Here is a 56,555-nt window from a genome sequence, read left to right as displayed (position 1 = left end):
CTCGTTGCGGGCCTTGACGGTGTCTTCTGCATTGAGCTTCTCCACATCCGGCTTTGCGAACAGCACATAGGAAATGGCGCGCTTGGGTGCGGTTTTGAATATTTCCTTCTTCTCTTCGTAATACTTGGCGATCTCTTCATCCGTCGGCTTGGCGTCTTTCTTGAAGTCGTCCGTGACGAAAGGGATGGAGGCCGCTTTGACGGTTTGGAACGTGGAAGCGTAGAGCTGCTTGGAAACGTTGTTGTTCAGCACGGCGTTGCCAGCCACGATCTCATGCAGGCGCTGGAAGCCGATCCAGTCACGCAGGACATCGAAGACATCGGTGTCACGCAGCCCCAACGCACCGATGTTGTTTTGGAACTGTTCAGCCACATTGCCATCAAAGTTGCCATCTTTGCTTTGGAAAATAGGAAGCTTCCGGAAGGCTTCACGAGCCTCTTCGTTGGTGGCTTGCACCCCGTTCTTCTCCAGTTCCTCACGCAGCACCAGGAGGTTGAACGCAAAGTCCACCGGGATCATCCCCTCAGCCTGATACTTCTGAACCACAAAGCCCATGGTGCTGGCGAAGTCGCCGCGACCCGTGGGAGAAGAAAGCCCCATGCCGTAGGCCAGACGGTACAGGCGATCCAGGCGGGAGTGTTCGGCAAAGGTGTGTTCCTTGCCGTAGATCGTGAACGCCGTGTCCTCAGCGGAATGCATGCCCGGCTCTTTCCGATTGGTCTGCCCTCCCCAGAAGGTGAACGCAATGATGATGATCGCGGCAAGCGAGATCATGATGGGCTTGGTCTGGCGGCGAAGAAACTCGAGCATGGGAAGCGGGGTGTAGAGCGAGCGGCGAAGAAATGCCGCCCGCAGTCACGGTCAATCAGTTTTTACAGGGAAGCGCAGGCTTGGAGCGGTCAAATGCCCTCCATCAGCCATTAATAGGGGACAGTGGCGGCGGTTTCCCGGGTCTGCACCGCCGGGTTGGGGGCCTGGGTGTCCCGGATCAGCTTGTCCATTGTAGGATCAGCCTTCACTCCGCGAGCCAGGGCGTTTTTGTAATGCTGTCTGGCGAGAGCCCAGTTGGGAGGATTCGCAGTGGCATAGAGCACTGCCAGATTGAAGTGGGCATCTCCGTAGCCAGGATCGATGGCCAGCGCCCCCTTGAACTCGGCCTCCGCCTTCGCGCGGTTGCCCATCTTGGTGGCGATGATGCCCATGTAGTGACGGGAGCGGGCGTTGTCATTGCTCTTCTCCACACTCTTGGCGAACATGGCATAGGCCTCGTCCATCCGGCTCTGCTGGAAGTAGCTCACGCCCAGGCGGTAGAAGGCCACGGGATTCTCGGGATCATAAACGAGGCATTTCTGCAGCATAACCTCCGCCTCCTCATACTTGCCTTCCTGCAGGCGAATGCCAGCCAGGCTGGTGAGCGCGGTGATGTTCTTGGGATTGGCACGGAGCACGTCCTGGTAGGCGACAGCGGCCCCCGCGTAGTCGCTGCGAATCAGCACCTCTTCCGCATGGGCCATGAGGCGCTCTTCCTCAGACGCATCATAAGCAAGCACGCGGCGGGGGGCCGCAGCGGCACCGGCTGAGGCGGGAGACCGACCACTGGTGGTCTCTAGCGTCACATTCACCCCGCTGGCAGCGAAGATCTCCTTCAACTGGGGTTCGCTGAAGAGAGGCTCTTCCTCCACGGTGACCATGATCTTGCCTGCCGTCATCTCCTCAAGATTCTGCATGAGGGCGATGGAGGAGCTCTCAAGCTTCTTCATCTCGCCAATGACGATCTCCTTCGCCTGACGCTGGCGCTCCTGCTGGCGCAGCTGGCGCATGATGATGTTGCGGAGCATCTCGTTTTCCTGGGAAAGTCGGGCCGATTCTCCCGGACTGACCGCGCCAGCCACCTGGGTCTTCGGCTGCTTGTCCAGCTCACGGCTCAGTTCCTTGAGCTTGACGGTGAGATCTGCCACCTGGGTCTGGTAAACGGTGTTTTCCTGGCGCAGCCGGACCAGTTCCCCTTGGATGCCGGTGATCTGAGTCTTCAGAGCGGTGATTTCCGCGTCCTTGCGCAACCCTTCGTCTTTTAGATTGGCCACGTGGAGAGAGGCCTCCTCGAGCTGATCTTTGAGGCGCTGGTTCTCCGTCATCAGACGGCGCAGGTCCTCGGGCTTGGGAGCATCCTTGGTGGCGGCAGCAAGAGCCGCCTCCAGTTTCCGGTGCGAGGCATCCTTCTCCGCAAGCTGCATACGGAAGTCATCGCTGCGAATGGAATCTTCAAGCTTGGTCTCGGCCAGTTCCTGCTGGAGCTGCTTGTAGAGCGCTTCTTTGTCAGCAAGCTGCTTCTTGAGTTCGTCGGCCTGCTGGGCCATGCGGCGAGCCGCTGCCAGATCGATCTCCATCTTCACGAGGTCTGACTCAAGCTTCTTTTCCGTGGCCGCCTTGCTGGCGGAGAGCTTGGCCATCTCCTGGGACTGGAACTTCTCCTTCTTGGTGCTTTCGAGCTCCTGGCGCACTTTGGCAAGATCTGCCTCCATCTGCTTCTGGGTGGCATCCTTCTCGACAATCATTCGCTTCATTTCCTCCGCCAGCGCCGCACCACGACGGGCCTCCACGAGCTCGGCCTCCAAACGGGTCAGCTCATCCTGCAGCTTCTTTTGCAGCACGTCCTTGTCCACCATGGCCACGCGCAACGCTTCAGCCTCAGCGGCACCTTGTTTGGCCGCAGTGAGTTCAGCCTCCAGCTTCTGCTGGGTGGCCTCCATGGAGGCGATGCTCTTCTTCAGGTCCGTGGACTTCACGGCCGTGTTGTTGGCTGATGCCAGCTCCACCCGCAGCCTCGCCAGATCACCTTCAAGCTTGGATTGGAGCGCATCCTTCTCCATGATCGTCTTCTTCAACTCGGCTGCCTCTTTCGCCCCTTTTTGGGCCAGGGCCAGATCCGCCTCCAGCTTCTTCTGGGCGGCTTCTTTCTCGTTGATGGACTTCTTGAGGGTCGATGCCGTGGACGCATCGGTTTTCGCCGTGGTCAACTCCTTGCGGGCAGCGGCCAGGTCCGACTTCACCTTGGTGAGCTCTGCCGAAAGTTTTTCACTGGCCTCATCCTTCTCCTCGATGGAGGACTTCAAGCCGGGCACTTCTCCTGCGGTCTTTTTGGCGGCAGCAAGCTCCCCTTCCAACTTGGTTTGCAAGGTTTCCTTCTCCTTGATGGTCTTGCGCAGGGCGGAGGCACCTGCCGCATCAGCTTTGGCCGTCGTCAGATCTTTGCGGGCAGACTCCAGATCCGACTTCACCGTGGCCAGCTCCGTTTCAAGTTTCTTGCCGGCGGCATCCTTCGTGGCGATCGAGGCCTTTAGCTCGTCCACTTCCTGGGCAAACTTCTTGGCGTCGGCCAGTTCGGTCTCCAGCTTCTTTTGAAGCGCTTCCTTTTCCGTGACGGTGCGACGCAGTTCAGCGGACATCACCACGCCTTTTTTAGCTTCGGCGAGGTCCACTTCCACCCGGGCCAGATCGTTTTCCAGCTTCTGGCGCTCGAGATCCTTCTCCGCAATGGTCTTCTTGAGCTCATCGGACAACATGGCGTCCCGACGGGCGGAGGCGAGCTCAGCTTCCAGGCGACGCTGGGCCACGTCCTTCTCGGCCATGGTCTTTTTTAGATCCTCGTTCTCCTTGGCCTTCAGCTTGGCATCGGCGAGTTCAGACTCCAGCTGCTTCTGGAGTGTTTCCTTCTCGGTCACGTTTTTCTTAAGCTGGACGGACATCGGCGATCCGCTCTTTGCACTGCGCAACTCCCCCTTCAGCGTCTCGATCTCACCTTCCAGGTTCTTTTGAGCGGTTTCCTTTTCCGCAATGGTCTTGCGCAGATCGAGCGCTTCCTGAGCCCCTTTGCGCGCCTCGACGAGGTCAGCCTCAAGTTTCTTCTGGGCAGTGTCCTTGTCCGCCAGGAGCTTTTTGAAGTCTTCCGGCTTGTCCTTCTTGATGACGTCGATCTCGTTTTCCAAACGACGCTGAGTTTCCTGAAGGGACTCCTTCTCCTTCAGCAAGGAATCCATCACCTTGGTGGACTCCGTGAGCTGATTGGTGGTCTTTTCCAGAAGATCCGACACCATCTTCACCTCGTTGCGCGCCTTCTCCAGTTCGGACTTGGAGGTCGTGTCGCGAGTCTTGGTCGCCTGGCTCAGGGAATCGACCTTCTCATTGAGGTCTTTCATCTGGCGCTCCAGGAGCATTTTCTCCTGCTGGGCGCGGTTCTTTTCCTGAAGGGTAGCGTTGTAGCTTTCGTCGTAGGCCTTGATCTGGGCGGCCATCTCCGCGTTCTTGCGCTGCAGGGCAAGGTACTGCTTGGTGAGGTCTTCCACTGCCATATTGCCCGGGGGCAATGCAGGAGGGATCTCACCAACTGGAGGACGCGACACACCGCCGCCGCCGGTTGCTCCAGGGGAAACCGTCTTGGGGCTAGCCGGAGCCGGAGCCGTCGGCGCGGCCGCTACGGGAGCAGGCCTGGCTCCGCCGAGTTTGGCGGAAAGCTGTTCCAGGGACTGTTCAATCGCCTTGAGGCGATAGGTCACCACTTCTGGCTGCCATTGCGGAAAATTTTGCGAAACCTTGGCGACCAGTTGCCGGGCTTCTTCGTATTTAGCTTGAGCACCAGCCAGATCGTTTGACTGCTCCAGCTTTTCCGCCTCGTTTTTCAGCATGTAGCCCCTGAAGTAGAGCTCGCCGGCCTCGCCTCCACCGCTTTGCGCCAGGACGGCAAGCGGGCCGATGGCCAGCCAGCACAGTATAAGGGAAAGATAAGTGCGCATGATGGGAAAGGAGTCGGGATCATAAACTGCCGCCCTCCGCTTGTCTATCAAGCGGAATGCCACCCGGTTCCCTGATATTTGTGGATTCCCACGGGAATCCAAGGACTTTTTTGCGCTAAAACGCCGTGGATTTCAGATATGCTCGATCACATCTTCGGGTTTGAACCGCACCTTGGGCAAGTAGGCATAGCGGTCATCCTCTGATCGATAGCCTGCCGGACAGAGCACCGCAGTGGTGTAGCCGCGGGCGGCAAGTCCCAGCGCTTCGTCCATCTTTGCGGGAACAAATCCCTCCATGGGACAGGTATCAATGCCCAAAAGGGCCGCCGCCGTCATGAACTGGCCCAGGGCGATGTAGGCCTGGCACTTGGCCCACTGCGTGAGGTCCTCCTGAGGCAATCCATGCACCAATGTCTTCATGACCATGTTTTTGAAGCCCATGAGCGCGTCTGGAGTACCGCCCCGAACCTCCGCCATACGGAAGATGTTGGCATCCACATCCGCCTCGGCATAGCCGTTGCGCACCGCCAGGACCACGAGGTGTGAGGCATCCGCCACCTGCCGCTGACGCCAGGCGTGAGGCACCAAGGCCTCCCGCACCTCGGGGTTGGTGATGACCAGAAACTTCCAGGGCTGAAGCCCGTAGGAGGAAGGCGTCAAGACCAGCGACTCCTCCAGCACCGCCCAAGTCTCTGCTGGGATCTTCTTCGAGGGATCAAACACCTTGGTGGCGTAGCGCCACTGGAGGGCCTCAATGATGGATGAGGAAGCAATGGGAGTCATGGACGGGGATACGAAACAAAAAGAAAGGGCCCAGATAAATCCAGGGCCCTTTGATTCAAAACGCCCCGGACCAGCCGGTCCGAGGGCGCTACATCCACCTCGTCCTAGCGCTCGTCAATGGGAAGCACTTTCTGCCCATAGGGTCTGCCCACGTACTCGCTCAACGGGCGGAACAGGCGGTTTTCGGACCACTGCTCCAGCACATGCGCGGTCCAGCCGCTCATACGGGAGATGGCAAAGATGGGAGTGAACAGGTCGGTCGGGATGCCGAGGCTGTAGTAAACCGTGGCGCTGTAGAAATCCACGTTGGCATTGAGCCCCTTCTGGTCGCGCATGATGGAGGCGATGCGCTCAGACATCTGAATCCACTTGGGCTCGCCCAGCTGGTTGCTGAGCTTGATCGCCATTTCCTTGAGGTGAGGCGCACGGGGATCCAGCACCTTGTACACGCGGTGGCCGATGCCCATGATCTTCTTCTTCTGAGCCAGGGCGTCCTCCACCCAGGAGTCCACCTTGTCCACGTCGCCGATTTCCTCAAGCATGTGGATCACCCCCTCGTTGGCACCACCGTGAAGCGGCCCCTTGAGGGCTCCAATCGCGGCGCTGATGGCCGAGAACATGTCCGAAAGCGTGGAGGCCACCACGCGAGCCGTGAAAGTGCTGGCATTGAAGCCGTGCTCGGCATGCAGCACGTAGGCTACGTCGAGCGTCTGCTCAGCCTCCTTGCTGGGTACTTCACCCGTGATCAGATAAAGGAAATGCGCAGCCTCACCAAGATCCTTGCGCACGGGCGGCAGGGACAGGCCTTGGCGGGAGCGATGGAAGTAGGCGGCGACAATCCCGATCTGGGAAACGAGCTTGATGGCGGTGGCGAGTTCCGCCCCCATGTTCAAGTCATGACGCTGAGTGTCATAACAGCCAAGCATGGACACGGCGGTGCGCATGATGTCGATGGGCTTGGCCGACTTCGGAGCATTAACGAGGAAATCGATCACGCCCTGGGGCAACTCACGCTCCGCACGGAGGGCGGTGGTCAGCGCGTCCAGCTCTGTCCGGTTGGGCAGGCGTTGGTGCCAGAGGAGGTACACCACTTCCTCGTATGAGACTTTGCCAGCCAGCTCATTGATGTCGTACCCGCAATAAAACAGGATGCCTTCCGCACCCTTCACTTCGCCGAGCCGCGTTTCCGCAGCAACCACACCTTCGAGACCTTTTGATACGACAGCCATGACAGAGAGTTGGTGAACGTTGAAAAAGTATGCCCATGATGCCTCCGCTTGGAGATCCTGATCCAAGCGCGGTCACGTCAGGATTGTGTTAACTGCGGGGCGGATTTCACTCAAGCGAAAACCGCGCCATCCGAGCCCCGATTTGCGCTTATTCCCCCAACTTCCACCTTGGCAAACCTGAGGCATACGGCGGCCTCTACAGACATTCTTCTTACAATTTCCGATTTCCCCTGATTCCCCGGCAAAGACTACGCTAGGATCATGAAAACCTCGATCTTGACCCTGGTGGCAGTCATCGCGGCAAATGCCATCGCCTTGTCGGCCGAAAACTACTACGTCCATGAGTGGGGAACGATGACCCAAGTCGCGGGATCAGACGGAGCGCCTCTCCAATGGTACCAACCCTCGGCAGATCTCGCCGGGTTACCAATCTTCGTCGGGAACAACCCCTTCCAGGGCAAAAGCGTAGCCGGCACTCTGCTGCGCATGGAGACGCCGGTGTTGTACTTTTATCCTCAGGCTCCCATGAAGGCCACGGCCGGCGTGACCATGGAGAGCGGCCGGATCACCGAGTGGTTCCCTTATCCCGCAACGTTCCCTTTCGCCCTCACCGCGAAGACGGGCGAGCCAGTCAACCTTGCGACCCCAGTGGAGTGGCGGTTTGAGCTGCTGCCTCCGGATGACAAGACGGCACTTGCCCAGATTCCCCCCGCGCCTCGCGGCCGGGGCGATCACTATGCTCACGCCCGGGAGGTGCCCGACGCCTGGATTGTCCGCTCCACCTACCCCACCGGCTCGACGCAGGCAGACAAGTTCATCTTCTATCGTGGTGCTGCGGACTTGAGAATCCCCCTGCTTGTCACCGCCCCCTCGGATACGGAACTGCGACTGATCAACACCTACTCCGAGCCCATCACCGGAGCATTCCTGCTGCGAGTGGAGAACAACCGGGCCTCCTGGCGCAAGCTGGACGCCCTGCCTGTGGCACCGAAGGACTCTCCAGCGCTGGCGATTGAGCCACCGGCCACTGCCGTGGACGAGGCGGCCACTTCATTGGCAGAAGCCGTGAAGCAGGAGCTCACCTCCGCGGGACTGACCTCTGCCGAAGCTGCCGCGATGGTCGCCACCTGGAAGGAAGCCTGGTTCAAGGAGCCTGGCACACGGGTCCTGGCCCTGCTGCCCGAAAGCTGGGTCAACGCGGTGCTTCCCCTGAAGCTGTCCCCGACACCCACGAAGGTAAAACGGGTCTTTGTCGCGAGAATGGAAGTGTTTCCCCCTTCACAGGAAAAGGCGCTGGCCGCCTTGCTGGACCAAGCCGTGACAGAACGCGCCACTCCTGCCCTCGCAGCAGCTTTTCAAAAGCTCCAGATGGGGCGGTTTGGCTCTGCCGGACTCGAGCGGGCTGCGGCGATGAAACGAATGGCCCTACAGAACGCCTTCTACGATCTGCAAGCCAGTGCCCAGAAGCTCCAGGCTACTGCCGACGGCACCCCTCCGTCAGTTTCCTCCAGATAGACGTCGCTGAGAACTGCCCGCTTGACGCCGGGACCACCGCCCTGCCATGCTTGTAGCCATGGCAGGTAACGCGGCAGCATCACCGCCAACCAACAACGGGGGCGCAACACTCGCCGCCAACCAGAAACACCGCCGCCATGTCCTGCGGCTGGCCGGGATCTTTTTGTTGGCGATCCTGCTTTCTGGGTGGGGTCCCCACTACCGTCACGACTGGCTGCTGGAGAATGCCCTGATCCTGGTCGCGATCCCAGTGCTCTACGCCATCTACCGGAAGCTCCCCTTCTCGCGTCTGTCCTGGACCCTGGTCTGCATCTTTCTCTGCCTGCACGAACTGGGTGCCCACTACACCTACGCAAAGGTGCCCTACGATGCCTTTTTCCAGAACACCTTCGGCTTCTCGCTCAACGACGCTCTGGGGTGGCAGCGGAACAACTTCGACCGCGTGATCCACTTCATGTACGGCTTCCTCCTGGCGTACCCGATCCGCGAGATTTTCCTCTCCCTCGCCAATGCCCGGGGGTTCTGGGGTTATTTCCTTCCCCTGGATCTCACCCTGTCCACCTCCGCCTTGTTCGAACTCATCGAGTGGGCCGCGGCAGAGGTCTTTGGAGGAGACCTCGGAGCGGCCTATCTGGGCACCCAAGGAGATCCCTGGGATGCCCACAAGGACATGGCACTGGCGGCTCTAGGAGCCTTGATCGCCATGGCCGTCACCGCCATCATCAACTGGCGGTATCACCGCGACTTTGCCCGCGAATGGGCGGCGAGCCTGAGGGTGAAGAGGGGAAAACGTTAGACGTTATGGGTTAAGGGTTAGGAGTTGAACTTCGGCACCACAGCGCCAGCCCACTCTTAACCCCTAACACCCAACGCTTAACATCCAACCCCTTCTACAACTTGCCCATGACCCGAAGGAGGGTCACGGCCATGTCAGCCGGGGAGTCCGAGACGGCAATGCCACACTCGGCGAGGATCTTCTTCTTGGCCTCTGCGGTGTCTTCTTCACCGCCCACGATGGCACCGGCGTGGCCCATGCGACGCCCGGGAGGGGCGGTGGCTCCAGCAATGAAGCCAGCGATGGGCTTCTTGCAGTTCTCCTTGGCCCAGCGGGCAGCCTCAGCTTCGGCGCTTCCACCGATTTCACCGATCATGATGATGCCTTCGGTTTCCGGGTCTTCGTTGAACATCTTCAGCACGTCGAGGTGGGAGGTCCCGTTCACCGGATCGCCACCGATGCCGACGCAAGTGCTCTGGCCGTAGCCGCGGGTGGTCAGCTGCCAGACAGCCTCATAAGTGAGGGTGCCGGAGCGTGAGACCACGCCAATATTGCCGCGCTTATGAATATAACCCGGAGCGATGCCGATGCGGCAGCCGCCGTAGGACTTGTCGCCAGTGCCAGGAGTGACGAGGCCGGGACAATTCGGTCCGATCAAGCGGGTCTTGCTGCCCTGCATGACGGACTTCACCTTGATCATGTCATTGACCGGGATGCCTTCCGTGATGCAAACCACGAGATCGAGTCCGGCGTCCACGCCTTCCAAGATGGCATCGGCAGCGAAGGGCGGCGGCACAAAGATGACGCTGACGGTCGCCCCGGTCTGCTTCACCGCTTCATCAACGGTGTCATAAACCGGCACCTTGTGGGTGCCGTGATCGAACGTCTGGCCGCCCTTGCCGGGAGTGACACCCGCCACAAGCTGAGTGCCATAATCGAGCGACGCTTTCGCGTGGCGTGAACCAAAGTCGCCAGTGATACCCTGGACGAGAATACGGGTGGAGGGATCAACGAGAATAGACATGGGGAAAGGGATAAGGGAAAAGGGTCAAGGCAAAAGGCTGGATTAAGAATGTCCCGCTTTTCGTTTATGGATGCAGATGGAGTTGCCGTCGGGATCGCTGATGAGCGCCATGTGGCACACGGGAGATTCGAAGGGCTCGCTATAGAAGGTGACGTTCTTGGACTTCAGCCATTCCAGGGCTTTGTCGAAGTCCTCCACCTCAAGGGCCACGCCACCGCCATCCTTGCTGGGCTTCCAGTCAATACTCATGTCCGTGATCGCCAGGACATGAGGGCCAACTTCATACTCAACCCACCCGTGGCCATCGTGTTCGAACACAGAAGCCGGGGTGAGATTGAGCGCCGTTTCGTAGAATTCACGGGCTCGAACCAAGTCGGTCACAGCGTAACCGGTGAAGGCAAATTCGGTGACTTTGAGCATGGCGGTGGTGGGAAGAGGTTAAGAGTTATGCCGCCGCAACAGCCGCGACAATTTTCTGCGCCGCATCCGTCAGGTCATCTGCACCAGTGATGGCGAGACCGCTCTGGGCGAGGGTTTCTTTGCCCGCTGCGACGTTGTTCCCCTCAAGGCGCACCACGAGCGGCAGGCTGAGGCCGGTTTCCTGGGCGGCGGCGATGATGCCGGTGGCAATGACGTTGCAGTCCATGATGCCACCAAAGATGTTCACCAGGATGCCCTTCACGTTGGGATCGCCAAGGATGATCTTGAAGGCTGCTGCCACCTGGTCTTTGGAAGCGCCACCTCCAACGTCGAGGAAGTTGGCAGGCTCGCCGCCGTGGAACTTGATGATGTCCATGGTGGACATGGCCAGACCGGCGCCGTTCACGAGGCAGGCAATGTTGCCATCCAGACCGATGTAGCTGAGGCCGAACTCGCTGGCTGCCACTTCGCGGGGATCTTCCTCGCTGGTGTCACGCAGCGTTACGATGTCCTTCTGGCGGTAGAGGGCGTTGTCGTCGAAGTTGAACTTGGCGTCCAGAGCCACGACCTGATTGTCGGTGGTGATGGCCAGGGGGTTCACTTCCACCAGGGAGCAGTCGCTCTGGATATAGAGTTTATAGAGGGCGGTGAACAGCTTCACCGCCTGGGTCATGAGCGCGCCGCGCAGACCAAGCGCGGCAGCGATCTTGCGGCACTGGTAGGCCTGAAGCCCGAGCGTGGGGTGTACGAACTCCTTGATGATCTTCTCTGGAGTCTTCTCCGCCACTTCCTCGATGTTCATCCCGCCTTCGGTGCTGGCGATGATGGCATGGCGGCTGGTGCTGCGGTCGAAAAGGATCGCGAAGTAGTGCTCCTTGGCGATGTCCACCGACTTGGCGATGAGAACCTTGCTCACCAGTTTGCCTTCTGGGCCGGTCTGGTGGGTTACCAGCGTCTGGCCGAGCATCTTGCCAGCGATTTCCTGGGCTTCTTCAGCGGTGTTGATGACGTGCACCCCGCCTTTGAAGCCGTTGGTGAAGGTCCCCTTGCCACGGCCACCCGCATGCACCTGGGCTTTCACGACCAGTCCGGTTCCTCCGATTTCGCGGGCGGCCGCTCCGGCCTCCTCCGCGGTGGCTGCCACTTTCCCCTTCGGGGTGGCGACTCCAAACTTCTCAAAGAGTTCCTTGGCCTGGTATTCGTGAATATTCATGGAAAAATGCCGTTGAATCTGCGGTGAACTGCACCTTGTACGGGAGACCGCGACTATGGAAACTGGCGCTCAAGCGTCAAGCAAGGAACCCAAGGAACTTGTGAAGTCCCTCGCGCGCCTCGGAATGCCTGCTTGCACAAACCCTTAAGCAAGCAATAATTCCGCCATGCGGCCCGGTAGCCTCAGCACCAAGCTCAATGTCCACCTCCGCGAGACGGAACTGGTGGGCAAGATTGTGCGGGAGTTCGGCCAATGGCACGATGTGCCAGAGCAGACGGTGTTTCTGGTCAAGCTCTCGCTCGATGAGCTGGTGACCAATATCGTGGTCCACTCCGCCGGACAAATCCCCTGCGTGCGGGAGATTGTGCTCCGCCTGACCACCAACCAGCACGAACTCTGGGCGGAGGTGGAGGACGACGGCTGCGCCTTCAACCCCCTGGATCTCCCCATCCCGGATGTTGCCGCGCCCCTGCAGGATCGCTCCCCGGGCGGCCTCGGCATTCACCTCGTCCGCAGTCTGATGGACCGGGTCAATTACAAGCGCATTGGCCAGCGCAATCTGCTCGTCCTGTCCAAGAAAGTGACTCAGTCCTCCGCCGTCGAACTGCCATGACCCTCGAATCCGAAATTTTGCCCGATCTGACGCTGGCCAAGCTGAGTGGCCAAGTGGACACCCTGACTGCCACGGAACTGGAAATGAAACTCGGGGACCTTGCTGAGGTGACAAAACGCGCTCTCCTGGTGGACTGCTCGGATCTCACCTACATCAACAGCGCGGGCCTGCGGGTCTTCCTGATCGTGGCCAAGAAGATGGAAACGGCTGGTGGCCTTTGCGCCTTCTGCAGCCTGACCCCGAACGTGCGCCTCGTGTTCGAGACCATCGGATTCGACCGCATCCTCAAGCTGTACGAAAACAGGGCTGTGGCGCTTGAGCAAATAGCCCCACCCCAGGCGCAGGCCGCCTAACACCCCTCTTTTCTCCAGGTGTTGTTCAGGCGGCTGCTTCAGGGATCTCTTCAATCGCGGTTCACGCGGCTGATCGTCATTCCCTCGGCCGCCTTTTTGCTGCTCGTGCTGGGTCTGGTGACGGTCCGTATTTTCCGGAGCGCCGTGGAGCAGGCCCAGGCCGCGGCTCTGAATCTCGCCCGCATCCATGCCACGAAGCTGGACCGGGCTCTGGCCGAGGCCGCCCGCGTGCCGGACATGCACGCCCGTCTGCTGGAGAGCGGGTTGATCGAGGATCAGGAGACCCTGCATCGCTATCTGACGGACGTGGTCTCGCGGACAGGGGGCATTTACGGGAGCTGTCTCGCCTTCCAGCCCAATACGTTCGCCCCCGAGGAGCGCAACTACTGCCCCTACGCCTACCGCTCCGGAGGCAAGACGGAGTTCTCGCTGCTAACGCCACCCGCCTACGACCACTTTCTCTGGGACTGGTACCAGCAGCCGAAGCGGCTGGGGCACGCCATGTGGATTGAGCCCTTCTTTGATGAAGGCGGCGGCAATGTGCTCATGATCACCCGGGCGGTGCCGTTCTACCACACCAAGCCGGATGGCTCGAAGGGCGATTTCAAAGGCGTCGCCACGATCGACATCTCCCTCGACCAGATCACCGCCGGGCTGAGTTCCGTCAAAGTGGGTGAAACGGGCTACGCGATGCTCTTGAGCACTGAGGGACGCATCATCGCGTGCCCAGATGCCTCCAAGGTGATGAAGGTGCGACTGGAGGACCTCAATCCGGTGCTGGCCCATTCCATGATGCCGGGCAGCGAGGGCTTCATTAACACGTTCAACCCGCTCGACCAGAAGGAGGCGTGGGTGGCCTTCGCCCCTGTGCAGACGGCCAACTTCATGCTGGCTCTGGTGTACCCGGCTGATGAGGTCTTTCGCAATGCCTACCGGCTGCTGGGGGAAATGCTCATCATTGTCTTTGTGGCGGTGTCGGGCCTCTTTGTCAGCCTCTGGCTGGTGGCACGCTCAGTGAGCCGCCCGGTGAACAAGCTGGCCGCAGCGGCACGCAGGATCGCCGGGGGCGATCTGGACCACCGGTTCAACGAGGCGGTGAACATCGATGAAGTGCACGACCTTGCCTCGGCCTTCACGAAGATGACGCGGGATCTAAAGATGCGAATGGAAGAGCTGCGCCACACCTCCGCCCTGCGCGAGCGGATGGAGGGGGAACTCAACGCCGCCCGCCGCATCCAGATGAGCATGCTGCCCAAGCAGTGGTCGGACCGCGCCGACTGGCCGGAGCACGCCTCGATCGCCCTGCACGCCATCATTCAGCCGGCCCGCGAAGTGGGGGGCGATTTCTACGACTATCGCTTCCTGGATCCCGAAAGGCTCTCGATCCTCATCGGTGACGTCTCCGGTAAAGGGGTGCCGGCCGCCCTCTTCATGGCCATGACCCAGACACTCTTCCAGGCGCATGCCAGCCCGGAGCGCACCGTTTCAGGCATCATGACCAGGGTCAATGACGCCCTCTGCGACGAGTCTCACACGGGCATGTTTGTGACCTTGCTTTACGCCGTGCTCAACGTGCGTACCGGGACCCTGGAGATCTGCAATGCCGGTCATCCCCCACCCTACCGCCTCAGCGCCGCCGGAGAACTCGATACCATAAAGAGCGACCGCAACCCTGCCTTGGGCCTGGTGCGCAATTTCGACTTCAGCACCGGCAGCTTCCAGCTCACCCCCGGAGACCGGCTCTTCTTCTACACCGATGGCGTCACCGAGGCCTTCAACACCGCCAAGGAACTCTACACTCATCAACGCCTGGAAAACCTGCTGGTGGCCAACGGCAACCTCAGCGTGGACCAGCTTACCCAGACGGTGATTGCCGACGTGCAACTCCACAGCCTGAACCATGAGGCGTCGGATGACTTGACCGTGCTGGCGGTAGGGTATGTGGGAAGAAAGCAAGGTTAGGCGTTAAGGGTTAGACGTTATGAGCTGGCCGCCCCATGTGCTACGCTCAACTACAGCCCCTCTTAACTCATAACCCCTAACTCCTAACCTCCCCCTTTCATGTTCCTCTCCCGACTGATTGCCAAGCACAAGGGCATGGGGAGGACGGCCGCGATGCAGGCCATTGCGGGGAAAAAGGTGAAGGTGGATGATCGGGTGGTGACGGATGGGCAACATGAGGTGGATCGCTTTTCCACTGTCTGGCTCGATGACACCCTGGTTCAACAGGGCGAGCAGGCCCTGTACATCATGCTGCATAAACCGGTGGGCTACCTCAGCGCCACCAGCGATCCCCAGCATCCGACGGTCCTGGAGTTGATCGACCATCCCGCGAGGGAAACCCTTCACATTGCCGGTCGACTGGACCGCAGCTCCTCAGGCCTGCTGCTGCTGACCAATGACGGACGCTGGTCGAAACGCCTTACTGAGCCGGATGAAAAGGTGGCCAAGGTCTATCTGGTCGGAACCGCCGAACCCATCGCGCCCGAGGCCGTGGAGCTGTTTGCCAGAGGCTTCTATTTTCACACCGAAGACCTGACCACCCTGCCGGCAGAGCTGGAGATCCTCGGAGAGCGGCTGGCGAGAGTTACCCTGCATGAAGGACGCTATCACCAGATCAAGCGCATGTTTCACCGGGTGAGCAATCGTGTCGTTTCCTTGCACCGCGAAAGCATTGGATCACTGGCGCTGCCGCCGGATTTTCGGCCGGGGGAGTGGCGGGAGATTGTTCCGTAGACGTGCAAGGGGCTACCGGATCTCACCACTCTTGCCAAATCGTTCGACCTTCACGATAAACCTTCCATGGAGGCGTGCCTGATTTTGGTCCAGCACGATACAGCCACGTTTCATATTCAACCAGGAAATTGAATTGATCCATAACCATCAAAACCACCAACAGCCCGACCCAGGCCGCCCGAGCGAGGCCATGCAGCCTGCTCTTAGCCCCACCAAAAACGACCAAACATGTAGGAACCAGATAGAAGGCTAGCATTCGGGGTTGAGTTCCCACGTGGGGACAGGGGTATCTTCCGGCGGACTGCGTCACGATGTAGCCCATAGCTAGCGACAAAGTGATCAACGACATCAGGAGATACAAGGAGTACATTTTGGCGAAGATTGCTCTCATCGAAATCTGGGGACTGTGATTGCTGAATCCAGCAGAATGTTCACGCAGGCTTCCGTCAACGAAGAAACCATCAGTCTCGCTCAAGCACTCGATCTGTTATACAAGAACGACCTAAACTAGCTACGTCGTCCTTTTGGAACATAGCGCCCTCCGCGCTCTCACGAAGGCAGACACAAACTACCGAATACAGCAGGAAAAGTCGTGCCACCTGCCTCGATGAACCTGCAACTGTAGTCATCATACACCGAGCTGAGCAACAGATTCCATGGACTCGTTTCCCTTCATCATTTTTGCCCTGGCCGCCGCAGGGGTAGCAGCCCATCTTCTGACAAAGTGGATCGCACATCGCACGGAGGCCCCTGAGTTTCGTGAGTCACCCACGGATGAGCCCCCCTCCCCTCCCCCGGGGTCCAAGAGCTGGACCATTCAGGAGCTGGTGACGTCCAAGATCCACTGGAACACTCCGGTGGACGAAGTGCGGGCGTGGTTGGAGGAAAAACATTACATCTCCGGAAAAGACGCTGACCGCATGCTCGCCATCGCCCAGCGAAAGAGAAAACTGGCGGTGCGGGAGAGGGCACTCTACGGCATGTTGATCTCCGGAGTGGGAATGGTTGCCACTGGCGTTCCGACCGCCTTCGCCGCAGTGGGAGGGGTGCTTCTAGGAGGGAGGACGCTGGCACTGCTTGCCGTCTTTTGCATCTGTGCCTTCTGGTTTCTCAAGTGTCTGCTACGTCTCATCACCGGCAACACCAGTGCGCCGGTTGATTGATAGCTCAGAGCCAAGAGCAAACCGGTGACACCTAGCCCTTTCTAAAGTTCGGTATCGTGAATGTAGAGGGCATCCCCTTCGACATCATGGACCCGGAAAAGAGCTCGCTGGGTGGCAATGTCATCGTGCTGAAAGGCGGGCCACCCGAGTCCTTCGCCAACACACTCCCCCAGCGTGTGGAGATCCCGGTGGGCTATGCAGCGAAGAAGCAATGACCGTGAAACTGACGTACGCAAACGGCAAGGTCGACGAAGTGGATCTTCGTGATGGCATCGTCTTTACAGACTACGTGGGTGATGTGAAGGTGCCAGGTTCCAAGTTCGCGGATGGCCTGGTCAAGAACAAGAGCCTGCGCTGGTTTACGGTTTCACTTCAACCCGATTCCCCTTTCACGAAGGTGGAACTCTCCAGCCCTGGCGGCGGTCCGGCCGCGACCACGGTGGCAGTGACGGCGGAGTTGCAATAGCCCAGACTGCGAGCCGGTTGTGAGACATCAGAGTGAGCCACAACCGGGCTGCGGAATCCCCGGGAGAAGGACGTCTTTCTTCTGGGATTTCGCACGCTCTGTGCTAGGAGTTCAGTCATATGATGCTCATTCTCGGCCTCGGAGCTTTGGCATTCATCGCCCTCGCGATGGCCAAAGGAGTGACGCGTTGGTTCGTGGACCGACAGATCGATCCCCTCTTCGCGCCGCTTCCGGAGGAGGACACCAAAACCGATCCCAATGCCCCCAAGGCGGCCCCTCATCAATGGACCATCCAAGAGCAGGTGAACAACAAGGTGGACTTGCAGACGCCGGAGTTCGAAATCCGTGTGTGGCTGGGTGCCAAACATGGCATCGTGGGTGACGAAGCAGCAGCTTACATTGAGAAGGCCAGGAAGCGGCAATCCGGCTCCGTTCGCGGCAAGTCGGCACTCGCCATGCTGGCCTGCCTGGCCGTGATGGTAGCCACGGCGATCCCCGTCGCGAACGATTTCAAGAATCGTGAAATCGTGCTAGCCAAGGACGCGCTGCTGCTCATGGGCATGAGTTTCAGCACCATTCTTTTCGGCCGCTACCTCATCCGCACGATCACTGGCAAGAGCGACGAATCCGTGCAGTCCTGAACCCGCCGTTTTTACCGGTGAGGAACGGTCGCGTGAACTGATTCTCCACACCATGCACGAACAGCGCCTGTGAGCGCGTTTGTTCGTGCATGCGTCCGCTTCCCATCCTGCGCACGGCATTCGCCGCCACGCTGCTGTCATCCACCTTCAGCCTCGGCTGGGGCCAGACGACGGCCCCCTCACTCATCCTTCACCATGGCAGGATCCTCACGGTCGATGCAGGATTCAGCATCCGGGAAGCGCTGGCCGTGGATGCCACCGGCCGCATCCTTGCCAGCGGCGGCAATCAAGAGGTGCTCGCGCTCAAAGAATCCAGCACCCAGCTGATCGACCTGGGCGGAAAGACAGTCATGCCCGGGCTCATGGACTCCCACGTCCACCCGTCTGCCGCGCTCACGGAGTATGACCACGAGATCCCTGTGATGGAGACCATCCAGGACGTCCTCAGCTACATCGCAGCCCGGGCCAAAGCCACGCCGGAGGGTTCGTGGATCTACGTCCGGCAGGTCTTCATCACCCGGCTGAAGGAGCAGCGCTACCCCACCCGGCAAGAGCTGGACCAGGCCGCGCCCAATCACGCGGTCAACTTCTCCACGGGACCGGACTGCATGCTTAACAGTCTGGCGCTCCAATTGAGCGGCATCACTCGCGATTTCAAGATCACGGACGGGGGCCCTGGAAAGGTGGAGATCGACCCCATCACGGGCGAACCCACCGGACTGCTCCGTGAAATGGGGCGATTTGTGAAAATGAAGCAGAAGGTCAAGTCCCCGAGCCCTGCCGAGGTCTATGAACGCACGCGGGCCCTGTTCCAGGACTACAACTCCGTGGGGCTGACCGCGATTGGAGACCGTGGCGCGGGCCGGGCGTCGCTCGACCGGTACGAGGAAATGAAGAAGCGGGGAGAGCTGAGCCTGCGCGTCATGTGCTCGCACACCTTCAATACCGTCGGCATGTGGCGCACCATCGAGCAGGGCATTGATGAAGTGATCGCCCACCCCTTGTGCAAAGGCGATGACCGCCTCCGCATCATCGGCACCAAGGTCTGGCTGGACGGCGGCATGCTCACCGGCAGCGCCTACATGCGCCAGCCCTGGGGCATCAGCCAGGTGTACGGCATCTCTGATCCCGCCTACCGCGGCACGCTGAACATCCAGCCGGAGACACTGCAAAGGATGGTGGACAAGGTGACCGCCGCAGGGCTGCAATTCACCGCCCACAGTGTGGGCGATGGCGCGGTTCACACGCTGCTGGATGCATACGAAAAGGTCAACACCGAGCACCCGGTTCGCAACACGCGGGCCTGCATCACCCACAGCAACTTCATGAGTGAAGAAGCCGTCCGCCGGGCTGCGGCACTGGGAGTGATGATGGATATCCAGCCCATCTGGCTGCACCTGGACTCCCGCACCCTGCTGGGGCAGTTCGGCCAGGAGCGCACCCGCTGGTTTCAGCCGCTCAAGAGCATCTTCGCCGCAGGCGGTGTTGTGGGAGGCGGCAGTGACCACATGCAGAAGATCGGCTCCTTCCGCTCCGTGAACCCCTACAACCCCTGGCTGGGCATGTGGATCGCCGTCACCCGAACGGCGCGATTCCTCGATGAACCCATGCATCCCGAGGAATGCCTGACCCGCGAGCAGGCCATCCAGATGTACACGATCAACAATGCGCGTTTGTTGTTCCTTGAATCCCAAACAGGCTCCCTTGAGAACGGCAAACAGGCGGACATGATTCTCCTGGATCGCGATCCCCTCACCTGCCCGATCAATGACCTGGCGCAAACCAAGGTACTCAAGACCTGGCTGGCTGGTCAGCTGGTCTATCAGGCCCCCTAGTTTCAAAAACCCCCTTCCACTCACTTTGTCCGCCTCTGCTCCCATGTCACTCTCCCGCCGTCAGTTGCTTCGTCGCACCGTTCACACCGCCTCGGCCCTTGTTGCTGCCCCGTTGTTCAACATTCATGTCCGGGCTCAGGAAGCCGGAGGTATCTGGCGAACCGGGAACGACGTGATTGATCGCGCCCGGGAAACTGCCCTGAATCTGCTCAAGCCGACGCAGGCTCAAATGGACCGCGCATGGGAACTCCATCACCAATCGCTGGTGCTGGACAGCTACGCATTTGCCCCACGCGCCGCCATCGATGGGGAGAAATTTCAAGCCGCTGTGGAGGCCGGGGCAAGCCCAGCAGAACTGGTGGACCTGCGTGAGGAGATGTCCATGACGCGGAGCGCCACCGATCCTGCTGAAAGAAAGGAGTTCATGGAGGCCTTCCGAGCGGCAGGGGTGACCTGCATCTTTCAGAATGCAGGTGAGGAGGGCAACGATCCCCTTCGCTTGATCAAGCGGCTGGCCCGGTTCACCCAGAAGACGGACCTCATGAAGCCGGAGGTGACTAAGGCGGTGACTGCAGAGGACGTGGAGAACACTCGAAAGGCTGGCGGAATCTGCCTCCTGTTCACCACCAACGGCGTGCCTCTGCGGGGTGCATGGGAGAGCACCCGTGATGAACTCCGCCTTGTGCGCATCTTCCAGCAACTCGGGGTGCGCATGATGCACGTCACCTACAACCGCCGCAATCCGTTGGGCGATGGCGCGGGCGAGCCCGACAATGGCGGCCTCAGCGACTTCGGACATCAGGCGGTGGCGGAACTCAACCGAGCTGGCGTCATTGTGGATGTGGCCCACTCCGGGTGGAGAACCAGTCTGGAGGCAGCCAAAGCCTCCACCAAGCCGATGGTGGCCAGTCACACCTCGTGCGCCAGCCTTTACAAACACTTCCGCGGCAAGCCGGATGAAGTCATCCAGGCCATCTGCGACACGGACGGGCTCGTGGGCATCTGCTGCATCTCACGCTTTCTGGGCGGCAAAGGGGACATCGTGGCAATGATGGATCACCTCGACCATCTGCTGAAAAAGTTTGGCCCCACCCATGTGGCCATTGGAACAGATGTGGGGTACCTCTCACGTTTTGACAAAGCGGAGCGTCTCAAAGTGAAACGTCGCGCGGACGGCAGCTCCCCACTCAGCACCCCCGGCCCCTCCTGGGAGCACCTCTGGCCCAAGGATGACTTTCAAACCACCCTGGAGGCGGAGCAGAGCCTGGCCTGGACCAACTGGCCCCTCTTCACCCTGGGGCTGGTCATGCGGGGCCACAAGGATGACGACATCCGAGCAGTTCTAGGGCAAAACATGCTGCGGGTCTTGCGGGCGCAGGCCTAGTAGAGGCGGGAGGTCACTACTCCTCCGCCTTCCCCGTCATAGGCACGAACCGCACGTCCATCACTTGCTCCCGCTTCAGCTTGCCGTCTTTCTTGCGAATCAGCACCAGGGACTGGGCGCCTTGCCCTCCCACGGGGATGATGAGGCGACCACCTTCCTTGAGCTGGTCGGTGAGCGGCTGGGGCACGTGATCCGGCGCGCAGGTGACGATGATGGTGTCAAAAGGGGCATGCTCCGGCCACCCGGCGTAGCCGTCGCCGACGCGCACCTGCACATTGTTATACCCTAGACGCTTCAGATCAGCTTCCGCCCGGCGACCCAGCGGCTCCACAATTTCGATCGTGAACACCTCTTTGACCAGCCGGGCCAGGACCGCGGCCTGATAGCCGGAACCGGTACCGATCTCCAGCACGCGATGGGTGGGCTTGGGATCCAGCGCCTCCGTCATGAAGGCCACGATAAAAGGCTGCGAGATCGTCTGGTCATGGCCAATGGGCAGGGGACGGTCATCGTAGGCGTCAGATCTGAACTTGGCAGGCACGAACTCATGCCGGGGCACCTCTAGCATGGCCTTCAACACCCCTTCATGCCGGATGCCTCGGTCCGGGGCCTGGAGTTGGGCCTCCACCATGCGTCGCCTCTCCACCGCAAAGCCCCCTTCCCCGTCCGCCGCCTGACTGGCGGTGGGCAGCACCGGATCACAACCTGCGTTCATGGCCAGAAGACATGCGCAGCCTAGTGGAAGCAGTCGCATAAAGGAGTGGGTGCCACTTCAGGGTCCTCTTGTTCAAAAAACAGACCCCTAAACAGCCGTCAGCAAAAAAACTCATTTTTTTAGTCGCGCGTATAATTATACACTTGTATAATTCCCCCATGCCCCGCCCTTCCTCCCACGTCGATGAGAAGCTCCTGGCCGCTGCTCGGGAACTGCTCCCCACGACGGGCTGCCACAAACTCAGCCTCCGCCAGGTGGCCAGCCACGCCGGGGTCAACCTGGGGATGTTCCACTACCATTTTGGGAACAAGGAGGCGTTTCTGGAGACGCTCATCAGCCGCACCTACGATGAGATCCTGGCGAGGCTGGAGCACACCTCCCAGCCCGACGCCTCCCCTTTGGAGAACCTGCGAACGGCACTCAATGCCCTCGGCCGCTGGGCCCGAGACCATCGCGAGCTCCTCATGCGGCTCGCGGCTGATGCGATGGCGGGCGAACAGGTGGTGGTCAACGGTTTCGTCAAGAACCAGCCCCGCATCATCGGTACCATGGTGCCCCGTATGATGGCTGCGCAGGCTGCGGGGCAGCTTCCGGCGATTGCTGTGCCCCAGCTGATTGGCTTCATCGCTGGCAGCATCACCATGCCCTTCGTGGTGGGCACGGTGATGTCCAAGTTTGACCTCGTACCTGCACCGCTTCTCGAGGGGCTGGAGAACGCTGTCTTCAGTGATGAGGCCATTTCCCAACGCATCGACATGGCGCTAGCAGGGCTGCAATCGGCCCTGCCTCCAGCTGCCATCACCAACCAGAAACCCACATGAAAACTCGGCTTCCCATGCTCCTGGCCACTTTGCTGGCCCTCCCTGCATGCACCAAGAGCGATCCCAATCTGCTCAACGGCTATGTGGAGGCCGACTACGTCCGGGTGGCGGCCCCGGTGGCGGGCCGCCTGGTGAAACGCGATGTCATGCGGGGCGATGAAATCACTGCCGGAGCGCCGCTGTTCTCCCTGAACACGGATGACGAACTGGCCGCGCGCAACGAGGCGGCTGCAAGAGTGGCCACCGCGGAGGCCCGGCTGGCCGACCTGCTGAAGGGTGATCGCACCGAGGAACTTGCGGCAAAGGATGCAAGCCTCCGGCAGGCGCAGGCTGCGCTGGACCTTTCTTCGGCCGAGTTGAAACGCGTGGAGCCGCTGGTACGGTCCAAAGCGCTGGCGGCCGCAGACCTGGATCAGGCCCGCTCCAATGAGCACCGGGACCGGGCCAGGGTGGCTGAGCTCTCCGCACAGATTGTGGTGGCCAAACTTGGTGGTCGGCCCGACGCCATCGAAGCCGCGCAGTCCGAAGTGAAGGCGGCTCGTGATCAGCTCGCCGGGGCGGAGTGGAGGTTAAAGGAAAAGACGCAGACTGCGCCAGCCGCCGCCCGGGTGGAAGACACCCTCTATGAAGCCGGGGAATGGATCCCCGCAGGCACACCTGTGGTAACCCTGCTGCCACCGGCGAACGTGAAAATCCGCTTCTATGTGCCGGAGGCTCAGCTGGCCCGCCTGTCCAAGGGGGCCAGCGTCGCGATCCACATGGACGGAGCCGCCCCCGTGCAGGCGACGGTCAGCTTCATCTCCAGCCAGGCAGAGTACACGCCCCCTGTTATCTACAGCCGGGAGACGAGGGAGAAGCTTGTCTTTCTGTGTGAGGCCCGCCCACAGGCTGCGGATGCCCCTAAACTGCACCCCGGTCAGCCGGTGGAAGTGCACCTCCATTAGGAAACAACCCCAAGGATCGCGACCATGAGTGCTGTCATCGACGTCCGACACCTCACCAAGGCCTTCGACGGCCGCAAGGTGGTGGATGACTTTTCCATCCGGGTGGAAGGCGGCCGCATTCACGGCTTCCTGGGACCCAACGGAAGTGGCAAGACGACGACCATCCGCATGCTGTGCGGGCTGCTGACCCCGGATGCGGGAGAAGGAACCTGCCTGGACTTCGACATTCGCACCCAGACTGCCGAGATTAAAAAGCACGTCGGCTACATGACCCAGAAGTTCAGTCTCTACGAGGATCTGAGCATTTCAGAAAACCTCGACTTCATAGCCCGCATCTATGCCGTGCCGCGAAGAAAAGAGGTGGTGGCAAAGACCCTTGAACGTCTTGGCCTGGCCACCCGCAGACAGCAACTCGCCGGTTCCCTCTCCGGAGGCTGGAAGCAGCGCCTGGCGCTCGCCGCCTGTTTGCTCCACGAACCCAAGCTGCTGCTGCTGGACGAGCCCACCGCTGGCGTGGACCCCAAGGCCCGTCGAGATTTCTGGGAGAACATTCACCAGCTCGCCTCAGAAGGCATGACGGTGCTAGTCAGCACCCACTACATGGACGAGGCCGAGCAGTGCCATGAACTGGTGTACATGGCCTACGGCAGGAAGGTGGTGGAAGGCACCGCCGGAGAGGTCGTGGACCGCTCCGGACTGGACATCTGGGAAGTGTCCGGCTCAGACCTTCCCGAGCTCTCCCGTGAACTCAGGCAGCTGTCCGAGGTGGAAATGGTGGTTCCTTTTGGCCTGACCCTTCACGTGAGCGGGCGCAACCACGATGCCCTGGAGAAGGCACTGGCCCCCTTCCGCCAGCGTTCTGACCTGACGCTGCATCGCATCAAGCCGGGCCTGGAAGACGTGTTCATTAGTCTGATGGACAAGAGTGTCGATAATTTTGGCTAGGGGTTAGAGGTTAAAAGTTATGAGTTAGATGTTAGATGCCACATGCACCATCCCCACTTCAGACTCCACTCCGCCTTCCAACTCCTAACCCATAACTCCTCCCCCCCATGAGCCACCGCTTCTCCCTCGCACGAGTCCGGGCCGTCCTCATCAAGGAGTTCATCCAGGTGCGCCGGGATCGACTCACGTTTGCGATGATGATCGGCGTGCCGCTCTTGCAGCTGTTGCTCTTTGGCTACGCGATCAACTCCGATCCCAAACAGTTGCCCACGGCGGTGGTCTGTGCGGATCCCGGTCCATTTGCGCGAAGCATGGTGAGTGCGCTGGAGAACTCCGCGTACTTTGAAGTGACCCACAAGCCCGCCAGCGAGGACGAGGGCGACCGCCTGCTGGCCCTCGGGGAGGTGCAATTTCTCCTGGTGATCCCCTCAGGCTTCGATCGCAGCTTGCAACGCGGAGAGCGACCAAACGTCCTGCTCGCTGCGGACGCCACTGACCCTTCGGCGACCGGGAATGCCCTTAGCGTGATCAGCACCCTGGGCCGCCAGTCCATCAACCGGGAGTTGAGCGGACCTCTGGCCTCGCTGAAGACCAGTGAAGACCCCTTTGAGGTGCGCGTGCAGCGGCGCTACAATCCCGAGGGGCTGACGAGTTATAACATCGTACCCGGCCTCATGGGCGTGATCCTCACCATGACCATGATCATGATGACCGCGCTCTCCGTCACCCGCGAGCGGGAAAAGGGCACCATGGAAAATCTGCTGGCCACTCCCGCCCGCCCGCTCGAGGTCATGGTGGGAAAGATCATCCCCTATGTGGTCATTGGCTACGTGCAGGTGGGCGTCATTCTGGTGGCCGCCAAGGTGCTTTTTCAGGTACCCATGCTGGGATCGCTCGCCCTGCTGGCAGGTGCGGCAGGTCTCTTCATCGTCGCCTGCCTGGCCGTAGGGTTCACGTTTTCCACCCTGGCGAAAAGTCAGTTGCAGGCCATGCAGATGACCATGTTCTTTTTCCTCCCGAACATTCTTCTCTCAGGATTCATGTTCCCCTTCCGCGGCATGCCGGAGTGGGCACAGTACGTCGGCAGCGTCTTCCCGCTCACTCACTTTCTCCGCATCGTCCGCGGCATCCTGCTCAAGGACAACACGATGTATGAAGTTTTGCCCCACGTCTGGCCCATCCTCGCCTTTGTCCTGGTCGCCTCCTCCCTGGCGCTCAAGCGGTACAAGATGACGCTGGATTGACGGGGCACCCCGCATTTACTTGATCAAAGCTTCTTTTTAGGCTAATCGTCACCCAATGAAGGCTGAATTTGCCCCCCTCTTCAAGCTTGGCCGGGCTGAGCGCCTCCAGTTGGTTGAAGATCTGTGGGATAGCATTGCCAACGAGGAATCAGGTGCTGCGGTGCCAGATCTTTCAAGCTGGAAGATGGACGAACTGCGGAGACGCAAAGATGCGCTGACGCAGAATCCAGCGTCTTCGCTCTCTTGGGAACAAGTGAAGCAGATCGCTCGGACTGCGAATGACTAAGGCTTTAAGGTACACCCCAGAAGCTGCTATCGACGTCTCCACTGCATTTGAGTGGTACGAGAGCCGGGAACCCGGATTGGGAGAAGAGTTCCTCCGTTGTATCGAGGCATGTACGGACATGATTCAAAGGCACCCCGAAATCTTTCCTGTTGCCGTTGATCAATTTCGTCGAGGTTTGATAAGACGATTTCCGTTCGAGCTCTTTTACGAAGCGAGCGAGGGGAGTATCGTCGTCTACTCCGTATTTCATTGTTCTCAAGATCCGGCGAGGTGGCAAAAACGTCTGAGGAACCGAACCTCAGGAACAGAATGAAACGGGGTTAAAAAAACCTGCCCGCAACAAACGTCACGGGCAGGACAAATAGTTTACGCCTGGCAAAACCAAAATCAAAGGTCCGCAATGAACTTGCGGACATCTTCCTTGCTTCTGCCAAGTCGTTTTTGAAGCCGGCCCAGAAGTTCGTCTTCTTTGCCCTCTTCAAACTGGAGGTCATCATCGGTCAGCTGACCATATTTCTGTTTCAGCTTGCCTTTGACCTCGTTCCAAGTGCCTTTCATTTGTAGAGTTGTCATGCCTCTGATTCGAGACATGCCTGTGGGGTGGTTGTCTCATGATTTTCGGACTGGGCAAGTCCGCAGCAACCGTCCCCATCAAGCCACGCGATGGATGATTGAAGGGTGCAACCTTTGCCAGCCATCATGCCGCCCCCAGCCTCCAGTCCCACCCCCGAGGATCACCAGGGGCCGGGTATCATCCTCCGCCAGCAAGCTCCCACTTGGTGGGAGAAATGCCGCCGCATCAAAGTCACGCCTCAACAGTGGCGGCTGGCGGCTATTCTGGTCGCGGCCCTGCTGCTGCTCTCCTGGATATACCGCCAGATCGATGTCGCGGCACTCCATGACCGCGCCGCCCACATCAATGGGCCGGTGGTGTTCATCCTTATGACCGTGCTGCCTCTGCTGGGATTTCCCGTGAGTGTGCTTCACGCCGTGGCGGGTGTGCGCTTCGGACTGGGGTGGGGATTTGCTCTAGTGGCGATTTCCATCCTGCTACAGTTGCTCGCTGCGCATCGCATCGTTGGCCTGGCGCCGAACTTCTTCGCCCGCCGGTTGAACGCCCTGCGCCGACGTCTGCCGGACGCGGCGCACCAGCCCCTGACCATCTTCACCATGTTGCTGCCGGGAGCCCCGTATTCGGCACAGATTTATGTGCTGCCTCTGGTGGGGGTGCCGCTGAATGTGTATCTCGCATGGAGCCTGCCCATCAATGTCGCCCGCAGCATTGTCGGCATCGCGTTCGGCGAATTCAGCGACCGCCTGAGTCCGCTGACCGTCAGCCTGTTTCTGCTCTATGGCGTCATCATCATGGTGCTTTCGGCGTGGTCGTTTCAGCGGCTGCGGAAGAAGATAGCCGCAGGTCGGCCACCAGCGGAAGATGATCCGAAGCCACCCGCGTGACCTGGGTGCGAGGCACGCGCAGCTTTTCCACATCGAAGTGCGAGGAAACGAAGACATGGTCCAGCCGGATGAACGGCTGCAGAGAGCTGAAGGTGTTCACCGGACGCCACCCCTTCGTGATCCGCTGCACATCCCGCAGGGTGGTGATGGCCAGTTTATAGCCAGGGCTCCCCACCCCGAAGTTGAAGTCACCACAAAGCACGACTGGCTCCTTGTCCACGACGGGACCGAGCCAGTCCGGCCCCAGCAGGGCCAGCATCTGGGCCACACGCTCCCTGCTACTGAGCCCAAGGTGCGTGGCCACCATATTGACGACCTGCCCCTCCAGCTTCGTCCGCACCCAGATGGCGGACCGCGGCTCCGGCCACCAGTTTCCCGGATCGGCAGGGAGCTGCCCGGTCTTCACCACCTCCACTGGACGACGACTCAGCAAGGCATGGCCATAACGCTCCGCGGCGCGGGTGACCGTAGGACAGAACACCACCTCGTACCCCGTCAGCTCTGCCACCCTCGTGGCCTGGTCCTCTCCACGAGAGCGGGATCGCCCGTGCTCCAGTTCCTGCACTGCCACGAGATCCGGTGAGTAATGGTTGATCACCCGGGCGATGCGTCGCGGCGAGACGCGCCCATCCATGCCGATGCAACTGTGGGCATTGTAGCTCATCACCCGCAGCACAGGCCCATCCCCGGCATCCGCATGGGGTTCGAGGTCACTATCACGTCCCAGATGATGCAGGGCGGCCGCGCGGAGTCGGTCAGGGCGGACAAAACCTCCGCCTCCCACCAGGCCGCGGGTGGCAGGGGGCACCAGCAGGAAGCCCTGCGTCTCCTCCGGCCCAGCCCCGGCGTGGGACCCGCGCTCCTCCGCAAAGGTCCAGTTCCTGTTCTGTGGCCCCCACCCCAACAACACGAGGTCGCCGGCATTGGGATTGTTGCAGAAGGTGACCAGATCCTCAGCCAGCACCTGGCGCATGCCTTCCGGGTGCCGGGCGAACAAATCGGCCGCCCCCTCTGGGACTGAAGTTTTCCCGCCCGCATGATACCAAGTGATGCGGCCATCCTTTTGTTTCATCAAAACTCCCGGCACCTGTTTTTCCTGAACCAGCTGTCTGGCCAGACGGAGGAGCTCCCCGTCCTCCACGGGCCGGTTGAAATAGACATGCCCCACCGGCCCCACGGCGGCGACGGTGAAGCCCCGCCTCATCTCCCCTTCAGACACAGAAGCATCCGGGTGGGAACGCCGCTTTTGCGCCTGGGTGTTGCAGGAGGGATTGGAGGTCACTGCGGCGTCACTCTTGCGTGCCGTCGGAGGATCCACCCCCAGGCAGTCTGCGATCACGGCCTCAATGCCGCCTTTGATTTCCGTGGCAAAAGACCGCGATCTCTCCTGACCGTGATCTGAAAAAATCCACACCTGATAATCCCGCCGGCGGGAACGATGCGCGGCGCGATAGAGGTTCTTGATGGCGCGGTCGATGCCCTTCAGCGACCAGTGCGCAAATTGCGAACCCGGGCCGCGGCGATGGGCGAGTTCGTCATAGCCCAGGAAGTTCAGGTGCACTATGGGAAGACCGCGTGTCACATCCACCTTCCCTCCGATGGTCACCACCTCGCGCAATCCGATGCCAATAAAGGTACGCGAAAGCACCATCGACATCTCCCGCCCCCAGCCCTGCCCTTTGATGACTCCAATGAGGGCCAGGGGCACGGCAATCACCAGCTCCAGCAGCAACAGCCCAAGGATGCGCAACACCGCGGGGATGTTCAGCACGGCGAACAAGAGCATGTTGCGGAACTTTCCCGACCGCCACATGTCCCCCAGCCCATTGCTTGCCGCGCAAAAGTGGCTCTCCTCCAGATCGGCCCCGCCGGAGTAAATGTTAGACCACGAACTGCCGCCTTTGAGCAGGCCCTCAGCACGCGACTGAAACTCTGCCTCGAACTTCTTGGCCCACTCCGAGTAAAACATCATCCCGGTCTCACCGGTGGACCGGTCCCGAAAGCTGAAGGCTGGGACACCGGCGTGGACACCGTAGTACAATTCAGCCTGCACCGCCGGAGTGGTGCTGGGCAGGCCCGAGTAGAAGGTGGTAAGATGATATTCGCTGCGATCCACCAGCTTTTTCAGGAAGGGCATACGCCCCTTTTTCATCGCAGCCTCCAACTGATGGCGGGCCAGCCCGTCGATCTGGATCAGCAGGAGCCCGGGCTCTTCCCCCGTATCCTCAGAGGCCTTAAGCCCCAGATGGCGGATGGCCCACTCACTACGGCTCACGCGGCGACGAAGCCGGTGAAAGAAGGATTCTATGCGGTCAAACATCTTGAAAAGTGTTTTTCTTCAAACTCCACGCGCCATTTCCTTATACCATCAGCGCGCTGACCACGGCATCCGCACGTTCGGTGATAAGACGCCACTCCACGCCGAGCCGCTCCACCATGGTGCCCCAGGGACTTTGCTCGATCTCCTGGCGTTGACGCAGCGTCCCGTGTCGGATCTCCGCATAGAAATCCAGCGCCATTTCTGCACAACGCTCTTTTGAAAAGGCACTGGCAGTCTGCCGCGCAGCCTTGGTACAGGAGTCTCGCATGCCGGAGTCGTCGTGCAGGCGCGCAATCGCGGTGGCAAAGCTCTGTGCATTCGCATCCGGAGGGAGCTGAATGCCATTCACCCCGTCTTTCAAGACCTCCCTGGCGCCCGGCGCATCCAGCGCCACCACCGGCAGTCCTGCGGCCATGGCCTCTGCCAGCACCAGACCCTGGGTCTCGCTCATGGAGGCAAAGGCAAACACGTCCATGGCATGATAGGCGGCCGTCAGACGGGGTCCCGTCAACTTGCCCGCCAGGTGGAGACGATCCGCTACACCCTGCCGGGTGAGTGACTCCAGCACCGTTTCCTCCGCCGGGCCACTGCCTACCACGAGGAATCGCGCTCCGGGGGTGTTCTTAAGAAACAACCCCACCGCGTCGGCGAGATACTTGAGATTCTTTTCTGCTGCGAGACGGCCCAGGTGACCTACCACAAAGGCATCGTCGGGGATCTTGAGTTTTTTCCTCACCCCGCGACCGTCCCCGGAGGAGAAGGCCTTGATGTCAATGCCGGTGGGAACCACCTTGATCGGCGACTCCACCCCGCGTTCTTTGATCATTGCGGCAATGCTCTCGCTCGGAGCAATCACGCCGTCGCACAAGTTGGCAAAGTGGGTGGACAGATTGATCGCCACTTCGCGGAGGGCCGGTGAGTCAAATGGGACGTAGTGAGTGTAATCCTCGTACCGCGTATGGTGGGTGAAGACCACAGGCACGTTCTTGCTGGCCCCCACCCGCAGAGCCGTGGCTCCCAGCAAGAAGGGGTGATGGGCATGTATGACGTCCGCCTGAAAGGTGTCCAAACGCTCATTCAGAGCTCCCGCCATGGGCAGACAGACGGAAAAATCGCTGCCGTTGAAGTTCTGGATCGCCGCCACGCGCTCCACATACGCCTCCAGCCGCTTCGGTGGAGGCCGCCCCTCAAATGTAGGTGCCACCACCAGCACCTTGTGACGCTGTTTCCTGTATTCCTCCGCAAAGGTGCTCACCGAGCGGGCCACCCCACCCACATGGGGCAGGTAGGTGTTGGTCATCATGCAAATATTCATGTGATGTCTCATCTGCGTATCGCATCAGACCGCCTGTCACGTGGCTTTTCCGTTACCAAGCACAAGTTGATACCCGCAATAGAAGAGGCACCTCCGTAGCTCGGAAAACCCCACCCCCATTCATGACCCTGTGCACCCCCCTCGCCCCTGCCGCGCCGCCGCCCTCATCTTCGAAACGCTCCCCTCTCCCCATCCTCTTCACAGGAGGTCAGCTCCCGGTCTGGATCGGCGGCTACATTCCCTCGGGAAAAACTTTCAAGGCCCTGCTCGTAGGAGTGTGGGAGCGCAAGGGACTGCGCTACATTGGCTGCCTTCAAAAAAACTGGAGCGAGCGTGAGAAGGCGGAGATCCTGGCACAGATCGAGGAGATTCCCCTCAAGCGCTGCCCGTTTCACAACCTGGAATCTGGCTCCGCCATCTTCCCGAAGGGCACCGCTCCCCGCTGGCTCTTCCCCTCGCTCAAGCTGACGGCAAAGGCGGAGGATCTGACGCCGGCGGGCACTCAGGACCTGCCTGACTTCGCCCCTTTCCTGACGGCCTGATACCCTGCCATCTCATCGGGCGGTGAGTTCTCTCCATCCATGGGTGGAGCACCGCCCGATTCAGTGGGGGTATTCTCATTCTCATCCTCACAGCCATGAAAACTGATTTTGACGAGTTCAAAGCGGCCTTTGATTCCTACCTCGACATCTGTGAAGAGCCTGTAGAAGGCATCCTGTTCCTGCGATACGAGGACCTGGAAGCTGCGAGCCATCTCCACACCATCCAGGATGAAGGTTTCACCCCGATTGTCGCCTTGCAGGATCACATCGACACGCTGACCGATTGTCAGAACTACGCGGTGGAGCATGGCGTCACGTCCACGTACATCTTCTTCAAATCCCACTCCTATCACCAGTGGCTGAATGCCCGGGAGTGGGTGGACAGTCCAGCCCATCGTGCCCAATGGGCTCAGGATCAGGTGGATGTTGAGATCGTTCCCCACGCCTCACGCGGCATCATCTGGTTCTACAGCACTGGGGTGCCGATCCGGCAGCTCGTGGATGTGCTCGAGTAGAAGCCATGCTCAATGGGACGCTTCGTCTTGGTCCGTAGGATTGGGCTGGCTGGTCTCCTTCATTTCTTCGTAGGCCTCTTGCCGGTCTTGACTTGTCACGGATTCGCGACCGTCGCGTTTGGCGATTTCCACGGCGCGCAGTTCCAGCTTGTCCGCGCTGGCCGGCTGGGGCGGATCTTCTTGGGTCACAGGAGGTTTCGTATTCATGGGGTGAGGGCTTCCCTCAGGCATCGGCTCGCGGCACTAACCCGGTCGCATGGGGTGAATCATCCTTTGTTGTCCAATCTGTCACTCCTCAGCCGGTAGCCCTCAGGAACGGCTCAGGAGTTTCTGAATAGCACTCTCATTTGCCTACGATCACCCACCGGGCACTTTGCGATAAACGATCATGCAGGTTTTGTCTTCAGGCGTGGCGATTAGCGGTTTGGTACTGGTGGTGGATGATCAGGTCCGCAACCTTCAGATGGTGACCAATCTGCTCACGCATCGTGGATTTGAGGTCATTACCGCCAATGGAGGTCGGGAGGCCCTGAACTGCCTGGCGACCAAGATCCCTGACCTCATCCTCCTGGATGTGATCATGCCTGAGATGGATGGGTTCGAAGTCTGCCGCCAGATCAAGAGCAACCGGGCCACGAGCCATGTCCCGGTGGTGTTCCTTTCCGGCAGCGCTGACCAGTCCTCCATTGTGCGCGGGTTTGAAACGGGAGGCGTGGACTACATTGCCAAGCCGTTCAACAAAGCCGAACTGCTCGCCCGGGTGCTCACCCACGTACAGCTCGTGCAAACCCGGCGCCGTCATGAGGCTCACCTGCTGGAGCACAACCGCACCCTGGGGATGATTGCTGAGGAATGGCATCAGCCCCTTCAGCACATCGCCCTCCTGACAAAAAAGATCGCCGAGCTGCACCGGCCAGGTGAGACGTCCCTGGCGATGGAGGCCAATGCCCAGGTGGAGTCCATGCTCACCTCCGTGGAGCGCTTTCTGCACAAACAATCGCAGGAGCAGGCGGGCATGCACGACTCCCCTCCCATCACGGAACAAATCACCTCGAACCTCGAAACGCTGGCCGGACGCTGGTACCTCACGGCCAAGCGGAAGTGTGTGGACATGCGCATTACCAGCCCTTCGCAGCAACCTCTCGTGGCAGCTTCCCCCTTTGCTGTGAGGCAGATTGTGGATGCGCTCCTTTCCAACGCGATCCATCACACACCGAGGGACGGCATGATTCTGGTAACCATCAGCCACAACAGCTGCCAGGTCCTCTTTCAAGTGGAGGACAACGGCTCAGGCTTCCCGGATGATTATTTAAACGAACCCTTCCGCCCCTACTTGCGCGGTCGCGCCCTGTCCCACTCACCGGCACTCGGCCTGGGGCTCGCCGCCGCCAAGCGCACCGCTGACCGCATTGGCGCCACTTTCGCCATCGGCAATTCCACCCAAGGAGGAGCCCGCGCCACCGTGAGTTTCCCGCTCCCTGCGGCCATGGTCTCGTCGGCAGATCCCGCATTGGCACGGTCAGGCACCTGATCCCGGCAGGAGCGAAGAGTGCAACGAATGTCACACCCGGTCCTTGAGTCCCTGCTCACCCGCGTGCTTCGCACAGTGGGCGCAGCAGTAGATGCCTTCCTCCGACTCAAGCCCATGCCCCACGATCCGGCAGCCACAATGGCCGCACTGGGGCGCTAGCGCATGGATCGCGCATTCGAAGCTGTCAAAGGTGTGGCTCTCACCAGCGATGACGACTTCGAAGGCCTTGTCATAGACATTCCCGCAGGTTTCACAAGCAGCAGCAGACATAAGATCCTCCTATTTTAAAAAGGGTTCGGGTGCCACTGCCAGGTCGGCTGTTTCCAAAGGGGCGGGTGGATATGTGTCACTGAGTGGCAAAGCGCGAACGTGGCCTCCCACCCGAACCCTCTAGTCAGGCTGCCTGCCCAAGCTTCATTTGCGGGCGGCCATCCCTGCCGCCAACCCGACCTTCCGAGAAATGTCCGCCCCCACCTTTAACAAGAATCTTGCGGGACTGCTCGTGCCCGTCTTCGCCCTCCGTCACGCCAATGACTTCGGCATCGGTGACACGCTCGCCATGAAAGAAGCCGTGACTTTCTGCAAGGAAAACCGCTTCGCGGTGCTGCAGACCCTGCCCATCCATGAGACGATTGGCGATCACAGTCCATACAACCCCATCTCCTCCCGGGCCCTCTCCCCGGCTCTGCTGGACCTCTCTCCAGCCAATGTGCCGGGATTGACTGAAGGTGTGCTCGCCCACTTCGCCCCTGGGGCCTGGCTGGCACAGCTCCGTGAAGGGACGGTGAAACACCACACGGTGCAGCTCCTGAAGCTGCACATCCTTCTGGCAGCATTTCACCGGTTCAAGGCGGCGCAGGCAGAGACTCCCGACCTCTGGAGCGAGTTCGAGGAATTTCAAAGGAACTCGGCCGACTGGCTGCCGGTTTACACCCTGTACCGTCTCCTCATCCGGGAGTATGAGGGCAATCCGAACTGGACCCAGTGGCGGCCCGAGCACCACCGCGTGGAGGCTGCGGAGGGCTGGTTCGAGTCCCATCCAGAGCGCCGGTATCTCACCGAGCTGCGCCAGGGCTTCGCCTATGTGCAGTGGGTGGCCTGGCGTCAGTGGCAGGAGGTCCGCCGCCATGCAGACGCCTGCGGCGTGATGCTCATGGGGGAGATGTCCTTTGGCGTCTCGAAATCCAGCGTGGATGTGTGGGCCAGCCCCGAGCTGTTCGACGCGGATTGGAACATGGGCACCCGGCCCATCGTGTATTTTGACACCAACAAGGACTCCGAGCGGTGGGGCCAGAACTGGGGGCTCCCACCCTATCGGTGGGAGAATCACCGCTCCAGCGGCTTCGCCTGGCTCCGCGGGCGCATCGCCTCGGAGAGACAGTTCTTTCACATCTGCCGGCTGGATCACCTGAGAGGTTATTTCCGGGCCTACATGTTCCCATGGGGTGGCGGAGCCCGTCATACCGAGTTCGCGACGTTAACCGATGAGGAAGTGCTGCGCCGTACCGGAGGACGAATGCCCCGCTTTGTCCCTGGCCCCGATGAAGATCCCGTCAGCGCTCGCATGAACGAGTTGCAAGGCCACGAGATCATCTCCGTGATGAAGGAAGCTGCGGGTGACATGTACCTCATCGCCGAGATCATGGGAAACATGCCGGACTACATGCGCCGCACGCTGGATGATCTGGGGGTGGCCAATCTTGTCTTCCCCCAACTGGAGCGCACCGAGGAACGCACCCTCCTGCCTCCCACCACCTACCGGCGCCCCAGCCTGGGTTCCTATGCCAACCATGACCACGCCCCCCTGGCCGCGCTGTATCCGAACCTTCAGGCCGGTGCCAGGGCGAATCTCAATGGCGATGCCGCCAAAGATCTTGCGAATCTGCTGGGCTTCGCCGGATGGTCGGCCCCTGCACCAGACACTCTGAACGATGACCTCCTCCTCGCCCTTCAGGAGGCTCTCTTCAAAACACCGTGTGACCTCACCGTGCTCATGAGCAGCGACCTTCTCGGCACACCCCAACGATTCAACCTGCCCGGCAGCTACGGTACCGAGACCTGGAACGAACGGCTGGACCACCCGCTCTCCGCCTTCGCCCATCACCCCGTCTTCGGCCCGCGCATCGCCCGGGTTCGAGAGTTGATTCAACGAACCCACCGCCAGCCAGAAAAGGCTGACATCTAACTCTTAACCCTTAACTTCCAACGCCTCCTACTTCACTTCCACCTTCACCCCGGACTTAACCAGGCCTGCGAGGCGGAGGACGTCCCAGTTTGCCAGACGGATGCACCCATGGCTCTCCGACCGGCCGATCGAGTCGGGGAGCTTGGTCCCGTGAATGCCAAGCCCTTTGCGATCCAGCTCAATCCAGATCACGCCCACGTCATTGTTGGGCCCGGGCGGGATCATGAGAAACTTGCCACTGCGCTCACCTTCCTTGAGCATCTTCTCATCGCGACGAAACTTGGGGAATCGCTCCATGCCTTTGATCGTCCAGGTCCCTGTCGGTGTACCGGTCTCGGTGGATCCAATGGTCACGGGAAATGCCGCCGCAATTTTGTCTCCTTGAACCACCTCCAGCATGTTGTTGCTGCTGAGAATTTTCACCAGCGTCTTCACCTCCCCCTGGGGCATGGCGTGGCCGGGCGCGACAGTCTTCACCGCATTCACGTCAAAGGGCTCCACATTGGGCACCAACACCTCGTCGCCTTCCTTCAGAGCTTCGGCCTTGCCACCGTTTAGCTGGCGGAAGAATTTCTCATCGCAATGGAACTTCTCGGCCACCGCCTCCACGAGACTCGCATAGGGCAGCCATTCACGCCCTGCCTGATCTTCCGGCTTCTCCGGGAGCTCTCCCACGAGCGCCGCATCCGCCTTGGTCACCACATATTTGGTCAGAGCCAGTGATCCCTCGGTACCAGCATCAGGAGTGGCGGCATCCGCCTTGAGCTCCTGCTCAGGCACGGGGCCATGAACACGCTCATAGATCTCCCGGGCGGTCCGCGTGAACTGACCATCCTTCCCATCGATCTTGCCTGGACCATAGCCCGCCCGATCCAGAAAAACCTGCAGTCGCAGCATGGACTCAACCTCCGGCGTGAACTTGAACTCCGGCTCCTGGGCAGCGGATTCAGCCAAGGCACCGAAGACAAGGAACGCCGTCCCGGCCACGAGGATACAGGTCAGTCGTTTCATGCCCCCGAATCGCGGCGCCACCTCGCATCGGTTGGAAGGGACTCAGTTCCCACTCGTGGCGGCGAAGAAGTTCTTGCCCGCCAATTCTTCCAACCGTTCGCCAGGATTGCTTCGATAGCCCTTTGAAAGGCCTTGCTGACTGACCACTCCCTATGTTCCCTACTCGAGCCCCCCTCCGTCCCGGACGCCCCTTCCCTCTCGGTGCCACCGCCGCGCTGGACGGCACCAATTTCGCCGTATACTCCGCCCATGCCACGCGCATGGAACTCTGTCTCTTCGACGGACCCAAGCTCCAACGGGAGACCCGCATATTCCTGCCAGAGTGCACGGATCACGTCTGGCACGGCTTTGTCCCAGGGATAAAGGCGGGCCAGGTGTATGGCTACCGCGCGCATGGTCCCTACGAGCCCGAGCAGGGCCATCGGTTCAACCCACAAAAGGTGCTGCTGGACCCCTATGCGAAGGCCATTGGCCGTCCTCTGGTCCGCTGGGGCCCCTCTCTCTTTGGTTACCGTACGGGGGCGGCCAGGGAGGATTTGAGCATTGACCGGAAAAACTCCGCTCATCTGGCCCCGCTGGGCATGGTGATGGACACACGGTTCGACTGGGGCGGCGATGAGCCACCGCGCGTGCCCTGGAGGGAAACCGTCATCTATGAGGCCCATGTGAAAGGTTTTACCAAGAACCTGAACGCCCTCCCCGAGCACCTTCGCGGCACCTACGCCGGACTGGCCTCAGATCAGGCCATCCGGTTCCTGAAGGATCTCGGCATCACCACGGTGGAGTTGCTGCCAGTTCACCACCATCTTGACGACGCCTTCCTGCTGGAGAACGGCCGCACGAACTACTGGGGTTACAACACGCTGTCGTTCTTTGCCTTTGAACCAGAGTATGCGGCCTCACGAGACCCGCATGAAGCCATGCGTGAGTTCAAGGGCATGGTAAAGCGGCTGCATCAGGCGGGCCTGGAGGTCATTCTCGACGTGGTGTACAACCACACCGCGGAAGGGAGCCAGCGCGGCCCCACCCTCTCCCTGCGCGGAATGGACAACGCCTCCTACTACCGCCTCTCGCCCTCGTCCGCCCGCTATTGCGAGGACTTCACCGGCTGCGGCAACACCGTCAACACCATGAACCCCGCCGGACTCCGGCTGGTGATGGACAGCCTCCGCTACTGGGTGACGGAGATGCATGTGGACGGTTTCCGCTTTGACCTCGCCAGCGCCCTGGCCAGGGAGGCGCACGGCTGGGACAAGTATGGCTCTTTCTTCGATGCCGTCGGTCAGGATCCCGTGCTAAGCCAGGTCAAGCTCATCGCCGAACCCTGGGACATCGGCATGGGCGGCTACCAGGTGGGCAACTACCCCACGGGCTGGTCGGAGTGGAACGGCCGCTATCGCGACCAGATCCGCCGTTTCTGGAAAGGGGTGGACGTCGCCAACGACGCCGCCTTCCGCTTCAGCGGCAGCGCGGACCTCTACAACCACAGTGGTCGCCATCCCCAGGCCAGCATCAACTTCATCACCGCCCACGACGGCTTCTGCCTGCGGGATCTGGTGAGCTACAATGACAAGCACAACGAGCGCAATGGCGAGGAGAACCGGGATGGAGCCAATGACAACGAGAGCTGGAACTGCGGCCATGAAGGTGACCCCGCGGCACCGGAGGTGCAGGCGCTCAGGAAACAACAGGCCAAGAACTTCATCGCCACCCTCTTCCTCTCGCAGGGTGCCCCCATGCTGGTGGCTGGCGATGAACGCTGGCACACCCAGCAGGGCAACAACAACACTTACTGCCAGGACAATGAGTTGACCTGGCTTTCATGGGACTGGCAGGGCGACGCCGTCGAGATACGGGACTTCACCCGCAGTGTCATCGCCCTGCGCCGTGAGGAAGCCGTCCTCTCCCGCAAGTACTTCCTCACCGGACAGTCGCACGGGCCTGATCTGCCTAAGGACGTCATCTGGTGGAATCCGGAAGGCCGGGAGATGGAAGGCCGGGACTGGGAGGCGGGATTCACGCGGTGCTTCGGCATGCTTCTGCCCGGGTCTGCTCTGCAGCTCAAGAACGAGGATGGCACCCCGCAAAAGAGCAACACGGTGCTCGTCTTGATCAATGGGCACTATGAAGATCTCAACATGGTGCTCCCCGCCGCAGATGGCCCCAGTGACTGGGCCTTCCGCCTCACCACCTGTGACCGGGTACCCAAAGAGAACGTCACGAGTGGTGCGGAACTCAATCTACCCGCGAGAAGCCTGACTGTCTTCACCTCCGCGCCTGAATGACCATACCCAGGGGGCCGGCAGCATCCCTACGTGAATTCGTAAGCAGAGGCAGGTGATGCCGTGGCAGGCAGCACTATGCTCTGCGCTACGGATCATGATGCTCAGTCCTGCCTGCCCCCTTCTTCTTTCGCTACTGCTTCTGACCAGTTCCCAGCTTGCCGCTCACGATCGGGATCCGAAGCAGCAATTCTACGCACAGGAAGCCGAACGCCTGGCAGCACTGCCGTATGCCCCCGGATTTCAGGCTCCCACTGCCTTTGCCAGAAACCTCAACTACGACGCCCTCAGGAGCATCCGGATCCAACGCCAGCACTTTCTCTTCAACGAGTCCGCTGGCAACCTCCGCATTGAGCCCCGGCTCGCAGGCAGCTTCAACAGCAAAGGCATCCAGCTCAATGTCCTTCAAGACGGGCTCTCGCATCCCGTCCCTTTCCAGGCCAGCTACTTCAAGTTTCCTCAAGATCTTCCCACTCCGGGAGACAACGATCTGCCGGGGTACGGAGGGTTTCGCGTTCTAGGTCCCACCCACATCGGCGGGTCAGCCTATGAGCAGTTCACTTTTGGAGGAGCCAGTTACTTCCGGGGCCATCCGGACACGCTCAGTTACGGACTGAGCGCCCGCGGCCTCATCCTGCGCAGGTCTGGCAAAGAAGAGTTCCCCTTGTTTGAGCGATTCTCCTTCGAAGAACCCGCCGCCCAGAGCTCGCAACTCGTGTGGCAGGCACTGCTCAACAGCCCTTCTACCACCGGTGCTTTCCGGTTTCATTCCACTCCGGGCAGCCCCGCCATCATGGAGGTGCATGCGGACATCTTTCTCCGTGCCGGCCTCCGGTGGGACGATGTGGGAATCGGCCTCGCTGGTTTCTCCTCCATGTTCTGGTTCAGCCCGGCAAGCGCGCGCCGCACGGCAGATTTCCGCGAGCGCGTGCACGACTCTGAAGGGCTGGCCGTCGTCACCACCGCCGGAGAGCACTTCTGGAGGGTCCTGACCAATCCCACCAAACTGCGGCACTCCAGTTTTCCTGTTCAGGGCCTGCGCGGCTTTGGGCTGATCCAGCGTGAGCGATCCTTTGCTGCGTATGAGGATGAGGTCGCCCGCTATGAACGACGCACCTCCGCGTGGGTCATTCCGATCATGGGTATGAATTCGGGCCGGATCAAGTTGCTCGAGATTCCCACTGGCAACGAGTACAACGACAACATCGTGGCCTTCTTCGAGCCCGAGACCCCGCCTGCTCCCGGCGAGCCCTTGCGCATCGCCTACCGGCTCTTGTGGTGCGACGACGTTCCCGCCGACCCCGCCAGTCAATCAGCCCGCGTCATTCAGACCCGGGTGGGGCAGCTTCCGGACAAATCAGGCATCACTTTGCTCACCGTCGATTTTGTCCTTGCATCGATCGATCCTCTTCCCACCCCTGAGATCCAGATGCCAGAGGGACTGAGAAAACAGTTCGCCTATCTCAAGCCTCTGCCGGATGGCAAGACCACCCGCCTTCACCTTGGTGTTCTTCCTGAAGATACCGGCACCAACCTGGACGGCAACGCTGGCGAGATTCGCGTCAGACTGGTCCGTGAGGGGAAGCCGGTCAGTGAAACCTGGATCTATCCATGGAGCGGAGCTCCCCGGGCAGCACTATAGCCTGCACGGGCAACCGGTCAGAAAGAACAGTGTCACCGCACGCGGTTCAGGCTAGAATGATGCGGAGTTGCTCCACTGCTCCATGTCAGAAATTTTTCTCCCCCTTCCTCGTTTGAGAGGAGCCTTCCGGGCCGTTCGTGCCTGGTGGGCAGCGATTGCCGCGGCACTTGGGTGTCTTGCCGCCACAGAGGTCGCAAGAGCCACCCCTTTGCCGTTCAAGGAGGCCGTAGCAACCCACGAGCCTGCCGATGGAACGGGGCGCATTGGCGAGGCTATTGATGGCATCCTCAGCGCAGACAACGGCTGGAATCTCCGCGGTGGCCAGCATCGTCAGCAAGGCGCGCTCTTCATTCTGGAAAAGCCCGTCACCGCCTCCATCTACCAGGTTCAGCTCTCCTCTCTCGCAGCCACTTCAGGGGCTCATCCGGCCTGCTTTTCGGTGAGCGTGACCACGGACTCCGCACCCACCATGAACTCCCGATGGACGCCGCTCATCCCCAAGACAGCATTTCTCAATGACTTCAGCCAGGTCAGACAGGGTGGCATCGAGTTTCAAGGCGGGCGCATCATCATCCGCCCTCATCCCAGCCCCACCGTGCTGACCTTCCGTGCCACGGCTCCGGTGGGCAATGTCACGGCGTTCAACCTGCGCTTGTTTCCTTATACCAGCGATGGTGCACCGGGCCGTCCGGCCAGTCTGGGATGCGATGCGCAAGGCAGCCTGATCCTGACAGAATTCCATGTCGAGGCGGATCCGCTGCGCTCCACCAACATCGCCATTGGCCGCGTCGCGACCTGCTCCGGCCCCATCGTCGGCTACCTGCCCGCCTGGTATCTCACGGATGGTTTCGACAGCACCTTCACTCATCCAGAGAATCCTGAGGGACAGCCCTTCCACTTCGATTTCGATCTGGGCCGGCACATGGAATTGGACCATGTTGTCATCCGTGGTCGCGGCGATGGGCGACGCCCAGACCGGCTGAGTCGCTACCGTGTGCAGGTCCTCCAGGAGGGCTCCGCCACCCCGGCATGGGAGGCCTCTTTGCGCTCGGATGGCTCAAACTCAGGCGTGGGCGGCAGTGACATCATCCGGAATCATGACGGCAAGGGGACCTTCGGCGGCAGGCACCTGCGCATTCTCAACCAGAGTAGGCAGGCCAACTCTCCACAGATTGCGGAGGTGGAGGTTTACCCCGCGTTGCGCCCCGTACTCTCCGACTGGTTCGAGGATGGAACACCTGTCTCCGCCGGCACGGAGCTGGAGGTCTCCGCGCGGAGCCGCCGAATCGCCTTCACCGTGCAGACGTCCGCCGTCCCGGCGGTGAAAGACCTCATCACCTACCGCTGGAAAGTGGTGGGTCAGGGCGACTCCTGGCAAATGATCGATTCCTCAGGCAAGGCGGTCATCGCCCCGCTTCCAGACGAAGGGCACTACCGTCTCGTCGTCCAGGCGCGCCACACCGACGGCCGGTGGGATGAGTCCGAGGCGAATGTCTCCCTCTCTGTCCTGCCCCCCTGGTGGCGCCGGCCTGGTCGTGTGCTCGCGCTGCTGACCTCCCTCATCCTCCTCGTGGGAGTCACGGGTTGGGCGATTTCAGTCCGGCGCATCAAGACGGAATTGAGCCTTGCCCGGCAGCGGGCCACTCTCAACCAGGAGCGACTGCGCATCTCCCGGGACATGCACGATGACGTGGGAGCCCGCCTCACGGGACTGGCCCTGCTCGCAGACCGGTGCCAGAAGACGGGGTCGCCCGAAGCACTGCAGCGGCTTGCCACGGAAGCCCGCGAATCCGTCGCGGCGCTGGATGAGATCGTCTGGTCTGTGAATCCCCGCCACGACACCGTCGGCAGCCTCGTGGAGCATCTGGAAGACTATGCACTGAGCTATCTTCAGACCGCCGGGATCAATTGCCTCCTGGAGGTGGATGTGCCCTGGCCGGAACACGCCCTTGGTCTCCATGAACGGCACCTTCTGCTCATGGCATCCAAGGAGGCCCTGCAGAACACGGTCAAGCACGCCCAGGCAGACACTGTGACCTTCGCCTGCCGCCAGACCTCCAGCATGCTAACCCTCCAGTTCACGGACAACGGCCTAGGGCTACCGGGAGGCGTTGTTTCTGGAACAAAAGGGGACGGGGTGGAAAACATGCGCCAGCGCCTGGGCGAGGCGGGTGGTTCGTGCGAAATCCAGACCGCCGCCTCTGGAGGCACCACCGTCACCTTTCGCCTCCCCTTGCCACCTCAACCATCCTCAGCATGACCATCACCGTCAGCCTTGTGGAAGACAACCCGCTGCTCGCCAGCGAGCTCCAGCAGCTTGTCGCCGGGGCTCCGGACATGGTCTGCCTCGACGTCTATGGCACCGTGGCCACCGCCCTGGAGGGATTGCCAGTCCGCACGCCGGAGATCCTCCTGGTGGATCTGCGCCTGCCGGACCACAGCGGAGTGGATCTCATTGCCGCCGTCAGCGACCGTCTCCCGGACGTCCAGTGCGTGGTCCTCACCATGTATGAGGAGAGCGACCTCATTTTCAGCGCCCTTCAGGCAGGGGCATGTGGTTATCTCCTGAAGCGCACGCCCCCGGAGGAGCTGCTCCAGGCCATTCGTCAGGTTCAGGCGGGGGGCTCAGTCATCACCCCGAAGATTGCCCGCCGCATTCTGGAGATCTTCCCCAAGCTGACCCGTGCTCAACCAGAACCGGCAGCCACTCCCATGGAGCAACTGAGTGAGCGGGAATTGTCGGTGCTAAAACTGCTCGTAAGCGGCCGTGCCCGCAAACAGATCGTGGATGACCTCGCCCTTAACATTCACACCCTCGACTACACCATCCGCTCCATCTACCGCAAGCTGCGGGTCAACTGCCTGGCGGCCGCGATCTCAGTGGCGGTGAAGGGAAAGATCGTGAGGCCCTGAAGCTCTAAGAGCCGATTTTGCGCCTCGCGACAGCCCGTCTGCGGCACAGGCCTACGGAAACAACTCCCATCATGGCGAGCAAAGCCTGCGACGGCTCGGGTACGGCCCGCAGCTGAAACCCGTTGATCTGGGTGGAGTCTGTCGTCCCGGCGCTATGACTGCCCAGGAGGTCGAAACTCTGTGTGGTGGCATTGGCAGTGAAGGTTCCAATCACGTACTGCCCCAGACCGCCTGCCACATTCTGAACGTTGAAATCCAGCACCGCTGTCGCTCCGGCAGTGAGATCGAGGGTCCGGCCAGAGGTGCCTCCACCTCGCGAGTCATTGACCCAGAATTGCACCAGATAACTCTGCCCGATGGTCAGCCCGCTCAGGTTGAGCGTCTCCAGGGTGGCACCATCCGTATACCTGCCAGAACCGATCAAGGCCTGATATCCTGCGCTCAGAGCACTGTAGGGTGCCGCCGCATTGCCGAACACGGCCCCCGGGTTCAGATTCAATGTGTCGGTGAGTCCCGGGACCGCGGCCGTGTTGTTGTAAGCCGCGAATGTCACCCCATTGACCGTTGTCGCCGTGGCGGACCCAATGTTGGCTGCAAGAATGATGCTCCCTGAGGTGCTGACATCCGCATCCCCGGAAATGGACTGTGGGCTCGACCACAACACGGTAGCGCCAGACACCACGGAAGTGCTGGCCTCAGCCAGGAGAAGCGCGGCGAGCCATGTGAAAATCTTCTTTTTCATCATCTTGAGGGCGTGGTGGCTCCTCATGCGAGGTCCTCCAAACACTCAAAATGTCAGGGCAGTCCGCCCCGCTTCAACCTCTTCGCCTTACGAGAGCTCGTAACCCCTCCTTACGGCTTCACCTGCCGGATGGTATTCGCCAGCATCTGCCGCGCCACCCGGAGATTCGCAGGCAGAGGGGCACGTTTCATGGCATCGAGGAACAATTCGGCCTTCCCGATGGTCTGCTTCAGCTTGGGCGAGTGGAACCGGGCAATGAGATTGTCCATCAGATCTGCCACTTTCACCGCCACAGCCACATCCGAGGCCTGGAGGACCTGGGCGATGTAGTCAGCTTCAGACAGGTCTTCCTGACGGGTGAGCGCCTGGACCGCCAGGGAAACACTGGTGCCAAAAACAGCTTCCACGAGGCCGGGATCCGTGGGGGTCTTTTCCACCACATCATGCAGCAGCGCCACCACAGAGTACTCGGGAGCATCCAGCAACAGGACATTGTGCACGATGTTGGCCACGCGGTACGCATGGTCCGCCTCGGGCTCATCCGGGTCATCGCGCCGGAATCCTTCCAGATGGCGGTTGGCGAAGGACGCTGCCTTCAGCACATCGGAGTCCGTGGAATCAAGGTAAAGGAACTGCGCCATTCCCACCACCGGATGGGCGTGGGCTCGCAGGGGCATGCTGGAAAGGAGGGTCATGACTTAAATGGGGTTTCAGGAGCGAGATCGCACCCGATGGCACGCACACTCTCGCTTGGCGGGAAATCGCATGCCACCCCACAATTGGGTGCAGTTGTTTCATCAGAATCCACCTGCACCCACCCTGAACGAGGTATCATCCATTCCCCCTAGTGCTCGTCGGCTGCTTCGACCGCGGGCCCCTGTAGAGGCCATGCACCCCGGCTTCGCCTTTCACAGCAGGAGCCGGGGCACTCATTCGTCAACTAACCAGCATGCCCTGATGCAGGCGTTGGGGCGGGCACGGAGGGCGTTTCCTCCTCTTCCTTCTTCGGCGGCCCCGAGATTTTTTCAGCCAGGGTCTGGACCTCCTTATAGAGCCAGGGAATGAAGAAGACCCCGATCAAGGTGGCCGCACTCATGCCAAAGCACACCGCCGTGCCCAGGCTCTGCCGGCTGGCCGCCCCGGCACCGGTGGAGAGGACCAGAGGCACCACCCCCAGGATGAAGGCCAGGGAGGTCATGATGATCGGTCTCAGCCGGAGCTTCGCACCTTCCAGCGCAGCCTCCTCAATGCCCATGCCCGCCTCACGTCGCACCTTGGCAAACTCCACAATCAAGATGGCATTCTTCGCTGCCAGACCGATGAGCATCACGAGACCGATCTGCACATACACATCATTGGTCAATCCTCGCAGCCATGCCCCCAAGAAGGCACCGAACACCCCGATGGGCAGGCCGAAGAGGACCGCGAAGGGCACGGCCCAGCTCTCATACTGGGCAGCCAGCACGAGGAAGACGAACAAGAGAGCCAGACCAAGAATGATGCCTTGCTGTCCGGCCGCCTGTTTTTCCTGCAAAGCCGTTCCCGTCCATTCATACCCGTAGCCATCCGGCAGGTTCTCCTTGGCGAGCTCTTCCATCGCCTGGATGACCTGCCCGGAGCTGACGCCGGGAGCCCCGGTGGCCGTTATTTCCGAGGTCCGGTAGAGGTTGAAGTGGGGCAGCAGATCCGCCCCGGTGCTGGACTCCACCTTGGCGAAGGTGCTGAAGGGGACCATGCTCCCGTCTGCGCTGCGCACATAGATGTTGTAGATGTCCTCCGGCACCATGCGATAGGCTGGCTCCGCCTGCACCTTCACCTGGAAGCTGCGGCCGAACAGGGTGAGATCGTTCACATACAGCCCGCCCAGATAGCTCTGCAGGGCTCCAAAGACGCTGTCCAAGGGCACGCCCAGAGTCTTGATTTTGTCACGATCCAGATCCACAAAAGTCTGCGGCACCTGCGTGCTGTAGAACGAGAACACCCGTGCCAGATCTGGCCGCTGCGCCGCCGCACCGAGCATCTTGTTGGAGACCTCCTGCAATTCTTCAGGGGACCGGCCGCTGCGATCCTGCAGTTCGAACTGCACGCCCCCGGCATTGCCCAGGCCCTGGATGGGCGGAGGTGAGGTCGGGATGATCATTGCTTCGGGGATCTGGCTCACCTTGGCATAGATGGCAGGAACGATTTGTGCCACCTGTTCAGACGGGTCGGGCCGTTCCTTCCAGTCCTTCAGCGAGACAATGCAAACCCCGGCATTGGAGCTGCGCGCCCCGCTCAGGAGATTCAGACTTCCGATCGTGATGACATCGCTGACCCCTGGCGTCTTCGCGAGGATGTCCTCCACCTTGCGGAGCACCTTGTCCGTCCTCTCCTGAGAGGCACCATCAGGCAGCGTGGTGATCACAAACAGATAACCCATGTCCTCATCGGGCAGGAACGAGGTGGGAAGTTGTTTCAACAATCCCACGGTGCCGGTGTACAGCCCCGCCAGCAGCACCAGGGTGATGACAGCATAGCGGATGAGCCAGCGGCAGATGCTCACATAGTGCCCGGTGATGCGGTCAAACCAGCGGTTGAACGCAGCCAGCCCACGCCCCAGCGGCCCCTTGGGAGGCTCCCGGTGGCGCAGCAGCATCACACAGAGTGCCGGGGTGAGAGTCAAAGCCACCAGCGCGGACAACATCACCGAGACCGACAGGGTGATCGCAAACTGCTGGTAGAGCTTGCCTGTGATGCCGCCCATGAAGGACACCGGCACAAACACGGAACACAACACCAGGGCGATGGCGACGACCGGCCCCGACACCTCGTGCATGGCTTTTCGTGTCGCAGCCAGCGGGCTCAATCCTTTCTCGATATGGTGCTCCACCGCCTCCACCACCACGATGGCGTCATCCACCACCAGACCAATGGCGAGCACCATGGCGAACAGGGTGAGCGTGTTGATGGTGAACCCGAGCGGGCCAAAGATGGCGAATGTGCCGATGAGCGACACCGGCACCGCCAGCATGGGGATCAAGGTGGCACGCCAGTTGCCCAGGAAGATGAACACCACCACGACCACCAGCACAAAGGCCTCGGCCAGTGTGTGGATCACTTCCTCAATCGATGCAGTCACAAACAGCGTCGTGTCGAAGCTCACCTTCACCTTCATGCCGTTCGGAAAGGCGGTGGCCAGCTCATCCATGCGCTTCTTGCAGGCCTCCGCCGTATCCAGCGCGTTCGCAGTGGGCAGCTGGAAAATCCCAATGAGCGCCGCAGGAGAGCCATTGATGCGGCCGAAGCTCGCGTAATCCTTGCCCCCCAGTTCCGTCCGGGCCACGTCCCGGAGCCGCACCACGGTGCCGTCCGCCAGGGTGGTCAGCACAATTTCCCCGAACTCATCCGGCTGCACAAGCCGGCCCTTCACATTCACGGAGAACTGGAACTCCGTGCCTTTCTCCGCTGGAGGTGCCCCGATCTGCCCCGCCGCTGCCTGCACGTTTTGTTCCGCCAGCGCATTGGAGACGTCATTGGCCGTGAGCCCCAGCTTGGCCAGCTTGTCCGGCTGGAGCCAGACCCGCATGGAGTAGTCCTTCTGCGTGAAGATCTGCACGGCACCCACGCCCTGCACGCGGGCCAGCTCAGACTGCAGGTTCAGGAAAGCATAGTTGTTCAGGAAGAGGTCATCATAGGTGCCGTCCGGTGAGCTGAGGGCAAAGACCAGCAACATGTCCGGAGACTGCTTGGTGACGGTGATGCCGTTCTTCGTGACATCCGTGGGCAGCTTGGGCTGGGCCCGGGCCACGCGGTTCTGCACGTCCACGGCGGCATCGTCAATGTTCTTGCCCACCTTGAAGGTCACCTTGATGGAGCTCTGCCCATCGCTGGTGCTGCCGCTGGACATGTAGAGCATGTCCTCCGCGCCGTTGATTTCCTGCTCCAGCGGGGTGGTCACGGTTTCCTCCACGACCTTCGAACTCGCCCCCGGATAGGTGGCGGTCACCTGAATGGTGGGGGCGTCATGTTGGGGTAGCGGGCAATGGGCAGCGAGCGCAACCCCAGCCAGCCTACCAGCAGGATCAAAATCGAGATGACCATCGCGAACACGCGACGGTTGATAAAGAACTGGGCCATAGAGGTCTCCGGTGAAGGTGGATGTTACTTGCCGTCGTTCGCTGCCGGTTTGTCACCCGAAGGAGCCGCTGGTGCTGCAGGTGCAGAGGCTGGAGCAGGAGCCGCCTCCGGCGCTTTCTCTGGAGCGGGTGCTGCGGGCGGAGCAGGCTTGCCACCCTCGTCCGTGCTGGCCTGCTGCGGGTTCACCACCATGCCCGGCCGCGCCTTCTGCAGCCCTTCCACCACCACGCGCTCCCCAGCTTTCAGTCCGCTGGTTACGATGAAATAATCTTCAAACCGGTCCTTGGCCACGATGGGCCGCTGCTCCACCTTGTTGCCCTCGCCCACCACCATCACCGACTGCACGCTCTGTGTGCTCACCACCGCCCGCTGGGGCACCAGCACCACATCCGGCCGCTCCTCGGTCATGGCCCGCACCCGGCCGAACTGGCCCGGCTTGAGCAGCCCCTCGGCATTGGGGAAGGACACCACAATCTTCAGCGTCCCCGCCTTGGCGTCCAGCGCACGATCCGCGAACTCGAACTTTCCGACATGCTCATAAGTCGTGCCATCACTGAGAAGCAGACGGAACTGCATGGCCGCGCTGTGCTTGTCCCGCGCCTCATCATCCCCCATGAACCGGCGCTGAAAGCGGATGTAGTTCCCCTCCGGCACGTTGAAGTGCACACGCATGGGATCCACGATGGAGACCACCGCCAGCAGCATGGTGTCAGAGCTGCTGCCCACGTAGTTTCCTACATCCACGAGGCGGGCACCGATGACCCCGTCAAAGGGCGCCCTCATCACCGTGTACCCCAGGCTGAGTTCCGCCGAGGTCAGCGCCGCCTTGAGGGCCAGCACTTCAGAGTCCGCCACCCGCGCATTGGCATTGGCCGTGTCCAGATCCTGTTGGGAAATCGCGTTCTGCTTCACCAGGGGCTCCAGCCGCTTGGCATCCGCCCGGGCCCTTTCCGCAGTCGCCTCTGCCTTGGCCACATTGGCTTTGGCCTGCGCCACCGCCGCCTCATAAGGTTTGGGATCAATCTCAAAGAGCAGATCGCCCTTTTTCACCAGCCCCCCTTCACGAAACGGCGCCTGCGTCAGGAAGCCCTGCACCCGCGCCCGGATTTCGACCGTGGCGGCCGCCTGGGTTTGTGCCACATTTTCCACAAAGATGGGCACCGTGCGCTGGATGGTTTGGGCCACGATCACGGCCGGTGGCGGAGGGGCCATGGCCTGCGGCTTTTTCTTCCCGCAGGCGGGGAGGAAGACGGCGGCAGTCAGAGCCACCGCCAGATGGGGAACGACGTTGAGTTTCATGGAGGAGTGGATCGGGAGATGGAACGGAGCGCGCATTCGGAGACAAACCGGGCCTGAGACTTCCAGGACTTGGGCGACAGCAGCCCCGACGCCCACTGGCGGAACAGGGCCACAACCATCCCCTGGATGATCATGGTAAAAAGCCGGGGATCACCCGGGCGAAAGTCACCCGCCTTCTGCCCCACCGTGATGCGGGCAGCGAGCCACGATTCAAACCGGTTTCTCAGGGCCTCCAGCCGCTTCTGCGAGGCGGGCTCCTTCATCACCTCCACCCCTTCTGAGAAGTAAATCTGGATCAGGGAAATGTCGCGGCTTGCGTACTCGATCTGCGACTCCACCACCACCCGCAGCGCATCCAGGGGATCTGTCGCTGCCTTCACCGCCTCCTGCACATGACGCGTCACGCCCGACATCTGTCGCTCCAGCAGCCCCATGAAGAGGGCTTCCTTGCCTGAGAAGTAACGATAAATGGCTCCCGTGGCATATTCCGCGGCGCGGGCAATGTCCTCCATGGAGGTGCGATGATAGCCCTTGGCGGCAAACTCCTGCGCCGCTGCCGACAGCAGCCCCTCGATCTTCCTTTCCCGTTCCCGGGTCCGGCGATCGGCTGCTTGCAGTTGTGAATCAGCATTCACGTTTCTGAATACGCATTCACTTTTACAACTGGATGTGAAGTGACGAAAAAAAATGCCAGCCCCCGTCCGGGGCTGGCATCGCCAAATTCAGAGTCGAAGTTTCGCCTTCGCTTACTTTTTGGCCCAGGCCAGGCCATCGGCCACTTTGCCCACGTCCACGAGGGACTCCACTTTCCACGCCTTCAAATCGATCACTGCCACCTGGGCACTGGCGTCACAAGACACATAAGCCTTGGCCCCATCGGGGCTGATGATCAATGCCTGGGGGGCGGCGGGCACGTCCACGGTACGGCCCAGCTTCATGGTCGCCAGATCCACTTCCACCACTTGATTACGGTTGATGATCGCCACCAGCAGGGTTTTGCCATCAGGGTTGGCCGCTGTGCCATAGCCGTAGTCCGGCAGCGCGATGCTGTTCTTCACCGTGTTCGTCGCAGTGTCCACCACCACCAGGAGCGGCTGCACCTGATCCGAGGTGAAGGCCAGCTTGTCGTCCACAGAAAGGGAGATGCGCTGGGTACGCGGTGCCACCTTGATACTGGTGATGAGCTTTCTGGCCTCCAGATCCAGTACCGAGACCGTGCCGGATTCCACATTCGCCGTGTAGCCACGTTTGCCGTCTTTGGAAACGGTCAGCATGTGGGACTCTGGATGTCCCGTCGGCACAGAGCCCAGAATCTTGAAGGTCTTGGGATCGATGACGGCCACCGAGTTCTCCAGCTCCGTGGTCACATAGAGCAGCCCGGTCTTCTCGCAGGTGATCGGGCAGTGCGGACGCACCCCTTTGCCAAAGTCAATGGTGGCCACGATGGCCTTTTTCTCCAGGTCGATCACCCGAATGAGCTGGCCGTCGGTGCCCGGCTTGCCCACGCCGGAGTTTCCGAAGATGGGGACAAATGCCAGCTTGCCGTCCGCCGAAGCGGAGACCTCATGCCCCGTGATCCCCTCTTCCGGCACCACCGCGACCTGCTTGTTGGTCTTGGGATCGATCAGGGACAGGCTGCGGTCGCCTTTGTTGGTGACCAGCACCGTGCCATCCACCACAGGGGCGATGGTTTGGGCTCCCGCCACGCCCTGGCACCCCAGAGCGATGCAAGCTACCCCCAGTCCGGCAGCGAGCCAGTGTCGGCGTTTGATGACAGGGTGGAAAATTGAAGGAGAGGGTGCAGTTTTCTTCATGAGGAGCTTCGAAGTGAGCTGACATTAACCGGGGTGCAACACGGATCTTTCAGCGTGGGTTCAGCTGGCACCTCCCCAGGCTTATCAAAATGGAGATCGGTTCAACGCCCACCGGAAATCCCGCACCCATTCATTTTGCAATTCAATCGATACAACTTTATTGCAGTAACATGCAAAAAAATACTGACAATTTAAGGCACAAGTGAAAGACCTCACCCCCACGACAGTTATCACACCTCCACTTCGAATAAAATTCACCTTCCAGACACCCTGTTCGCTCATGAACGAGCCCAAGTACGAAGCCTATGAGGTTGTAACCATGTTTGGCCGGTATACGGGGGCATGGCAGGAGTATGGCCAACGAATCGCGGCCAGACACCAGATCATCAATCTTTGGATGGGCAGCTCCACCGCCTTGATTGTCTATTTTGCGAAGGAAGACCTCACCAAAGATATCGGGATTGCCACGGCACTGGCGCTCCCGGCCCTCGCGATCGCCATGTTTGCCATGCTCTTGCTGCATGACTTGATGATGCAGCGTCTGAGCGACTACATGTTCACTTGTGAACTTCACAACAACAGGCATGCATCAGTAGCTGGTCAAACTCCCCTTCCCAGCTACCGGGCAGACAGCAAGTTTTCTGATGGCTTTCTAGGGACCCGTTCCCTGCAAAACCATGTCCTTTGCGTTGTCTCTGTAGCACTTTGGTTGGCCACCTTGTTCATAGACCAGCATCGCACTACTTCACAAACTGCACACTCGGCTCTGAATTCCGGACATTTGGGGGTGCTGCCAGCGTGGACCCAGCCAGCGTTGTTCATTCTTTGGGTTGCCGCGATTGCTATCAACTACTTCGCTATTTTCTACCGCTTCATACAATGCCGGAAGCGGGAGAGAGATCGCGACAAAGCTGAAGCGCACCGGCCCATTTGACTGCTCCGCGATCTCACAAGGATTGCTCTGCCATCGTTCCAACGCTATCGTTAGGCGATGCAAACACCCGCCGACGTCAAACCTGGTTTCAACTTGCAGCCGAGGCTGCGAGTCTTCTTGGGATCCGCCATGGTTTTGGGCTGGGGAAAGATCCTGCTGCTGCGTCAGGTTCACGAGACAGGATCCATTGCCGAAGCGGCGCGGAACCTGGGCATGTCCTACAATCACGCCTGGAGCCTCATCAAACTGATGAACCAGCACTTTAAGGAGCCTGTGGTATCGGCCAGTCGGGGAGGTCCGGGCAGAGGCGGTGCGGTCATCACTCCTGCCGGGGAGAAAGTGCTGGAGCTCTACGAAGAAATGGCGAGCGAGTGCCTGAAAGCCACCAAGACCCAATGGCGTCGGCTGCAAGGCATGCTGAACGATCCCGCTGAATAGTCACGGTTTTCAAGGGCAAGGCGCTCATGCCTTGGATGAATATACTTGATAGATGATATCATTGACAAAATATATCAACGCTATCCATTGGCCACACCGCTCACAACCGGCGGCACTCCCAGATGAACTACAGGCATCTGCCCCTCAAAACGCTGTCTCCGGCCCTGGCCGGACTTCTCCTGCTCGGTCACACGGCGGTACCCGGACTCCAGGCTGGCACGCCTGCCGCACCCGCACCCGCCCCTGCTGCGGAAAAAAAGCCCGTCAGCGCCGGATTGCTCAATGATGCGCTGCGCCTCCAAAACCCGGCCTTTGAAGCCTGGGACATCGGTGGCCAGTTCCGGTTTCGCTACGAGCTGAAGGACGACGCCGGAGTGATCTCCAGCCAGGACTTCATCAGCCGTGGGGTGGACAATGACAACGACGTCTTCCTGTTTCGCGAGAAGCTGCACATTGGCTGGCAGCCGGAGTCCTGGCTCAAGCTGTATGCGGAAGGCCGCGGGGCTCAGGCGGAATCTGACGACCGCGATCCCAGCCCTGAGCAGGATGTCTGGGACCTTCACCAGGCCTATCTCCAGCTCGGCGATCCCAAGCTCTTCCCCCTCACCCTGAAGCTCGGTCGCCAGGAGATGACCTACGGCGACCAGCGTTTCATCGGTATTGGCGACTGGAGCAACACGGGACGCAGCTTCGACGCCGCAGTGCTCCGCTACTCCTTCAGCAGCACGAGCTGGATCGATGCCTTCACGAGCCGCGTCATCATCCCCCGGGACGATTATTTCAATGAATCCAACGAGTACGACCAGTTCTCCGGCCTCTACGCCTCCACCCAGAGTCTCTGGACCGGAGTGGAGACCCAGGCGTTTTTCCTCGCCCGCAACGTGAGCGGCAAGTCTCCCAACGCCATAGCCCCCGGCATTGGCGGTCCTACGGAGCGCGACGTGTACACCTACGGCGTGCGCCTCAAGTCCCTGCCGGACAAGTTCGGCCCCTGGGACTTCGCCTTTGAAGGTGCCGGCCAGTTTGGCGACATCGTCACAGCTGGCGTGGAGCGCGATCTCCAGTCGTTCGCCCTCACGGGCACGGTGGGCTACACGCTCCGCGACGTCTGGGCCAAGCCTCGTATCGCCCTCGGCTACGACTATGCCAGCGGCGATTCCAACGGCAGCGACGGCGATCACGAGACATTCGAGCCCCTCTTCGGCACCAACCACTCCTTCTATGGGGTGATGGATCTCGTGGGTCTGCGCAACCTCAACAGCCCGAGGATCTCCTTCTCCTTGAAGCCTGCCAAGGGACTCACACTCTCGGTGGACTACCTCCTCTTCTGGCTGGCCGACACCAGCGACTCCTTCTATCCGGAGTCCGGCTCTGCCCGCAGCGGCAATGGTTACGGGAAAAACACACAGTGCAGCTCGTTCGTTGGCTCTGAACTCGACATTGTGGCCAAGTACGCCTTCAGCCCCGCTACGGAGTTCCAGCTCGGCTACGGTCACTTCTTCCCCGGCGACTACATCAAGAGCTCAGTGGGAAGCGTGCCGAGGAACGGCGGTGCCACCGGGGCCGACTGGCTCTATGTGCAGGCTGTTTTCAACTTCTAACCGATACCCGCCCTACTGAATGAAAACACGCACTCTGCTATCCGTCCTGACCGCCCTGGCAGTGGGCAGTCTGATCCCCCACTCCCTCTCTGCCCAGACGAAGGAACTGCGCGTATCCGCAGCCGCGAGCCTGGCCGATGTCCTCAAGGAAATTCACGCTGGGTTTGAGAAGGCCCATGGCGTCAAAGTCGAGCTCAATCTGGGAGCCTCCAGCGCCGTGGTCAGGCAGATTGAAGCCGGAGCGCCTGCGGATGTCTTCATCTCGGCCGACGCCCCCAAGATGGACCAGCTTGAGAAAGCCGGCCTCATCAACACTGCCACGCGCGAAGACCAGCTCTCCAACGCCCTCGTGGTGGTGGTGCCTGCCGACAGTAAACTTGCCATCACTGGTGGCAAGGACCTGCTGAAGCCGGACATTCGCAAGCTCGCTCTGGGCGATCCCAAGGCCGTCCCCGCCGGGGTGTACACCAAGGAATGGCTCACCAAGCTGGGTCTCTGGGCTCAGGTGGAGGCCAAGGTCCTGGCTACGGAAAATGTCCGCGCCGCGCTGGCAGCCGTGGAGTCCGGCAATGTGGAGGCCGGAGTAGTGTACAAGACTGATGCAGCCATCACCACCAAGGTGAAGGTCGCCTTCGAGGTGTCCGCCGCTGAAGGACCGGTCATCACCTACCCCATGGCCGCCCTGAAGGACGCGAAGAACGCCGATCTGGCCAAGCAGTACCTGGAGTACCTGGACACCCCGGAGTCCCATGCGCTCTTCCAGAAGTACGGCTTCATCGTGCTTCCTGAACCCAAGCGCTGAGACTTGCAACAATCAGGGGGCAGCGCCCGCCACCCGGCGAAGCACCGCCCCCACTCAACACAACTCACTGAATGATCTACTGGGAAGGCAGATCGCCTCTCACAACGGTGGGTTAGAAGCTCAACCGGACGGCGGAAATCCAGGTCCACCCGCTGAAGCTGCCGCCCTCATCGCCTCCGTTCATGTCAGAGTATTCGACTCCGGACATGACTTTGAGCTTATCGCCGTAGAAGCGGTAGCTCAGGCCGCCGTTGATGTCTTGTCCCGATCCCGTCCGAACCTCCCATGACATTGCCTCACCGCTTGGTGCCTCTTTGGCCCTGGGGCGTAGTGCTTCGCTTGTGAGTTGCTGGAGAGCTTGGGCACATGGTGCAAAGGCGAACCTGGCAGCCGCTTCAGTTGGTGCTTGCCAAGGAACCTCAGGGTGGCTGACGTGGAGGTGTTGACGGCGATGGGAAGTAAGCGGATGTGGTCGGCCTTCCCACCTGAGCATTCTCTGCGCAAGGTACCCAAGGTTGACTCGCTTAAGGCCCGTCCAACCATTGGGCTGTGCTACAAATCCCCTTCAGGGATTGGCTTCTGACTAAGCCGGAGCCGATTCCTCGGCAGTCAGGAGAGGTTTTTCCGCGAAGCGGATACGGCCACAAGCCCAACGTTGACGAGCTTCCGGCGAGCCTACGTTGGAGTTGCCTACTCCGAAGGAGTTGTGGGGGTCTGATCTCCTTGCGCGTCCGAGGTTACTTGGCAGAACCAATCAACCGCGCGAGTTCGGGGTGGCCACCGAGAAACCACATGGAGGTGCCCGCCCCAGTCCGAAGTTGATCCCCTGCGGGAATCTCTAACACAGCCCAATGGTTGGACGAGCCCTAAGCGAGTCAACGTTGGGTACCACCACAGAGGATGCTCAGGTGAGAAGGCCGACAGCATCCGCTTTCTCTTCATCGCCATCTACACCTCCATGTCAGTCGGATGCGATATCGCGCGCTGAGCTGCCTGAGGTTCGCGGCAGGATGCCGCAAACAGCACGCAGGGATGCGTGCGCTCCCCAAGCTTCCCCTGCACAGACCATTTTAGGACACTGCCAGACTGCGTCTCACCACCCAGGTTCCTTGGCAGGCACTTGTTTCCCCCTTGCTGCATGCTGTTCCCGGCATCTTGCAAAAAGCCCCCCACGCACAAAAAAGCCGGGGCATCGCCCCA

The 56,555-nt window shown here is 60.6% G+C and carries 51 protein-coding genes and 1 pseudogene (1 of these 52 running past the window's edge); 31 read left to right on the top strand and 21 right to left on the bottom strand.

The annotated features are described in order from the left end of the window. The 4 genes from BV034_RS07830 to BV034_RS07815 form a co-directional block, all read right to left on the bottom strand. Window positions 1-810: the 5' portion of a peptidyl-prolyl cis-trans isomerase gene (locus tag BV034_RS07830; protein WP_050025783.1), read on the bottom strand. It extends 747 nt beyond the left edge of the window; only the first 810 of its 1,557 coding nucleotides appear in the window; its start codon is at window positions 808-810; its stop codon lies beyond the left edge, outside the window. Window positions 811-920: 110 nt separating this feature from the next. Beyond that, the gene (locus BV034_RS07825; protein WP_050025782.1) at window positions 921-4,790 is read right to left on the bottom strand and encodes a tetratricopeptide repeat protein; all 3,870 of its coding nucleotides are present in this window, start codon (window positions 4,788-4,790) and stop codon (window positions 921-923) included. Between the two features lie 132 nt (window positions 4,791-4,922). Then, on the bottom strand, window positions 4,923-5,573 hold the full coding sequence (locus tag BV034_RS07820; RefSeq protein ID WP_050025780.1) for an NAD(P)H-dependent oxidoreductase: 651 nt from the start codon (window positions 5,571-5,573) through the stop codon (window positions 4,923-4,925). A gap of 104 nt (window positions 5,574-5,677) precedes the next feature. After that, window positions 5,678-6,802, bottom strand: a complete 1,125-nt coding sequence (locus BV034_RS07815; protein ID WP_050025778.1) for a citrate synthase — start codon at window positions 6,800-6,802, stop codon at window positions 5,678-5,680. Between the two features lie 261 nt (window positions 6,803-7,063). Between BV034_RS07815 and BV034_RS07810 the strand changes: the two genes are divergently transcribed. Together BV034_RS07810 and BV034_RS07805 are read left to right on the top strand one after the other, a co-directional pair. Then, window positions 7,064-8,317: a hypothetical protein gene (locus BV034_RS07810; RefSeq protein ID WP_050025776.1), complete on the top strand. Its 1,254-nt coding sequence runs from the start codon at window positions 7,064-7,066 to the stop codon at window positions 8,315-8,317. A 46-nt stretch (window positions 8,318-8,363) separates the two neighbouring features. Beyond that, window positions 8,364-9,113 (top strand): DUF2238 domain-containing protein, encoded by a 750-nt coding sequence (locus BV034_RS07805; RefSeq protein ID WP_265592756.1) that lies wholly within the window; start codon window positions 8,364-8,366, stop codon window positions 9,111-9,113. A 94-nt stretch (window positions 9,114-9,207) separates the two neighbouring features. Here the strand turns inward: BV034_RS07805 and sucD are convergent, their stop codons facing one another. Genes sucD through sucC form a run of 3 tightly spaced genes read right to left on the bottom strand, consistent with a single transcriptional unit; the run spans window position 9,208 to window position 11,749 of the window. Next, entirely contained in the window at window positions 9,208-10,116 is a 909-nt protein-coding gene (sucD, locus tag BV034_RS07800) for a succinate--CoA ligase subunit alpha (RefSeq protein ID WP_050025774.1), read from the bottom strand. Between the two features lie 42 nt (window positions 10,117-10,158). Further along, window positions 10,159-10,536, bottom strand: a complete 378-nt coding sequence (locus tag BV034_RS07795; protein WP_050025772.1) for a VOC family protein — start codon at window positions 10,534-10,536, stop codon at window positions 10,159-10,161. Window positions 10,537-10,561: 25 nt separating this feature from the next. Then, window positions 10,562-11,749 (bottom strand): ADP-forming succinate--CoA ligase subunit beta, encoded by a 1,188-nt coding sequence (sucC, locus tag BV034_RS07790; RefSeq protein WP_050025770.1) that lies wholly within the window; start codon window positions 11,747-11,749, stop codon window positions 10,562-10,564. Between the two features lie 166 nt (window positions 11,750-11,915). On the opposite strand from sucC, the gene BV034_RS07785 reads away from it, so the two are divergent. From BV034_RS07785 to BV034_RS07740, 10 genes are all read left to right on the top strand, one after another. Beyond that, window positions 11,916-12,362, top strand: a complete 447-nt coding sequence (locus tag BV034_RS07785; RefSeq protein ID WP_050025769.1) for an ATP-binding protein — start codon at window positions 11,916-11,918, stop codon at window positions 12,360-12,362. After that, window positions 12,359-12,715, top strand: coding sequence for an STAS domain-containing protein (locus tag BV034_RS07780; RefSeq protein WP_050025767.1), 357 nt, complete (start codon window positions 12,359-12,361; stop codon window positions 12,713-12,715). The genes BV034_RS07785 and BV034_RS07780 overlap by 4 nt, the downstream gene beginning before the upstream one ends. A gap of 18 nt (window positions 12,716-12,733) precedes the next feature. Beyond that, entirely contained in the window at window positions 12,734-14,677 is a 1,944-nt protein-coding gene (locus BV034_RS07775; protein ID WP_081887653.1) for a SpoIIE family protein phosphatase, read from the top strand. A 99-nt stretch (window positions 14,678-14,776) separates the two neighbouring features. Further along, a complete protein-coding gene (locus BV034_RS07770) occupies window positions 14,777-15,451 on the top strand; it encodes a 16S rRNA pseudouridine(516) synthase (protein WP_050025763.1) in 675 nt (224 codons plus the stop codon). A 656-nt stretch (window positions 15,452-16,107) separates the two neighbouring features. Then, complete coding sequence (locus BV034_RS07760) at window positions 16,108-16,614, top strand: hypothetical protein (protein WP_050025759.1); 507 nt, start codon at window positions 16,108-16,110, stop codon at window positions 16,612-16,614. 56 nt (window positions 16,615-16,670) lie between these two features. Next, on the top strand, window positions 16,671-16,829 hold the full coding sequence (locus BV034_RS35845; RefSeq protein WP_265592755.1) for a hypothetical protein: 159 nt from the start codon (window positions 16,671-16,673) through the stop codon (window positions 16,827-16,829). Window positions 16,830-16,831: 2 nt separating this feature from the next. Further along, on the top strand, window positions 16,832-17,080 hold the full coding sequence (locus BV034_RS07755) for a hypothetical protein (protein WP_265592754.1): 249 nt from the start codon (window positions 16,832-16,834) through the stop codon (window positions 17,078-17,080). A gap of 119 nt (window positions 17,081-17,199) precedes the next feature. Then, entirely contained in the window at window positions 17,200-17,721 is a 522-nt protein-coding gene (locus BV034_RS07750) for a hypothetical protein (RefSeq protein ID WP_050025756.1), read from the top strand. 89 nt (window positions 17,722-17,810) lie between these two features. Beyond that, window positions 17,811-19,556, top strand: coding sequence for an amidohydrolase (locus BV034_RS07745; protein WP_050025754.1), 1,746 nt, complete (start codon window positions 17,811-17,813; stop codon window positions 19,554-19,556). Between the two features lie 43 nt (window positions 19,557-19,599). Further along, the gene (locus BV034_RS07740; protein WP_050025752.1) at window positions 19,600-20,940 is read left to right on the top strand and encodes a membrane dipeptidase; all 1,341 of its coding nucleotides are present in this window, start codon (window positions 19,600-19,602) and stop codon (window positions 20,938-20,940) included. Between the two features lie 16 nt (window positions 20,941-20,956). Here the strand turns inward: BV034_RS07740 and BV034_RS07735 are convergent, their stop codons facing one another. After that, window positions 20,957-21,655, bottom strand: a complete 699-nt coding sequence (locus BV034_RS07735; RefSeq protein WP_063768708.1) for a protein-L-isoaspartate(D-aspartate) O-methyltransferase — start codon at window positions 21,653-21,655, stop codon at window positions 20,957-20,959. A gap of 158 nt (window positions 21,656-21,813) precedes the next feature. Here BV034_RS07735 and BV034_RS07730 point away from each other — a divergent pair, with 158 nt between their 5' ends. The 6 genes from BV034_RS07730 (at window position 21,814) to BV034_RS36800 (ending at window position 26,208) form a co-directional block, all read left to right on the top strand. Beyond that, window positions 21,814-22,476: a TetR/AcrR family transcriptional regulator gene (locus tag BV034_RS07730; protein WP_050025748.1), complete on the top strand. Its 663-nt coding sequence runs from the start codon at window positions 21,814-21,816 to the stop codon at window positions 22,474-22,476. Next, window positions 22,473-23,420, top strand: coding sequence for an HlyD family efflux transporter periplasmic adaptor subunit (locus tag BV034_RS07725; RefSeq protein ID WP_050025746.1), 948 nt, complete (start codon window positions 22,473-22,475; stop codon window positions 23,418-23,420). Before BV034_RS07730 ends, BV034_RS07725 begins: the two co-directional genes overlap by 4 nt. Before the next feature lie 24 nt (window positions 23,421-23,444). Continuing rightward, window positions 23,445-24,365, top strand: a complete 921-nt coding sequence (locus BV034_RS07720; protein ID WP_050025744.1) for an ABC transporter ATP-binding protein — start codon at window positions 23,445-23,447, stop codon at window positions 24,363-24,365. 107 nt (window positions 24,366-24,472) lie between these two features. After that, a complete protein-coding gene (locus BV034_RS07715) occupies window positions 24,473-25,609 on the top strand; it encodes an ABC transporter permease (RefSeq protein ID WP_050025742.1) in 1,137 nt (378 codons plus the stop codon). Window positions 25,610-25,664: 55 nt separating this feature from the next. Further along, window positions 25,665-25,895, top strand: coding sequence for an addiction module protein (locus tag BV034_RS07710; protein WP_050025739.1), 231 nt, complete (start codon window positions 25,665-25,667; stop codon window positions 25,893-25,895). Continuing rightward, window positions 25,888-26,208, top strand: a complete 321-nt coding sequence (locus BV034_RS36800; protein WP_081887652.1) for a type II toxin-antitoxin system RelE/ParE family toxin — start codon at window positions 25,888-25,890, stop codon at window positions 26,206-26,208. Before BV034_RS07710 ends, BV034_RS36800 begins: the two co-directional genes overlap by 8 nt. A 74-nt stretch (window positions 26,209-26,282) precedes the next feature. Here BV034_RS36800 and BV034_RS07705 read toward each other — a convergent pair whose 3' ends face one another. Continuing rightward, window positions 26,283-26,468: a CsbD family protein gene (locus tag BV034_RS07705; protein ID WP_050025737.1), complete on the bottom strand. Its 186-nt coding sequence runs from the start codon at window positions 26,466-26,468 to the stop codon at window positions 26,283-26,285. 126 nt (window positions 26,469-26,594) lie between these two features. Here BV034_RS07705 and BV034_RS34570 point away from each other — a divergent pair, with 126 nt between their 5' ends. Further along, window positions 26,595-27,353, top strand: coding sequence for a hypothetical protein (locus tag BV034_RS34570; RefSeq protein ID WP_265592753.1), 759 nt, complete (start codon window positions 26,595-26,597; stop codon window positions 27,351-27,353). Here BV034_RS34570 and BV034_RS07695 read toward each other — a convergent pair. Further along, a complete protein-coding gene (locus BV034_RS07695) occupies window positions 27,259-29,673 on the bottom strand; it encodes an endonuclease/exonuclease/phosphatase family protein (RefSeq protein ID WP_050025734.1) in 2,415 nt (804 codons plus the stop codon). The genes BV034_RS34570 and BV034_RS07695 overlap by 95 nt on opposite strands. Before the next feature lie 40 nt (window positions 29,674-29,713). Beyond that, window positions 29,714-30,988, bottom strand: coding sequence for a glycosyltransferase (locus BV034_RS07690; RefSeq protein ID WP_050025732.1), 1,275 nt, complete (start codon window positions 30,986-30,988; stop codon window positions 29,714-29,716). Between the two features lie 122 nt (window positions 30,989-31,110). Between BV034_RS07690 and BV034_RS07685 the strand changes: the two genes are divergently transcribed. Further along, window positions 31,111-31,530: a hypothetical protein gene (locus tag BV034_RS07685; protein WP_050025730.1), complete on the top strand. Its 420-nt coding sequence runs from the start codon at window positions 31,111-31,113 to the stop codon at window positions 31,528-31,530. Window positions 31,531-31,625: 95 nt separating this feature from the next. Then, entirely contained in the window at window positions 31,626-32,045 is a 420-nt protein-coding gene (locus BV034_RS07680; RefSeq protein WP_050025728.1) for a hypothetical protein, read from the top strand. 9 nt (window positions 32,046-32,054) lie between these two features. On the opposite strand, the gene BV034_RS07675 is transcribed toward BV034_RS07680, so the two are convergent. Beyond that, complete coding sequence (locus BV034_RS07675; RefSeq protein ID WP_265592752.1) at window positions 32,055-32,252, bottom strand: hypothetical protein; 198 nt, start codon at window positions 32,250-32,252, stop codon at window positions 32,055-32,057. Window positions 32,253-32,433: 181 nt separating this feature from the next. Between BV034_RS07675 and BV034_RS07670 the strand changes: the two genes are divergently transcribed. Continuing rightward, window positions 32,434-33,576 (top strand): response regulator, encoded by a 1,143-nt coding sequence (locus BV034_RS07670; RefSeq protein WP_050025725.1) that lies wholly within the window; start codon window positions 32,434-32,436, stop codon window positions 33,574-33,576. Window positions 33,577-33,606: 30 nt separating this feature from the next. On the opposite strand, the gene BV034_RS07665 is transcribed toward BV034_RS07670, so the two are convergent. Then, a complete protein-coding gene (locus BV034_RS07665; RefSeq protein ID WP_050025724.1) occupies window positions 33,607-33,846 on the bottom strand; it encodes a hypothetical protein in 240 nt (79 codons plus the stop codon). Window positions 33,847-34,036: 190 nt separating this feature from the next. Here BV034_RS07665 and BV034_RS07660 point away from each other — a divergent pair, with 190 nt between their 5' ends. Next, window positions 34,037-35,761: a 4-alpha-glucanotransferase gene (locus BV034_RS07660; protein ID WP_050025723.1), complete on the top strand. Its 1,725-nt coding sequence runs from the start codon at window positions 34,037-34,039 to the stop codon at window positions 35,759-35,761. Between the two features lie 27 nt (window positions 35,762-35,788). On the opposite strand, the gene BV034_RS07655 is transcribed toward BV034_RS07660, so the two are convergent. After that, window positions 35,789-36,772, bottom strand: a complete 984-nt coding sequence (locus tag BV034_RS07655; protein WP_050025722.1) for a L,D-transpeptidase — start codon at window positions 36,770-36,772, stop codon at window positions 35,789-35,791. A 152-nt stretch (window positions 36,773-36,924) separates the two neighbouring features. Here BV034_RS07655 and glgX point away from each other — a divergent pair, with 152 nt between their 5' ends. The 4 genes from glgX (at window position 36,925) to BV034_RS07635 (ending at window position 43,609) form a co-directional block, all read left to right on the top strand. Next, window positions 36,925-39,057, top strand: coding sequence for a glycogen debranching protein GlgX (gene glgX, locus BV034_RS07650; protein WP_050025719.1), 2,133 nt, complete (start codon window positions 36,925-36,927; stop codon window positions 39,055-39,057). Between the two features lie 94 nt (window positions 39,058-39,151). After that, the gene (locus BV034_RS07645; RefSeq protein WP_050025717.1) at window positions 39,152-40,696 is read left to right on the top strand and encodes a glucan biosynthesis protein; all 1,545 of its coding nucleotides are present in this window, start codon (window positions 39,152-39,154) and stop codon (window positions 40,694-40,696) included. A gap of 82 nt (window positions 40,697-40,778) precedes the next feature. Continuing rightward, window positions 40,779-42,956 (top strand): histidine kinase, encoded by a 2,178-nt coding sequence (locus BV034_RS07640; RefSeq protein ID WP_081887650.1) that lies wholly within the window; start codon window positions 40,779-40,781, stop codon window positions 42,954-42,956. Continuing rightward, window positions 42,953-43,609 (top strand): response regulator transcription factor, encoded by a 657-nt coding sequence (locus tag BV034_RS07635; protein ID WP_050025714.1) that lies wholly within the window; start codon window positions 42,953-42,955, stop codon window positions 43,607-43,609. The genes BV034_RS07640 and BV034_RS07635 overlap by 4 nt, the downstream gene beginning before the upstream one ends. A 4-nt stretch (window positions 43,610-43,613) precedes the next feature. Here BV034_RS07635 and BV034_RS07630 read toward each other — a convergent pair whose 3' ends face one another. The 6 genes and pseudogenes from BV034_RS07630 to BV034_RS07605 form a co-directional block, all read right to left on the bottom strand. Continuing rightward, the gene (locus tag BV034_RS07630) at window positions 43,614-44,378 is read right to left on the bottom strand and encodes a PEP-CTERM sorting domain-containing protein (RefSeq protein WP_050025713.1); all 765 of its coding nucleotides are present in this window, start codon (window positions 44,376-44,378) and stop codon (window positions 43,614-43,616) included. 83 nt (window positions 44,379-44,461) lie between these two features. Continuing rightward, on the bottom strand, window positions 44,462-45,046 hold the full coding sequence (locus BV034_RS07625; protein ID WP_050025712.1) for an HD domain-containing protein: 585 nt from the start codon (window positions 45,044-45,046) through the stop codon (window positions 44,462-44,464). Between the two features lie 245 nt (window positions 45,047-45,291). After that, window positions 45,292-48,431 (bottom strand): annotated as a pseudogene (locus BV034_RS07620) (multidrug efflux RND transporter permease subunit). A gap of 60 nt (window positions 48,432-48,491) precedes the next feature. Next, window positions 48,492-49,766, bottom strand: a complete 1,275-nt coding sequence (locus tag BV034_RS07615) for an efflux RND transporter periplasmic adaptor subunit (RefSeq protein ID WP_050025711.1) — start codon at window positions 49,764-49,766, stop codon at window positions 48,492-48,494. Continuing rightward, window positions 49,763-50,401 carry a TetR/AcrR family transcriptional regulator gene (locus BV034_RS07610; RefSeq protein ID WP_050025710.1) on the bottom strand — a complete coding sequence of 213 codons (639 nt, stop codon included), beginning with the start codon at window positions 50,399-50,401 and terminating at the stop codon, window positions 49,763-49,765. Before BV034_RS07610 ends, BV034_RS07615 begins: the two co-directional genes overlap by 4 nt. Window positions 50,402-50,512: 111 nt before the next feature. Beyond that, window positions 50,513-51,580, bottom strand: coding sequence for a cytochrome D1 domain-containing protein (locus BV034_RS07605; protein WP_265592751.1), 1,068 nt, complete (start codon window positions 51,578-51,580; stop codon window positions 50,513-50,515). Between the two features lie 280 nt (window positions 51,581-51,860). On the opposite strand from BV034_RS07605, the gene BV034_RS07600 reads away from it, so the two are divergent. From BV034_RS07600 to modA, 4 genes are all read left to right on the top strand, one after another. Continuing rightward, entirely contained in the window at window positions 51,861-52,514 is a 654-nt protein-coding gene (locus BV034_RS07600) for a hypothetical protein (protein ID WP_050025709.1), read from the top strand. Between the two features lie 57 nt (window positions 52,515-52,571). Next, the gene (locus tag BV034_RS07595; protein WP_050025708.1) at window positions 52,572-52,952 is read left to right on the top strand and encodes a winged helix-turn-helix domain-containing protein; all 381 of its coding nucleotides are present in this window, start codon (window positions 52,572-52,574) and stop codon (window positions 52,950-52,952) included. Window positions 52,953-53,074: 122 nt separating this feature from the next. Further along, on the top strand, window positions 53,075-54,553 hold the full coding sequence (locus BV034_RS07590) for an alginate export family protein (protein ID WP_050025706.1): 1,479 nt from the start codon (window positions 53,075-53,077) through the stop codon (window positions 54,551-54,553). Between the two features lie 19 nt (window positions 54,554-54,572). Beyond that, window positions 54,573-55,355 (top strand): molybdate ABC transporter substrate-binding protein, encoded by a 783-nt coding sequence (gene modA / locus BV034_RS07585; protein ID WP_050025704.1) that lies wholly within the window; start codon window positions 54,573-54,575, stop codon window positions 55,353-55,355. A 112-nt stretch (window positions 55,356-55,467) separates the two neighbouring features. Here modA and BV034_RS35840 read toward each other — a convergent pair whose 3' ends face one another. After that, a complete protein-coding gene (locus BV034_RS35840; RefSeq protein WP_265592750.1) occupies window positions 55,468-55,647 on the bottom strand; it encodes a hypothetical protein in 180 nt (59 codons plus the stop codon). Between the last annotated feature and the right edge of the window lie 908 nt (window positions 55,648-56,555).

It is taken from the genome of Verrucomicrobium sp. BvORR034 (assembly GCF_000739635.1).
Classification (GTDB): domain Bacteria; phylum Verrucomicrobiota; class Verrucomicrobiia; order Verrucomicrobiales; family Verrucomicrobiaceae; genus Verrucomicrobium.
This window is presented reverse-complemented; position numbering and strand designations above follow the sequence as displayed.

What these genes read in the sequence shown, in the direction of transcription:
- sucC (WP_050025770.1), bottom strand. Translation starts at nt 11,749, where the DNA reads ATGAATATTCACGAATACCAGGCCAAGGAACTCTTTGAGAAGTTTGGA.
- BV034_RS07690 (WP_050025732.1), bottom strand. Translation starts at nt 30,988, where the DNA reads ATGAATATTTGCATGATGACCAACACCTACCTGCCCCATGTGGGTGGG.
- BV034_RS07595 (WP_050025708.1), top strand. Translation starts at nt 52,572, where the DNA reads ATGCAAACACCCGCCGACGTCAAACCTGGTTTCAACTTGCAGCCGAGG.
- BV034_RS07825 (WP_050025782.1), bottom strand. Translation starts at nt 4,790, where the DNA reads ATGCGCACTTATCTTTCCCTTATACTGTGCTGGCTGGCCATCGGCCCG.
- BV034_RS07600 (WP_050025709.1), top strand. Translation starts at nt 51,861, where the DNA reads ATGAACGAGCCCAAGTACGAAGCCTATGAGGTTGTAACCATGTTTGGC.
- BV034_RS07710 (WP_050025739.1), top strand. Translation starts at nt 25,665, where the DNA reads ATGAAGGCTGAATTTGCCCCCCTCTTCAAGCTTGGCCGGGCTGAGCGC.
- BV034_RS07720 (WP_050025744.1), top strand. Translation starts at nt 23,445, where the DNA reads ATGAGTGCTGTCATCGACGTCCGACACCTCACCAAGGCCTTCGACGGC.
- BV034_RS36800 (WP_081887652.1), top strand. Translation starts at nt 25,888, where the DNA reads ATGACTAAGGCTTTAAGGTACACCCCAGAAGCTGCTATCGACGTCTCC.
- BV034_RS07605 (WP_265592751.1), bottom strand. Translation starts at nt 51,580, where the DNA reads ATGAAGAAAACTGCACCCTCTCCTTCAATTTTCCACCCTGTCATCAAA.
- BV034_RS07815 (WP_050025778.1), bottom strand. Translation starts at nt 6,802, where the DNA reads ATGGCTGTCGTATCAAAAGGTCTCGAAGGTGTGGTTGCTGCGGAAACG.
- BV034_RS07725 (WP_050025746.1), top strand. Translation starts at nt 22,473, where the DNA reads ATGAAAACTCGGCTTCCCATGCTCCTGGCCACTTTGCTGGCCCTCCCT.
- BV034_RS07660 (WP_050025723.1), top strand. Translation starts at nt 34,037, where the DNA reads ATGTCCGCCCCCACCTTTAACAAGAATCTTGCGGGACTGCTCGTGCCC.
- BV034_RS07810 (WP_050025776.1), top strand. Translation starts at nt 7,064, where the DNA reads ATGAAAACCTCGATCTTGACCCTGGTGGCAGTCATCGCGGCAAATGCC.
- BV034_RS07670 (WP_050025725.1), top strand. Translation starts at nt 32,434, where the DNA reads ATGCAGGTTTTGTCTTCAGGCGTGGCGATTAGCGGTTTGGTACTGGTG.
- BV034_RS07795 (WP_050025772.1), bottom strand. Translation starts at nt 10,536, where the DNA reads ATGCTCAAAGTCACCGAATTTGCCTTCACCGGTTACGCTGTGACCGAC.
- BV034_RS34570 (WP_265592753.1), top strand. Translation starts at nt 26,595, where the DNA reads ATGCCGCCCCCAGCCTCCAGTCCCACCCCCGAGGATCACCAGGGGCCG.
- BV034_RS07730 (WP_050025748.1), top strand. Translation starts at nt 21,814, where the DNA reads ATGCCCCGCCCTTCCTCCCACGTCGATGAGAAGCTCCTGGCCGCTGCT.
- BV034_RS07735 (WP_063768708.1), bottom strand. Translation starts at nt 21,655, where the DNA reads ATGAACGCAGGTTGTGATCCGGTGCTGCCCACCGCCAGTCAGGCGGCG.
- BV034_RS07680 (WP_050025728.1), top strand. Translation starts at nt 31,626, where the DNA reads ATGAAAACTGATTTTGACGAGTTCAAAGCGGCCTTTGATTCCTACCTC.
- BV034_RS07805 (WP_265592756.1), top strand. Translation starts at nt 8,364, where the DNA reads ATGCTTGTAGCCATGGCAGGTAACGCGGCAGCATCACCGCCAACCAAC.
- BV034_RS07705 (WP_050025737.1), bottom strand. Translation starts at nt 26,468, where the DNA reads ATGACAACTCTACAAATGAAAGGCACTTGGAACGAGGTCAAAGGCAAG.
- BV034_RS07760 (WP_050025759.1), top strand. Translation starts at nt 16,108, where the DNA reads ATGGACTCGTTTCCCTTCATCATTTTTGCCCTGGCCGCCGCAGGGGTA.
- BV034_RS07745 (WP_050025754.1), top strand. Translation starts at nt 17,811, where the DNA reads ATGCGTCCGCTTCCCATCCTGCGCACGGCATTCGCCGCCACGCTGCTG.
- BV034_RS35840 (WP_265592750.1), bottom strand. Translation starts at nt 55,647, where the DNA reads ATGTCATGGGAGGTTCGGACGGGATCGGGACAAGACATCAACGGCGGC.
- BV034_RS07665 (WP_050025724.1), bottom strand. Translation starts at nt 33,846, where the DNA reads ATGTCTGCTGCTGCTTGTGAAACCTGCGGGAATGTCTATGACAAGGCC.
- BV034_RS07630 (WP_050025713.1), bottom strand. Translation starts at nt 44,378, where the DNA reads ATGAGGAGCCACCACGCCCTCAAGATGATGAAAAAGAAGATTTTCACA.
- BV034_RS07640 (WP_081887650.1), top strand. Translation starts at nt 40,779, where the DNA reads ATGTCAGAAATTTTTCTCCCCCTTCCTCGTTTGAGAGGAGCCTTCCGG.
- BV034_RS07715 (WP_050025742.1), top strand. Translation starts at nt 24,473, where the DNA reads ATGAGCCACCGCTTCTCCCTCGCACGAGTCCGGGCCGTCCTCATCAAG.
- BV034_RS07750 (WP_050025756.1), top strand. Translation starts at nt 17,200, where the DNA reads ATGATGCTCATTCTCGGCCTCGGAGCTTTGGCATTCATCGCCCTCGCG.
- glgX (WP_050025719.1), top strand. Translation starts at nt 36,925, where the DNA reads ATGTTCCCTACTCGAGCCCCCCTCCGTCCCGGACGCCCCTTCCCTCTC.
- BV034_RS07780 (WP_050025767.1), top strand. Translation starts at nt 12,359, where the DNA reads ATGACCCTCGAATCCGAAATTTTGCCCGATCTGACGCTGGCCAAGCTG.
- BV034_RS07685 (WP_050025730.1), top strand. Translation starts at nt 31,111, where the DNA reads ATGACCCTGTGCACCCCCCTCGCCCCTGCCGCGCCGCCGCCCTCATCT.
- BV034_RS07615 (WP_050025711.1), bottom strand. Translation starts at nt 49,766, where the DNA reads ATGAAACTCAACGTCGTTCCCCATCTGGCGGTGGCTCTGACTGCCGCC.
- BV034_RS07770 (WP_050025763.1), top strand. Translation starts at nt 14,777, where the DNA reads ATGTTCCTCTCCCGACTGATTGCCAAGCACAAGGGCATGGGGAGGACG.
- BV034_RS07740 (WP_050025752.1), top strand. Translation starts at nt 19,600, where the DNA reads ATGTCACTCTCCCGCCGTCAGTTGCTTCGTCGCACCGTTCACACCGCC.
- BV034_RS07590 (WP_050025706.1), top strand. Translation starts at nt 53,075, where the DNA reads ATGAACTACAGGCATCTGCCCCTCAAAACGCTGTCTCCGGCCCTGGCC.
- BV034_RS07625 (WP_050025712.1), bottom strand. Translation starts at nt 45,046, where the DNA reads ATGACCCTCCTTTCCAGCATGCCCCTGCGAGCCCACGCCCATCCGGTG.
- BV034_RS07820 (WP_050025780.1), bottom strand. Translation starts at nt 5,573, where the DNA reads ATGACTCCCATTGCTTCCTCATCCATCATTGAGGCCCTCCAGTGGCGC.
- BV034_RS07655 (WP_050025722.1), bottom strand. Translation starts at nt 36,772, where the DNA reads ATGAAACGACTGACCTGTATCCTCGTGGCCGGGACGGCGTTCCTTGTC.
- BV034_RS07695 (WP_050025734.1), bottom strand. Translation starts at nt 29,673, where the DNA reads ATGTTTGACCGCATAGAATCCTTCTTTCACCGGCTTCGTCGCCGCGTG.
- BV034_RS07785 (WP_050025769.1), top strand. Translation starts at nt 11,916, where the DNA reads ATGCGGCCCGGTAGCCTCAGCACCAAGCTCAATGTCCACCTCCGCGAG.
- sucD (WP_050025774.1), bottom strand. Translation starts at nt 10,116, where the DNA reads ATGTCTATTCTCGTTGATCCCTCCACCCGTATTCTCGTCCAGGGTATC.
- BV034_RS07635 (WP_050025714.1), top strand. Translation starts at nt 42,953, where the DNA reads ATGACCATCACCGTCAGCCTTGTGGAAGACAACCCGCTGCTCGCCAGC.
- modA (WP_050025704.1), top strand. Translation starts at nt 54,573, where the DNA reads ATGAAAACACGCACTCTGCTATCCGTCCTGACCGCCCTGGCAGTGGGC.
- BV034_RS07645 (WP_050025717.1), top strand. Translation starts at nt 39,152, where the DNA reads ATGATGCTCAGTCCTGCCTGCCCCCTTCTTCTTTCGCTACTGCTTCTG.
- BV034_RS07675 (WP_265592752.1), bottom strand. Translation starts at nt 32,252, where the DNA reads ATGAATACGAAACCTCCTGTGACCCAAGAAGATCCGCCCCAGCCGGCC.